This is a genomic window from Brevundimonas diminuta 3F5N (genome assembly GCF_900163625.1).
In the GTDB taxonomy this organism is placed as follows: Bacteria; Pseudomonadota; Alphaproteobacteria; order Caulobacterales; family Caulobacteraceae; genus Brevundimonas; species Brevundimonas diminuta_A.
Genome location: NZ_FUIE01000035.1, coordinates 1 through 55,048, shown reverse-complemented (window position 1 = coordinate 55,048; position 55,048 = coordinate 1). Strand labels below are relative to the sequence as shown.

The 55,048-nt window shown below is 68.0% G+C and carries 54 protein-coding genes and 2 pseudogenes; 32 read left to right on the top strand and 24 right to left on the bottom strand.

Translation table 11 applies throughout. From position 1 onward, the window contains the following. The first annotated feature begins 282 nt into the window (after positions 1 to 282). Positions 283 to 924, top strand: coding sequence for a LolA family protein (locus FM111_RS06660; protein WP_087140184.1), 642 nt, complete (start codon positions 283 to 285; stop codon positions 922 to 924). Between the two features lie 229 nt (positions 925 to 1,153). Beyond that, positions 1,154 to 1,951 (top strand): exodeoxyribonuclease III, encoded by a 798-nt coding sequence (xth, locus tag FM111_RS06655; RefSeq protein WP_087140182.1) that lies wholly within the window; start codon positions 1,154 to 1,156, stop codon positions 1,949 to 1,951. Positions 1,952 to 1,958: 7 nt separating this feature from the next. Here the strand turns inward: xth and FM111_RS06650 are convergent, their stop codons facing one another. Then, the gene (locus FM111_RS06650; protein ID WP_373407960.1) at positions 1,959 to 3,431 is read right to left on the bottom strand and encodes an SLC13 family permease; all 1,473 of its coding nucleotides are present in this window, start codon (positions 3,429 to 3,431) and stop codon (positions 1,959 to 1,961) included. Positions 3,432 to 3,459: 28 nt separating this feature from the next. On the opposite strand from FM111_RS06650, the gene FM111_RS06645 reads away from it, so the two are divergent. Next, the gene (locus FM111_RS06645; protein WP_087140180.1) at positions 3,460 to 4,356 is read left to right on the top strand and encodes a hypothetical protein; all 897 of its coding nucleotides are present in this window, start codon (positions 3,460 to 3,462) and stop codon (positions 4,354 to 4,356) included. Between the two features lie 7 nt (positions 4,357 to 4,363). On the opposite strand, the gene FM111_RS16525 is transcribed toward FM111_RS06645, so the two are convergent. The 4 genes from FM111_RS16525 to FM111_RS06630 form a co-directional block, all read right to left on the bottom strand. After that, a complete protein-coding gene (locus tag FM111_RS16525; RefSeq protein ID WP_256375772.1) occupies positions 4,364 to 4,486 on the bottom strand; it encodes a hypothetical protein in 123 nt (40 codons plus the stop codon). Between the two features lie 95 nt (positions 4,487 to 4,581). Beyond that, positions 4,582 to 5,523 carry a transcriptional regulator GcvA gene (gene gcvA, locus FM111_RS06640; protein WP_087140178.1) on the bottom strand — a complete coding sequence of 314 codons (942 nt, stop codon included), beginning with the start codon at positions 5,521 to 5,523 and terminating at the stop codon, positions 4,582 to 4,584. 7 nt (positions 5,524 to 5,530) lie between these two features. Further along, the gene (locus FM111_RS06635) at positions 5,531 to 6,217 is read right to left on the bottom strand and encodes a response regulator transcription factor (RefSeq protein WP_003166566.1); all 687 of its coding nucleotides are present in this window, start codon (positions 6,215 to 6,217) and stop codon (positions 5,531 to 5,533) included. Positions 6,218 to 6,279: 62 nt separating this feature from the next. Beyond that, on the bottom strand, positions 6,280 to 6,990 hold the full coding sequence (locus FM111_RS06630; RefSeq protein ID WP_087140176.1) for a YggS family pyridoxal phosphate-dependent enzyme: 711 nt from the start codon (positions 6,988 to 6,990) through the stop codon (positions 6,280 to 6,282). Here FM111_RS06630 and FM111_RS06625 point away from each other — a divergent pair. Further along, positions 6,989 to 7,651, top strand: a complete 663-nt coding sequence (locus FM111_RS06625) for a thiamine phosphate synthase (RefSeq protein ID WP_256968120.1) — start codon at positions 6,989 to 6,991, stop codon at positions 7,649 to 7,651. The genes FM111_RS06630 and FM111_RS06625 overlap by 2 nt on opposite strands. A 15-nt stretch (positions 7,652 to 7,666) precedes the next feature. On the opposite strand, the gene FM111_RS06620 is transcribed toward FM111_RS06625, so the two are convergent. Beyond that, the gene (locus FM111_RS06620) at positions 7,667 to 8,068 is read right to left on the bottom strand and encodes an NtrZ family periplasmic regulatory protein (RefSeq protein WP_087140172.1); all 402 of its coding nucleotides are present in this window, start codon (positions 8,066 to 8,068) and stop codon (positions 7,667 to 7,669) included. 348 nt (positions 8,069 to 8,416) lie between these two features. On the opposite strand from FM111_RS06620, the gene FM111_RS06615 reads away from it, so the two are divergent. From FM111_RS06615 to holA, 4 genes are all read left to right on the top strand, one after another. Next, complete coding sequence (locus FM111_RS06615; RefSeq protein WP_087140170.1) at positions 8,417 to 8,872, top strand: DUF3576 domain-containing protein; 456 nt, start codon at positions 8,417 to 8,419, stop codon at positions 8,870 to 8,872. A gap of 86 nt (positions 8,873 to 8,958) precedes the next feature. Beyond that, a complete protein-coding gene (gene leuS, locus FM111_RS06610; RefSeq protein WP_087140168.1) occupies positions 8,959 to 11,538 on the top strand; it encodes a leucine--tRNA ligase in 2,580 nt (859 codons plus the stop codon). Further along, entirely contained in the window at positions 11,538 to 12,020 is a 483-nt protein-coding gene (lptE, locus tag FM111_RS06605; RefSeq protein WP_087140166.1) for an LPS assembly lipoprotein LptE, read from the top strand. The genes leuS and lptE overlap by 1 nt, the downstream gene beginning before the upstream one ends. 10 nt (positions 12,021 to 12,030) lie before the next feature. Next, positions 12,031 to 13,083, top strand: a complete 1,053-nt coding sequence (holA, locus tag FM111_RS06600) for a DNA polymerase III subunit delta (RefSeq protein WP_087140163.1) — start codon at positions 12,031 to 12,033, stop codon at positions 13,081 to 13,083. A 343-nt stretch (positions 13,084 to 13,426) separates the two neighbouring features. Here holA and FM111_RS06590 read toward each other — a convergent pair whose 3' ends face one another. From FM111_RS06590 to hemE, 10 genes are all read right to left on the bottom strand, one after another. Beyond that, positions 13,427 to 14,314 carry a ParB/RepB/Spo0J family partition protein gene (locus tag FM111_RS06590; RefSeq protein ID WP_087140159.1) on the bottom strand — a complete coding sequence of 296 codons (888 nt, stop codon included), beginning with the start codon at positions 14,312 to 14,314 and terminating at the stop codon, positions 13,427 to 13,429. A gap of 40 nt (positions 14,315 to 14,354) precedes the next feature. Continuing rightward, positions 14,355 to 15,176 (bottom strand): ParA family protein, encoded by an 822-nt coding sequence (locus FM111_RS06585; RefSeq protein ID WP_087140157.1) that lies wholly within the window; start codon positions 15,174 to 15,176, stop codon positions 14,355 to 14,357. Next, a complete protein-coding gene (rsmG, locus tag FM111_RS06580) occupies positions 15,166 to 15,786 on the bottom strand; it encodes a 16S rRNA (guanine(527)-N(7))-methyltransferase RsmG (RefSeq protein WP_087140155.1) in 621 nt (206 codons plus the stop codon). The genes FM111_RS06585 and rsmG overlap by 11 nt, the downstream gene beginning before the upstream one ends. Next, on the bottom strand, positions 15,786 to 17,699 hold the full coding sequence (gene mnmG, locus FM111_RS06575; RefSeq protein WP_087140154.1) for a tRNA uridine-5-carboxymethylaminomethyl(34) synthesis enzyme MnmG: 1,914 nt from the start codon (positions 17,697 to 17,699) through the stop codon (positions 15,786 to 15,788). Before mnmG ends, rsmG begins: the two co-directional genes overlap by 1 nt. Before the next feature lie 63 nt (positions 17,700 to 17,762). Then, the gene (gene mnmE, locus FM111_RS06570) at positions 17,763 to 19,076 is read right to left on the bottom strand and encodes a tRNA uridine-5-carboxymethylaminomethyl(34) synthesis GTPase MnmE (RefSeq protein ID WP_087140152.1); all 1,314 of its coding nucleotides are present in this window, start codon (positions 19,074 to 19,076) and stop codon (positions 17,763 to 17,765) included. 10 nt (positions 19,077 to 19,086) lie between these two features. Beyond that, on the bottom strand, positions 19,087 to 19,326 hold the full coding sequence (locus FM111_RS06565; RefSeq protein WP_003166554.1) for a DUF6489 family protein: 240 nt from the start codon (positions 19,324 to 19,326) through the stop codon (positions 19,087 to 19,089). Between the two features lie 74 nt (positions 19,327 to 19,400). Next, entirely contained in the window at positions 19,401 to 20,897 is a 1,497-nt protein-coding gene (rho, locus tag FM111_RS06560) for a transcription termination factor Rho (protein WP_087140150.1), read from the bottom strand. A 251-nt stretch (positions 20,898 to 21,148) separates the two neighbouring features. Next, positions 21,149 to 21,616 (bottom strand): CopD family protein, encoded by a 468-nt coding sequence (locus tag FM111_RS06555; protein ID WP_087140148.1) that lies wholly within the window; start codon positions 21,614 to 21,616, stop codon positions 21,149 to 21,151. Positions 21,617 to 21,626: 10 nt separating this feature from the next. Then, a complete protein-coding gene (hemH, locus tag FM111_RS06550) occupies positions 21,627 to 22,706 on the bottom strand; it encodes a ferrochelatase (RefSeq protein WP_087140146.1) in 1,080 nt (359 codons plus the stop codon). Continuing rightward, the gene (hemE, locus tag FM111_RS06545; RefSeq protein ID WP_087140145.1) at positions 22,703 to 23,737 is read right to left on the bottom strand and encodes a uroporphyrinogen decarboxylase; all 1,035 of its coding nucleotides are present in this window, start codon (positions 23,735 to 23,737) and stop codon (positions 22,703 to 22,705) included. The genes hemH and hemE overlap by 4 nt, the downstream gene beginning before the upstream one ends. A 484-nt stretch (positions 23,738 to 24,221) precedes the next feature. Between hemE and FM111_RS06540 the strand changes: the two genes are divergently transcribed. The 6 genes and pseudogenes from FM111_RS06540 (at position 24,222) to dnaQ (ending at position 28,687) form a co-directional block, all read left to right on the top strand. After that, entirely contained in the window at positions 24,222 to 25,091 is an 870-nt protein-coding gene (locus FM111_RS06540; RefSeq protein WP_087140143.1) for a pyruvate, water dikinase regulatory protein, read from the top strand. Next, positions 25,088 to 25,687: a Maf family protein gene (locus tag FM111_RS06535; RefSeq protein ID WP_087140141.1), complete on the top strand. Its 600-nt coding sequence runs from the start codon at positions 25,088 to 25,090 to the stop codon at positions 25,685 to 25,687. The genes FM111_RS06540 and FM111_RS06535 overlap by 4 nt, the downstream gene beginning before the upstream one ends. Further along, on the top strand, positions 25,684 to 26,523 hold the full coding sequence (locus FM111_RS06530) for a shikimate dehydrogenase family protein (protein WP_087140140.1): 840 nt from the start codon (positions 25,684 to 25,686) through the stop codon (positions 26,521 to 26,523). The genes FM111_RS06535 and FM111_RS06530 overlap by 4 nt, the downstream gene beginning before the upstream one ends. After that, positions 26,520 to 27,107, top strand: a pseudogene (gene coaE, locus FM111_RS16520) (dephospho-CoA kinase); the annotation flags it as partial. The gene FM111_RS06530 and the pseudogene coaE, both read left to right, overlap by 4 nt. Then, entirely contained in the window at positions 27,087 to 27,923 is an 837-nt protein-coding gene (locus tag FM111_RS16515; protein ID WP_373407961.1) for an aminoglycoside phosphotransferase family protein, read from the top strand. The pseudogene coaE and the gene FM111_RS16515, both read left to right, overlap by 21 nt. Before the next feature lie 38 nt (positions 27,924 to 27,961). Continuing rightward, entirely contained in the window at positions 27,962 to 28,687 is a 726-nt protein-coding gene (gene dnaQ / locus FM111_RS06520; RefSeq protein ID WP_087140136.1) for a DNA polymerase III subunit epsilon, read from the top strand. Here the strand turns inward: dnaQ and FM111_RS06515 are convergent. Together FM111_RS06515 and secB are read right to left on the bottom strand one after the other, a co-directional pair. Continuing rightward, a complete protein-coding gene (locus FM111_RS06515; RefSeq protein WP_087140135.1) occupies positions 28,645 to 28,986 on the bottom strand; it encodes a putative quinol monooxygenase in 342 nt (113 codons plus the stop codon). The two genes, dnaQ and FM111_RS06515, sit on opposite strands and share 43 nt — an antisense overlap. 103 nt (positions 28,987 to 29,089) lie before the next feature. Then, positions 29,090 to 29,617, bottom strand: coding sequence for a protein-export chaperone SecB (gene secB, locus FM111_RS06510; protein ID WP_087140133.1), 528 nt, complete (start codon positions 29,615 to 29,617; stop codon positions 29,090 to 29,092). A gap of 253 nt (positions 29,618 to 29,870) precedes the next feature. Between secB and timA the strand changes: the two genes are divergently transcribed. Further along, positions 29,871 to 30,488 carry a TIM44-related membrane protein TimA gene (gene timA / locus FM111_RS06505; protein WP_087140187.1) on the top strand — a complete coding sequence of 206 codons (618 nt, stop codon included), beginning with the start codon at positions 29,871 to 29,873 and terminating at the stop codon, positions 30,486 to 30,488. Further along, positions 30,488 to 31,627 carry an MltA domain-containing protein gene (locus tag FM111_RS06500; protein ID WP_087140132.1) on the top strand — a complete coding sequence of 380 codons (1,140 nt, stop codon included), beginning with the start codon at positions 30,488 to 30,490 and terminating at the stop codon, positions 31,625 to 31,627. The genes timA and FM111_RS06500 overlap by 1 nt, the downstream gene beginning before the upstream one ends. A 16-nt stretch (positions 31,628 to 31,643) precedes the next feature. Here FM111_RS06500 and FM111_RS06495 read toward each other — a convergent pair whose 3' ends face one another. Further along, positions 31,644 to 32,003 carry a DUF3060 domain-containing protein gene (locus tag FM111_RS06495; RefSeq protein WP_087140130.1) on the bottom strand — a complete coding sequence of 120 codons (360 nt, stop codon included), beginning with the start codon at positions 32,001 to 32,003 and terminating at the stop codon, positions 31,644 to 31,646. 164 nt (positions 32,004 to 32,167) lie between these two features. Here FM111_RS06495 and FM111_RS06490 point away from each other — a divergent pair. After that, positions 32,168 to 33,897, top strand: a pseudogene (locus FM111_RS06490) (amidohydrolase). 4 nt (positions 33,898 to 33,901) lie between these two features. Here the strand turns inward: FM111_RS06490 and FM111_RS06485 are convergent. Beyond that, positions 33,902 to 35,416, bottom strand: a complete 1,515-nt coding sequence (locus FM111_RS06485; protein ID WP_087140128.1) for a helicase HerA-like domain-containing protein — start codon at positions 35,414 to 35,416, stop codon at positions 33,902 to 33,904. Positions 35,417 to 35,532: 116 nt separating this feature from the next. On the opposite strand from FM111_RS06485, the gene FM111_RS06480 reads away from it, so the two are divergent. The 14 genes from FM111_RS06480 (at position 35,533) to FM111_RS06415 (ending at position 51,415) form a co-directional block, all read left to right on the top strand. Then, the gene (locus FM111_RS06480) at positions 35,533 to 36,702 is read left to right on the top strand and encodes an AI-2E family transporter (protein WP_087140127.1); all 1,170 of its coding nucleotides are present in this window, start codon (positions 35,533 to 35,535) and stop codon (positions 36,700 to 36,702) included. A gap of 438 nt (positions 36,703 to 37,140) precedes the next feature. Further along, complete coding sequence (locus tag FM111_RS06475) at positions 37,141 to 42,003, top strand: NAD-glutamate dehydrogenase (protein WP_087140126.1); 4,863 nt, start codon at positions 37,141 to 37,143, stop codon at positions 42,001 to 42,003. A 264-nt stretch (positions 42,004 to 42,267) separates the two neighbouring features. Beyond that, positions 42,268 to 42,735: a universal stress protein gene (locus FM111_RS06470; protein ID WP_087140124.1), complete on the top strand. Its 468-nt coding sequence runs from the start codon at positions 42,268 to 42,270 to the stop codon at positions 42,733 to 42,735. A 149-nt stretch (positions 42,736 to 42,884) separates the two neighbouring features. Further along, on the top strand, positions 42,885 to 43,442 hold the full coding sequence (locus FM111_RS06465; RefSeq protein ID WP_087140122.1) for a NifU family protein: 558 nt from the start codon (positions 42,885 to 42,887) through the stop codon (positions 43,440 to 43,442). A gap of 61 nt (positions 43,443 to 43,503) precedes the next feature. Then, positions 43,504 to 44,088, top strand: a complete 585-nt coding sequence (locus FM111_RS06460; RefSeq protein WP_256968119.1) for a helix-turn-helix domain-containing protein — start codon at positions 43,504 to 43,506, stop codon at positions 44,086 to 44,088. Positions 44,089 to 44,148: 60 nt separating this feature from the next. Then, a complete protein-coding gene (locus FM111_RS06455) occupies positions 44,149 to 44,517 on the top strand; it encodes a helix-turn-helix domain-containing protein (protein WP_087140120.1) in 369 nt (122 codons plus the stop codon). Positions 44,518 to 44,575: 58 nt separating this feature from the next. Beyond that, positions 44,576 to 45,280, top strand: a complete 705-nt coding sequence (gene tsaB, locus FM111_RS06450) for a tRNA (adenosine(37)-N6)-threonylcarbamoyltransferase complex dimerization subunit type 1 TsaB (RefSeq protein WP_087140117.1) — start codon at positions 44,576 to 44,578, stop codon at positions 45,278 to 45,280. Further along, entirely contained in the window at positions 45,277 to 45,711 is a 435-nt protein-coding gene (gene rimI / locus FM111_RS06445; protein ID WP_087140115.1) for a ribosomal protein S18-alanine N-acetyltransferase, read from the top strand. The genes tsaB and rimI overlap by 4 nt, the downstream gene beginning before the upstream one ends. 37 nt (positions 45,712 to 45,748) lie before the next feature. Beyond that, positions 45,749 to 46,219 (top strand): Fur family transcriptional regulator, encoded by a 471-nt coding sequence (locus FM111_RS06440; RefSeq protein WP_003166535.1) that lies wholly within the window; start codon positions 45,749 to 45,751, stop codon positions 46,217 to 46,219. Between the two features lie 58 nt (positions 46,220 to 46,277). Further along, entirely contained in the window at positions 46,278 to 47,681 is a 1,404-nt protein-coding gene (gene miaB, locus FM111_RS06435; protein WP_087140113.1) for a tRNA (N6-isopentenyl adenosine(37)-C2)-methylthiotransferase MiaB, read from the top strand. Between the two features lie 152 nt (positions 47,682 to 47,833). Beyond that, entirely contained in the window at positions 47,834 to 48,841 is a 1,008-nt protein-coding gene (locus FM111_RS06430) for a PhoH family protein (protein ID WP_087140111.1), read from the top strand. After that, positions 48,841 to 49,311 (top strand): rRNA maturation RNase YbeY, encoded by a 471-nt coding sequence (ybeY, locus tag FM111_RS06425; protein WP_087140109.1) that lies wholly within the window; start codon positions 48,841 to 48,843, stop codon positions 49,309 to 49,311. The genes FM111_RS06430 and ybeY overlap by 1 nt, the downstream gene beginning before the upstream one ends. Next, positions 49,308 to 50,897 carry an apolipoprotein N-acyltransferase gene (gene lnt, locus FM111_RS06420; protein WP_087140107.1) on the top strand — a complete coding sequence of 530 codons (1,590 nt, stop codon included), beginning with the start codon at positions 49,308 to 49,310 and terminating at the stop codon, positions 50,895 to 50,897. The genes ybeY and lnt overlap by 4 nt, the downstream gene beginning before the upstream one ends. A gap of 98 nt (positions 50,898 to 50,995) precedes the next feature. Next, a complete protein-coding gene (locus FM111_RS06415; RefSeq protein ID WP_087140105.1) occupies positions 50,996 to 51,415 on the top strand; it encodes a helix-turn-helix domain-containing protein in 420 nt (139 codons plus the stop codon). A 77-nt stretch (positions 51,416 to 51,492) separates the two neighbouring features. Here the strand turns inward: FM111_RS06415 and FM111_RS06410 are convergent, their stop codons facing one another. Both FM111_RS06410 and FM111_RS06405 read right to left on the bottom strand, forming a co-directional pair. Beyond that, the gene (locus tag FM111_RS06410; RefSeq protein ID WP_087140103.1) at positions 51,493 to 52,026 is read right to left on the bottom strand and encodes a carboxymuconolactone decarboxylase family protein; all 534 of its coding nucleotides are present in this window, start codon (positions 52,024 to 52,026) and stop codon (positions 51,493 to 51,495) included. A 263-nt stretch (positions 52,027 to 52,289) separates the two neighbouring features. Further along, the gene (locus FM111_RS06405) at positions 52,290 to 52,844 is read right to left on the bottom strand and encodes a peroxiredoxin (protein WP_087140101.1); all 555 of its coding nucleotides are present in this window, start codon (positions 52,842 to 52,844) and stop codon (positions 52,290 to 52,292) included. A 229-nt stretch (positions 52,845 to 53,073) separates the two neighbouring features. Here FM111_RS06405 and FM111_RS06400 point away from each other — a divergent pair, with 229 nt between their 5' ends. Then, positions 53,074 to 53,967, top strand: coding sequence for a hydrogen peroxide-inducible genes activator (locus FM111_RS06400; RefSeq protein WP_087140099.1), 894 nt, complete (start codon positions 53,074 to 53,076; stop codon positions 53,965 to 53,967). 6 nt (positions 53,968 to 53,973) lie between these two features. Here FM111_RS06400 and FM111_RS06395 read toward each other — a convergent pair whose 3' ends face one another. Next, entirely contained in the window at positions 53,974 to 54,450 is a 477-nt protein-coding gene (locus FM111_RS06395; RefSeq protein WP_087140097.1) for an RES family NAD+ phosphorylase, read from the bottom strand. Positions 54,451 to 54,457: 7 nt separating this feature from the next. Beyond that, a complete protein-coding gene (locus tag FM111_RS06390) occupies positions 54,458 to 54,943 on the bottom strand; it encodes an antitoxin Xre/MbcA/ParS toxin-binding domain-containing protein (RefSeq protein WP_087140095.1) in 486 nt (161 codons plus the stop codon). Positions 54,944 to 55,048: the final 105 nt, after the last annotated feature.

Sequence of the window (55,048 nt, the reverse complement as noted above, 5' to 3'; positions counted from 1 at the left end):
AGGCGGCGGCTTTGCCGCCGGGCGCTATCGCTCGCCGCGCGGCGGCTCGCTGCTTCAGCGCCGATCACGAGCGCACGCTTGGGAACCCCGCGGTTCAGTCGACGCTTAAACGCCTCACGTCCTCAAGCAGCGAGCCGCCGCGCGGCGAGCGCTAGGACACTAAACAATGAACACCGCTTCATCGGAGCGCCGGAATATGGTCAGGCTGGCGTCATCAGCCTGCCGGATGAAGCCCTCACCCTCATCGGGTCGAAAACCGTTCAGAACGGGAGAAGAAAAGACATGAGCATTTCCCGCCGCGCCTTCGGCCTCGGCTCCGCCGCCCTGGTCGCGCTCGCCGCCGCCCCCGCCGCCGTCCTGGCGCAAGCCGGGCTGTCGGCCGACGATCAGGCCGTGCTGCGTCAGGCCCAGACCTATCTGACCGCCATGACCACGGCCCAGGGGACCTTCGTCGAGACCGGGCCGAACAATCAGCGCCGCGCCGGCCGCTATTATCTGCAACGCCCCGGCAAGATGCGGTTCGAATACACCGAGCCGGAAGGCCTGCTGGTCGTCGCCGACGGCAACAACGTCAGCCGTTGGGATCCGCGCCTGAACGTCTTCCGCCAGGCGCCGCTGGGCCAGACGCCGCTGTCCACCTTCCTGGCGCGCGAGGTCCGGCTGGATCAGGGCGTGAAGATCGACCGGATCACGCGCATGGACTCCGGCGCCTTCGCCATCACGGCCCGCGACGCGCGCCGTCCCAATGAAGGCTCGGTCATCCTGGCCTTCGCCGGTTCGCCCGTGCGCCTGCAGGAATGGACGATCACCGACGCACAAGGGTCGCGCACCCGCGTGCAGCTGACCACGCTGCAACCGGCGCCGGGTCTGGCCGCCAGCCTGTTCCAGCTGCGCGACCCGACCCGTCGCAACCGCCGCAACTGATCCGTCGCCAGAAAAGAAGCAGGGCGAATTTGTGACAGTTTGACCTTTTTCGCCAGGCGTGACACTTTGGGCACAGGACGGCGGCGGCCGTCCCGCCCGCCACGGATTCATCCCCGCCTGGCGGCGAGAGAGACGAACTTCATGCGCCCGGACCTGGCTCCGGGCGCTTTTTTAATGCGCGAGACGACCGGCTTAGACCCCGCCCCGTCAAGCTGCTAAGGCCCGTCGCATGAGCCTTCGCATCGTCACCTGGAACATCAACTCGGTCCGCCTGCGCATTGATCAGGTCGCCCGTTTCGTCGCCGAACACGCCCCGGACGTCCTGTGCCTGCAGGAGATCAAATGCACCGAGGACCAGTTCCCGCGTCAGGCCTTCATCGACATGGGCCTGCCCTACCTGCGGATCGGCGGCCAGAAGGGCTGGCACGGGGTGGCCATCGCCAGCCGCCTGCCCATCGTCGACAGCCCCAAGCTGGACGTCTGCCGCGAAGGCCACGCCCGCTGCGTCTCGGCCGTGGTCGAGGGCGTCGAGGTGCAGAACTTCTACATCCCGGCGGGCGGCGACCTGCCGGACCGGGCGCTGAACCCCAAGTTCGACCACAAGATGGACTTCTATGAACGGCTGACCGCCGAGATGAAGACCCGCGACCGCCAGCGGCCCCTGGTCCTGGCCGGCGACTTCAACATCGCGCCGGGCGAGAACGACGTCTGGAACCACCGCTTCATGTCCAAGGTGGTCAGCCACACCCCCGGCGAGGTCGAGACCCTGTACCGACTTCAGGACGCCGGCAGCTTCACCGACGTGCTGCGCGACCAGATCCCCGATCCGGTCAAGCTGGCCAGCTGGTGGAGCTATCGCGCCAAGGATTTCCGCAAGTCGAACCGGGGCCTGCGGCTGGACCATCTGTGGACCTCGCCCGGCCTGACGCCCGCCGTGGTCAAGGGCAGCGCCCGCATCCTGGACACGGTGCGTGAGTGGGAACGGCCCAGCGACCATGCGCCGGTCGTGATGGACCTGGACGTCTGAGCCCGCCTCAGAAGGGGAAGAAGATCGGGATGGCGACCATGGCCGCCGCCCAGGTGATCAGGTTCAGCGGCGTGCCGACGCGGACGAAGTCCATGTAGCTGTAACCGCCCATCTGATAGACGAGGACGTTGGTCTGATAGCCGAAGGGGGTGGCGAAGGCGGCCGAGGCGGCCATCATCACCGCGACCAGGAAGGGGCGTGGATCAACCCCCAGACTCTCGGCCAGGGCGACAGCGATCGGCGTCACCAGCACCGCCACCGTGGCGTTGGACAGAAGCTCGGTCGCGAACAGGGTCACGCCGTAGAGCACGATCAGCGCGCCCAGAGGCCCGAACGGACGGATCACCTCGATCAGCAGACCCGCGCCTTGCGCCGCCAGCCCCGTCACTTCGATGGCGGTGCCGACCACCACCATGCCGGCGATCAACAGCAGGATGTCCGGCTTGAGACCCGAATAGGCCTCTTCCGGCGTCAGCACGCCCAGCAGGATCAGGGCCACCGCCCCAGCGAAGGCCGCGGCCGCGATGGGCGCGATCCCCAGGCCCGCCGCCGCCACCACCATCACGAACACCGCCAGGGCGATCAACGCCCGCTTCCACTGCAAGGGCCGGTCGGCCGAGGCGTAGAGGTCGACGTCGCCCAGATGCGCGTCCCCGGTGCCGTCGCGCTGGCTGCGGCTTTCGCCCAGGCGGGTCAGGGACGACAGTGAGAAGGGCAGGCGCCATCGGCCTTGGCGCGACGCCTTTTCGGCCTGGACTTCCGCCTCGCGCCGTTCGCGTTCGGCCTCGGCCTCCTCCTCGGCGGTCGCCGTGCGTCCCAGTTGGCGCGCGCCGAAGAAATAGAGCCACAGTCCGCCGACCAGGGCGATGACCAGGCCCACCGGCGTGATCTCGAACAGGCTGAAGACCGGCTGGCCCGCGTTGCGCGCCATGTCGTTGACCAGCAGATTGGTCGAAGTGCCGATCAGGGTCAGCAGGCCCCCCAGGACCGTCACATGGCTGAGCGGCATCAGAAACCGTTTGGGCGACAGCTTCAGCGACTTGGCCATGTCGCGCACGACCGGCGCGGCCAGGACCACCACCGGCGTATTGTTCAGAAAGCCGCCGACCGAGCCGCACAGGCCGATCACCACCCAGATGCCCGTCGCGCCGAACCGCTGGCACAGCGCCGTCGCCTTGCGGATCATCAGGCCCAGCAGACCCGACAGCTCAATGGCGTAGGCGATGACGAACAGGCCGGCCAGGGCGATGACCGCCGGGCTGGCGAAGGCGCTCTGCACCTCGACCGGGCGCACCACGCCGAACAGCAGCAGGGCCGCCGCGCCGCTGAGCGCAACCACGTCCGAGCGCATCCGACCGTGGATCATCACGCCGACCACGGCGATCAGAACGATAAGCGCGATGATCTGGTCCAGCGTCACCCGCGCAAGAACCCCTTTATCAGCCATCGCCGCGACCACGATCACGGGTCGGGGCGCCAATCAGCGTTTCCCGTGTTAGGCTGGTTCCATGTCGATCACAACGACCCGTCTCGCCGCGCCGCTCGCCCTGGCGGCGGCCCTGCCGCTTCTGACCTGGTGCCAACGACCGCCGGAACCGGCCGCGCCCGCGGAACCGGCCCCGCCGCCGACGGTCGTGCTGGATTCCACGCTGAACCGCGCCGCCCTGCTGGCCGCGCTGACCGAAGCGGGGACGGCCCTGGCCGACGGCCAGACCCGCGACGCGGCCCTGACCGGCCGCACGGTGTCGGTGCGCCTGCCTTTCGGCTGCGGCGGCGCAGCGACCGTCGCCGGCGAGGCCGGCGGCCTGCCCCGCCTCGTCCGCAATGCGGACGGAAGCCTGACCCTGACGGTCACGCCGGAAGATCTGGTCGCGTCGGCCCTGGTCCCCGCGACCCGCGAGGGGGCGGTCGACAAGTGGGAGGCGGTCGAAGGCTTCTGGATCGCAAGACCATGGAGCGGCCTGGACGCCTGTCCGGCGTCAACGGCCCCGGCCGCCCCTGCCCCTCCAACGGCTCAGGCGTCAGACAAGACAGCCGCCGAGGACAAGACCGTTGAGGCTAAAGCCGTTGAGGACGTCGTGACTCCGCCGCTCGTCCAACCCGAGCGCAGCGCTGGGCTGGCCGCCGTGTTCGAAGCGGGCGGATCGCGCCTGGGCCGTCGTCAGGGCCAGGCCTATGTCCATGTCATTCGAGGAGAAAAGGGCGTCGCTCCGACGCCGGCGCCGCGCGGCTATGCGCTGCGGCTGGAAGGACGGCTGACCGCCTTCGCGGACGGCAAGGCCGTCCATTGCGTCCAGAAGGACGCCGAAAGCCGTCCGGTCTGCATCGCCGCCCTGCGGCTCGACCGGCTGGCCTTCGAGGATGGGGCCACGGGCGCCCTTCTCAGCGAATGGCGCCCGCGTTGACTTAAGCTCAGGCTGCGCCCAGCAGCTTGGCGCCGGCCAGCACGCCCAGCAGGATCAGGGTGACGCTGCCGGTGAAGACGACGATGCCTTCGAACGAGAAGCTCGAAGCGCGGGGATGCACGAGTTTCATGACTTGGTTCCTTTCGGCGGGGGAGTTCCGAACGGTCTCAAGATAGGCGGCGCTGCTGTGGGGGACAAACCACGGTTAGGCCGTCTCAAGTGATCTCAGGTCACTCGAACCTTATCTGTGTCCTCATCCAGCCGCGATTCAGCCACGATCCAGTTGAGGAAGCGCCGCAGCTTGGGTTCATCCGCCCGTTCCGGCAGGACCACCGCCCAATAGGCCAGGTCGTTGGTCAGGGCGTGATCGACCGGCTGGATCAGCCGCCCCTCGCGCAGGTCGTCTGCCGCCAAAGGCGCCGATGTCAGGGCCACGCCGCGCCCCGACAGGGCCGCCTCCAGCGCCAGGTGGCTGTGGCTGAAATGGGGGCCGCGCAGGTTCTGAACCCGAGGATCATCGACGCCGGCGCTTTCGAACCAGGCCTTCCAGCCCATGCGGTCGGCGTAGGGCATGTCGTGCCAGGTCTCGTGGATCAGCACCACGTCCAGCAGGTCGGACGGCTGGCTCAACCGCCGCGCGGCGGCGAAGGACGGGGCGCAGACCGGGATCAGCCGCTCATTGACCAGCCGCCGCGCCACCTGGCCCGGATAGGGGCCTTCGCCATAGCGCAGGGCCACGTCGGCCTCGCCGTTCGACAGGTCGGCGATGCGGTCCTCGGCGAAGACGATCAGATCGAGATCCGGGTTTTCCTCGCTGAACCGATGCAGGCGCGGCGACAGCCATTTGCTGGCCAGAGACGGCAGAGCGGTGATGCGCAGCTGGCGCGAGCGGCCGGGCCGCACGGCCTCCAGCGCGCTTTCCAGCCGCTCGAAGGCGTCGGCCACGCCCTGGGCCAGACGCTTGCCGTCGGCGGTCAGGCGCACCGAACGGTTGAAGCGATCGAACAGGCGCAGACCCAGGCGCATCTCCAGCGCCTTCACATGGCGGCTGACGGCGCCGGGGGTGACGCCCAGCTCCTCGGCCGCCTCGCGGAAACTGCCGAGGCGGGCGGCTGCATCGAACGCCCGAAGCGCCACCAGCGGCGGGGTCGGGCGACGCTCGCTCATCTGAGGGTCAGGGCTGGAGGCGGTAGCCGCCGGCGTCGGTCAGCAGCAGGCGGGCCTGGCCCGGCTCGACCTCGATCTTCTGACGCAGGCGATAGATGTGGGTTTCCAGGGTGTGGGTGGTGACCCCGGCGTTATAGCCCCAGACCTCGGTCAGCAGCTCTTCGCGCGACACCGGCTTGGCCCCGGCGCGATAGAGGTACTTGAGGATGTTGGTTTCTTTTTCTGTCAGCCGGACCTTCTTGCCCTTGTCATCGACCATCAGCTTGGAGGCCGGACGAAACTCATAGGGGCCGACCTGGAAGACAGCGTCCTCGGACTGTTCGTGGCTGCGCAGGTGGGCGCGGATGCGCGCCAGCAGGACCGCGAAGCGGAAGGGCTTGGTGACATAGTCGTTGGCGCCGGAGTCGAGGCCGAGGATGGCGTCCGAATCCGACGACTGCGCCGTCAGCATGATGACCGGAGTGGACACGCCCGCCTTGCGGATCAGGCGACAGGCCTCGCGGCCGTCCATGTCGGGCAGGTCGACGTCCAGCAGGATCAGGTCAGCCCGCGCCTCCTTGGCCTGGCGCACGCCGTCGGTCGCCGTCGCGGCCTGGGCCGGGCGGAATTCCTCGTGAAGCGCCAACTGCTCGGCCAAGGCCTCGCGCAGGTCGTTGTCGTCATCGATGATCAGAATGGTCTTGGGCGTGCGCATGGTCTCTTTAGAATGGCGAGGCTTGGGCCGAACGCCAAGGGCGCCAAACGCGATATTGCGTCCTAAGAGGCCGCAGGGACCATATTTCGTTCCCCGAACAGGGCCGAACCGACCCGAACATGGGTCGCGCCCGCCTGAATCGCCGTCAGATAGTCGCCGCTCATGCCCATCGACAGGACGCTCAAGCCGTTGCGAGCGGCGATCGCGGCCAGAACGGCGAAGTGCGGCGCCGGGTCTTCATCGGCCGGAGGAATGCACATCAGCCCCTCCACCGTCAGGCCATGAACGTCGCGCGCGGCGGCGATCAGGGCGTCGGCGTCTTCCGGTAGCACCCCCGCCTTCTGCGGTTCGGCGCCGGAGTTGACCTGAACCAGCACGCGGGGATGTCGGCCTGTCTTGTGCGCGGCGGCGGCCAGGGCGGCGGCGAGGCGTTCGCGATCCAGCGTCTCGATGACGTCAAACAATTCGACCGCGTCTTGCGCCTTATTGGTCTGCAAGGGGCCGATCAGGTGCAGCTCCAGGTCCGGCAGGGCGGCGCGACGCTCGTCCCAGTGAGCCTTGGCCTCCTGCACCCGGTTCTCGCCGAACACGCGCTGGCCGGTCGCCAGAGCGGCGTCGAGGGCGGCGTCGCCCTGCGTCTTGGACACCGCCGTCAGCACCACAGAGGCGGGGTCGCGCCCCGCCGCCAGGACCGCGTCATGGATACGGCGGCGCACCTCGGCGAAGCGGTCGGCGATGGACGAAACGGCGAAAGCGGGCGTAGTGGCGGTCATGACCCTGTCCGAACTCATGGCCGAGGACGCGCGCACCCTGTGGGCGGCGGCTCAGGCCCTGTCGCAGTCTGTAGCCCTCGCGGCGGCGCCTGTCAGCCCGCGCCCCCTACCGCCCCTGCTGTTCTTCACCGACCCCGAGCGCACGCCCCGCCCCTGGGAGACGGCGGCGCGCCTGCCGGCGGGCGCGGGGGTCGTATACCGCGCCTTCGGCGCCGCCGACGCCGTCGAGACCGGGCTTCGTCTTCGCGAGGCGACGCGGGCGGCGGGCGTGCTTCTGCTGGTCGGACTCGACGCCGCCCTGGCCGAGCGGGTGGAGGCTGACGGCGTGCACCTGCCCGAGCGCGCCCTGTCCTCGGCCTACGCCCTGTCGGGACGGCGACCGGATTGGCTGCTGACCGGCGCGGCGCATTCGGAAGCGGCCGTGCGCGGCGCGCGCGACCTGCACGCCCTGGTGCTGTCGCCCGTCTTTCCCGCCGGCGGCGCTTCAGCGGCCAAGCCCGCGCTGGGGGTGGAGCGGTTCTCGGAGCTGGCGGCCCTGGCCCCCTGTCCGGCCTACGCCCTGGGCGGGATCACGGCGCGCAACGCCCAAGCCCTCAGCGAATCAGGCGCGTGCGGATTGGCGGGCGTGGAGGCGATCCAGACAGCGTTCGTCTCTCGCTGAGAGAGGCGCTCAGGATCAGAACTTGAAGATGGTCTCGAGGCGCACGCGCGGAGCGGCGCGGCGATCAGCAGCGCTTTCGGGCGCGCGAGCCGGGTCGACTTCCGGAGAGGCCAGGTTGGCGGCGGCGCCGACGCGCAGGCGCGGGCTGAGGCGGTAATAGGCCCCGGCCTCGACGTCGCCCCAGTCGGCTTCGCGGCCGACGGGCTGGTTCAGGTTGAAGTTCAGGCCCCAACGGCCGTTCTCGTTCCAGCGCAGGCCGCGGCGCTGGGCGGCGGTCGGCGTGCTGGGCGACTGGGCGGCGATGTCGGTCAGGCTGACGGCAGGGGCGCGACCGCGCGTCTGCGCAGCGGCGTCGGTCGTCACCCCGGCCAAGGCCAGGGCGCCCACGCTTGCAGCGATGACGGCGACGAAACGCATTTCACCCACCCTATAGACCGCTCGTTTTCTGCGGCGATCCTTGTTGACGACCTCAGAACGCGCCTGAACGAGCCGCGTCCGATCTGGGGATAAGATATGGACTGCATTCCTACGGTCAACGGAACGTGGCCCTATGGCATAGGTTCCAGGCGACTCCGGCGCGGGCTGTGGCGCCCTTGTCACGCAGAAGGGCCGGACCAAGGCCTCTATCGGTCGAGTCTGATGCCAGATCGCCTTGTCATCGCCCCTTTTCGCCGTGTTATAGAGCGTTGCTGACGCGAGCGTGCGTGGGCGTCGCCAGGCGACGCTCCCTCATGCGCCGTCAAACCCTTTCACGGAGATCACGGAATGGCTCTTGTTCGCGGCGCTGCGGTCGCCCTGATCGCCTCGGGCCTGCTGCTCGGGGGCTGCTCCAGCCTGCCCCTCATCGGCGGCGGCTCTAAGGCCAAGGCGCCCACCATGGAGGCCCAGCTGGGCATCGGCGTGAACGCCTATCTGTGGCGCGCCACCCTGGACACCCTGTCCTTCATGCCGCTGACCAGCGCCGATCCGTGGGGCGGCGTGGTCAACTATGACTGGTACGTCAATCCGCAGGCGCCGAACGAGCGCTTCAAGGCGACCGTCTTCATCCTGGATCGCCGCCTGCGCGCCGACGCCCTGAACGTCGCCGTGACCAAGGAAGTCAAGGACGCCGCCGGCGCCTGGGTCTCGGCCCCAGTCGCGGCCCAGACCGAAACCGATCTGGAGAACGCCATCCTGACCAAGGCGCGCCAGCTCAACCTCGCCAACGCGGCCCGTCGCTAAGACCGGCCGCCCCTCACCTTTCGTCTTCAACGCGTCCTCAGGCCCGCCTCAAGCTTCGCGCCTGAGGCGCCGCCTCAGGATACGCCGTGGCCCGTTACGAGCCTAAGACCGCCGAACCCCGCCAGCAGGCCCGATGGGCCGCGGCCGACGCCTTTTCGGTGTCCAACGCCGACACCGGCCGTCCGAAATACTATGTCCTGGAGATGTTCCCCTATCCGTCGGGCAACATCCACATGGGCCACGCCCGCAACTATGTGATGGGCGACGTGGTGGCGCGCCACAAGCGGGCGCAAGGCTTCGACGTCCTGCACCCGATGGGCTGGGACGCCTTCGGCATGCCGGCCGAGAACGCGGCCATGGAGCGCGGCGTCCATCCCGGCGACTGGACCTGGTCCAACATCGCGACGATGCGCGACCAGCTGAAGCTGCTGGGTCTGTCGCTGGACTGGAGCCGCGAGTTCGCCACCTGCGATCCCGAATACTATGGCAAGCAGCAGGAATGGTTCCTGGAGCTGTTCAAGCGCGGTCTGGTCTATCGCAAGGACGGCGTGGTCAATTGGGATCCCGTCGACAACACCGTCCTGGCCAATGAGCAGGTCATCGACGGGCGCGGCTGGCGCTCGGGCGCCGTGGTCGAGAAGCGCAAGCTGAACCAGTGGTTCCTGCGCATTACTCAGTATGCGGATGATTTGATTGACGGCCTGGCCGAGCTGGAAGGCCGCTGGCCCGAGAAGGTCCGCCTGATGCAGGAAAACTGGATCGGCCGGTCCAAGGGTCTGCAGATGAAGTGGGCCTGGGCGGGCGCCGCCCCAGCTGGTTTCGACGATGGGCTGGAGATCTACACCACCCGCCCGGACACCCTGTTCGGCGCCAGCTTCATGGGTCTGGCCCCCGATCATCCGATCTCGAAGCAACTGGCCGAGGCCGACCCCAAGGTCGCCGCCTTCGTCGCCGAATGCCGCAAGGGCGGCGCCAGCCAGGCCGACATCGAACAGGCCGAGAAGATCGGCTGGGACACGGGGCTGAAGGTCATCCATCCTTTCACCGGCGCCGAAGTCTCGGTCTGGATCGCCAACTTCATCCTGTCCGACTACGGCACGGGCGCCATCTTCGCCTGCCCGGCGCATGACCAGCGCGACCTGGACTTCGCCCGCAAATACGACCTGCCGGTGATCCCGGTCGTCCGCCCCGAGGGCGCGGGCGACGACTTCGCCGTGGCGGACGAGGCCTATACCGGCCCCGGCTCCATCTTCCATTCTGACTTCCTGAACGGTCTGGATATCGAGGCCGCCAAGGCCGAGGCGATCCGCCGCATCGAGGCCGCCGGAACGGGCGAAGGCGCGACCATCTATCGCCTGCGCGACTGGGGCGTCAGCCGCCAGCGTTACTGGGGCTGCCCCATCCCGGTCATTCACTGCGAGGCCTGCGGCGTCGTGCCGGTGCCGGCCGACCAGCTGCCGGTTGAACTGCCCAAGGACGTCACCTTCGACGTGCCGGGCAACCCGTTGGACCGCCATCCGACGTGGAAGCACATCAACTGCCCATCGTGCGGCGCCGCCGCCCGGCGCGAGACGGACACGCTGGACACCTTCGTCGACAGCTCCTGGTATTTCGCCCGCTTCGCCGATCCCAAGGCGGCCGAGCCGATCAACAAGGCCGCCGCCGCCAAATGGCTGCCGGTGGACCAATACATCGGCGGCGTCGAGCACGCGGTCCTGCACCTGCTCTACGCCCGCTTCATCACCCGCGCCCTGTCGGACGCCGGTCTGATGGACGTGAAGGAGCCGTTCGCCGGGCTGTTCACCCAAGGCATGGTGATCCACGAAACCTATTTCGACGGCCATGAAGACAGCGGCAAGCCGCGCTGGGTCGAGCCGTCCGACGTGCGCATCGAGACCGTGGACGGAAAGCGCGTCGCCACCCGCCTGTCGACCGGCGCTCCGGTGACGATCGGCGACATCGAAAAGATGTCGAAGTCGAAGAAGAACGTGGTCGCGCCGCAGGACATCATCACCGCCTATGGCGTGGACGCCGGGCGTCTGTTCATCCTGTCCGACAGCCCGCCTGAACGCGACATCCAGTGGTCGACCGGCGGGGTCGAAGGCGCCGCCCGCTTCGTCCAGCGCGTCTGGGGCGAGTACGCCGCCTTCGACGCCGCCGCGCCCGCAAACGCCGATGTTGACGCCAGCCTGATCCGCGAGACGCACAAGGCCATCAAGGCCGTCAGCGAGGGCGTCGAGCATTTCCGCTTCAACTCGGCGGTGGCCAAGCTCTACGCCTTCCTGGCGACCATCCGCCAGCACGACAAGGCGGGCTCCGAGGCGAAGAAGACCGCCCTGTCGACCCTGGCGCGACTGATGGCGCCCTTCACCCCCCACCTGGCCGAGGAAGCCTGGACCCAGCTGGGCGAGGCCGGAATGGTTCTGGACGCGCCGTGGCCCATCTATGACCCGGCCCTGGCCGCCGATGATCAGGTCACTCTGCCCGTTCAGATCGGCGGCAAGCGTCGTGGCGAAGTCGTCCTGCCGCGCGGATCGGACAATGCGACGGTCGAAGCCGCCGCTCTCGCCAATCCGACGGTTCAGGCCTACCTTGCCGCCAACAACCTCAGCGTCCGCAAGGTGATCGTGGTGCCCGATCGTATCGTCAATCTGGTGGCCGGCTGATGCGTCGGCTGGCCCTGTTCGGCGTCCTGGCGGGCGCAAGCCTGCTGTCCGCCTGCGGCTTCACGCCCATGTACGGCGAGACCGGCGTCAGCGGCGGCCTGTCGCGCATCGCCGTGAGCACCCCGGACGACCGCCTGGGCTATCGCCTGCGCGAACAGTTGGAGGACGCCTTCGGCCGCGACGGCGCCCAGGCGCCCCTCTATCGCCTGACGACCGAGGTCGAGCAGAGCCGCCGCCCCCTGGGCCGCCGCATCGACGACACGGCCAGCCGCTATGAGCTGACGGTCAAGGCCGCCTGGGCTCTGACCCCCGCGGCGGGCGGAGAGACAATCAAAGGCGTTCAGACCACGACCGTCACCTACGCCGCCGCGGACCAGCCCTACGCCGCCATCGCCGCCCAGCAGGACGGCGAGGACCGGGCCGCCGCCGACCTGGCCCGCCTGATCCGCCTGGACATGATGCGCGTCCTGGCCGCGCGCTGAAGGTCTTCGCATGATCCTGTCCAAGCGGCCCGACGTCGACCGCTTCCTGAAGGCGCCGGACACCAGCGTCCGCGCCGCCGTCATCCACGGCAAGGACCGCTCGGGCGTGACCGAGCGCGCCCTGATGCTGTGCAAGACGATCACGCCGGATCTGAACGACCCCTTCAACGTCACCCTGCTGACCGAAGCCGACATCGACGGCGACGCCGTGCGCCTGGAAGAGGCGCTGACGGCGCTCAGCATGATCGGCGGGCGGCGCCTGGTGCGCATCCGAATGTCGGACGGCAAGGCAGGCGTGGACAAGGCCGTGGCCGCCGCCCTGACCGCCCACGCCGAGGGCGCTTATAACCCCGACGCCATGCTGGTGATCGAGGCCGGGGCGCTGGGCCGCGAATCCGCCCTGCGCAAGGCCGCCGAAAAGGCCCAGGGCGCGGTCGCCATCGCCTGTTATGAGGATGAGGTCGGCGACGTCGCCCGCATGACGCGTGAGGCCCTGGGGGCCGACAAGGTGGGCCTGTCTTCCGACGCCCTGGATCGCTTCGTCGCCCGCCTGCCTCGCGAACGCGGCCTGATGCGCCAGGAAATCGAGCGGCTCATCCTCTACATCGGCCCCGGATCCGGCCGCACCATCGATGTGGAAGAGCTGGACGCCCACCTGGGGGTCGAGCCCGACGCCTCCCTGTCCGACGCCGCCCTACAGGCCTTCGGCGGCCGCCCCGGCCCCGCCCAGGCGGGCCTACGCCGCGCCCTGGCCGAGGGCGAAAGCGCCGTCATGGCCGTGCGCATGGCCTCACTTCACCTCGGAAAACTTCGCCGGATCAATATCTTGCAGGCCAATGGCGCGGGCGCCAAGGAGGCCGCCAAGGCCGCCGGCGTCTTCTGGAAACAGGAAGCGGAAATGCTGCGCCAATCGCGCGCCTGGCGGCTCGAACTGCTCGACGAGGTGCAGGACAGCATCAACACCGCCGATGTCATGACCAAGACCACAGGCATGCCCGAGGCCCTGATCACCGAACGCCTGCTGCTGGAAATCGCCGCCCGCGCCAAGCGCATGGGGCTTTAGGCTTTGCCCTACCGCGCTGACGCGCTGCTTGAGGGCTTTAAGCTTCACCCTAACGCGCTAACGCGCTGCTTGAGGGCTTTGTAGAGCACCTCCCCACGACGAGGGGAGGCAAAGCTCAGCCGCGCTTCGACGCGCGCCGGAAAGCCGGTTTGTTCAACGCCACAGACTGGCGCTGCATGGATTTCTCGGACGCGACGGCTCCAGCCGGGCCGCCAAAAGCGCCTGCATTCCGGCTCGCCGCCTGCTTCGCGGCCAAGGCCCGTTTCAACGCTTCAGCGGCGCTGATTTTCTCAGAGTTCTCAGTCATGGCGACACCCTAACATGGATAGCGCCGAAAAGAGCCTCAGCCGCGCATCAGGCGTCGGCACAGGTCGTCGAGCTGTTCCAGGGTGCCGTATTTGACGGTGATCTCGCCCTTGCCGCCCTTGTCGGCCAGAGAGACCTTGAGACCCAGGGCGTCGGACAGATCCTGTTCCAGGGCGGCGATGTCGGCCGCGCCTTCCCCGCTCAGGACCGGCCTAGCCTTGGGCGTTTTCGGCCCTTCCGCCGCGCGACGCGCCAGGGCCTCGGTCTGGCGAACGTTCAGCCCCTTGGCGATGACCTCGGCCGCGAGCGCCTCAGCATTCGGCGCCGTGATCAGGGCGCGGGCGTGGCCCGCCGACAGATCGCCCCGCACCACATGTTCGCGCACCGCCTCAGGCAGTTGCAGCAGGCGCAGGGTGTTGGCGACATGGCTGCGGCTCTTGCCCACCACGCCCGCCAGGGCGTCCTGGGTGCGGCCGAAGCGCTCCATCAGCACCGCATAAGCGTTGGCCTCTTCCATCGGGTTCAGGTCGGCGCGCTGGACGTTCTCGATGACGCCGACTTCCAGCACCTCGATGTCGTCCATCTCACGCACGACGATCGGCACCTGCGTCAGACGCGCGGCCTGAGCGGCGCGCCAACGACGCTCGCCGGCGATGATCTGCCACACGCCCTGCTCGCCCGGCTGGGAGCGGACCAGGATGGGCTGAAGCACGCCCTTGTCACGGATAGAGGCCGTCAGTTCGTCCAGATCCGTCTTGGTGAAGATCTTGCGCGGCTGGTCCGGGTTGGGTTTCAGCGCCTCGATCGGCGCCCGATGCACGCCGGCCGGCGCCGGGCCGGTCACGTCAACGGCGACGGGCTCCTGCGCGTTTTCACCCATGAGCGCCGAGAGACCCCGGCCCAGACCACGCTGACGTTCGGACAAGATATCGATTCCGTTATTGTTTATCGGAGCTGACCGCCGATCAGGCGGCCAGGGCCTGACGACGCTGGCGCTCGCGCGCCACCAATTCACGGGCCAGCTTCAGATAGGCCTGGCTACCCGCACACTTCAGATCATAGATGAGCGCCGGCTTGCCGAAGGACGGCGCCTCGGACACCCGCACGTTACGAGGAATGACACTGTCATAGACCTTGTCGCCGAAATGGGCGCGCACATCGGCCGCCACCTGGCCCGACAGGGCGTTGCGACGGTCGTACATGGTCAGCACCAGGCCCTGGATTTCCAGCGCCGGGTTCAGGCTCTGGCGCACCATGTCGATGGTCCGCATCAACTGCGTCAGACCTTCCAGGGCGAAGAACTCGCACTGAAGCGGCACCAGAACAGCGTCCGCCGCCGCCATGGCGTTCAGCGTCAGCAGGTTCAGCGAGGGCGGGCAATCGATCAGCACATAGTCATACCGGGAATGGCCGTTGCCCCCCTGTTTCGCCAGGGCGTCGCGCAGACGATAGGAACGACGATCCGCCTGGCTCAGCTCGATCTCGACGCCCGACATGTCGGCGTCGGCCGCGACGATGAACAGGCCCGGCACGGCGGTTTCAATGGCGGCCTCGTCCACCGGACGGCCGTCGACGATGACGTCGTAGATCGTCACGCGGCGTGTTTCACGTGGAACACCCAGCCCGGTGGAAGCATTCCCCTGCGGGTCCATGTCGACGATCAGCACCTTCTCGCCGATGGCCGCCAGGGCCGTGCCCAGGTTGATGGCGGTCGTGGTCTTGCCCACCCCGCCCTTCTGGTTAGAGACCGCCAAAACGCGGGGTTGCTTTACGGACTCAACGGACACGACGAAGACCCCCCAGTGAAACGATGCGGCCGCGCGGATCGCTGCGCGAGACCGTAAGCTCAGCTTCAAACTGCCAGACCCGACGGGCCTCTTTCAACTCAGCCTCGGCCTTCTCTCCCTTGAGGAACAGGCCTTTTGCACCGCGTTGGAAGTAGGGCTGTGCATAACCCAGCAGCTTCTCCATCGCCGCAACAGCGCGCGCGGTCACCACATCCACCTTGATCGCCTGCTCTTCCGCCCTGCCGTAGACCACGGTCGCAGGCAGTTCCAGCGCATCCACGATGGTTTGCAGAAAGCGGCACCGTTTGCCCAGGCTGTCGACCAGCCAGACATGTGCTCCCGGCCGTCCCTTCAGCAGGATGGCCAGCACCACGCCAGGGAAGCCCGCCCCTGCCCCCAGATCAGCCCAGGTCTTGGCTTCCGGCGCCAGACTCAGCAGCTGAGCGCTGTCCCAGGCGTGGCGGTTCCAGAAGTCGGGAATGGAATCCGGCCCCACCAGATTCATCACCTCATTGGCCTCGCTCAGCATACCGAGGAAGGTCTGCAGGTCTGCGATGTTGGCGTCGCTGGCGCCCGTCTGAGCGCGGAAGGTCTGGATGGCGTCGGACATCAGGCGACGACCGCCGCCAGATCGGCCTCTGCGTCCTTGACCCTCTTCACATGGGCCAGAAGCGCCGTCAGGGCGCCTGGCGTCATGCCTTCAATGCGGCCAGCCTGCCCCAGCGTCAGCGGCCGGATCATAGCCAGCTTCTCACGCACCTCGTTCGACAGGGCGCCGATGGCGGCGTAGTCGAGGTCGGCCGGCAGCGACAGCCCTTCTTCCCGCCTTAAGGCTTCCGCGTCCTGGGTCTGGCGATCCAGATAGCTGGCGTACACCGCATCGATCTCGACCTGATCCCGCACCGCAGACGACCAGTCCCCGATTTCAGGTCGAACAGCGACAAACTGATCCAGCGTCACATTCGGGAAGGCGAGAAGATCACGGATCGAACGCCGCTGGCCATCCGCGTTGACGGTGATGCCCAGAGCCCCCGCCTCCTTGGGCGTGAACTGCGTTTCACGTGAAACACGGTTCGCCCGGTCTAACTGGTCAGCCTTATCCAGCCATACTCGCGCGCGCTCCGAACCGACGATCCCCGCCTCAATGCCGATCGGCGTCAGGCGTTGATCGGCGTTATCCGCACGCAGCGTCAGCCGATACTCAGCCCGGCTTGTGAACATGCGATAGGGTTCGGTGACGCCGCGCGTCACCAGATCGTCGATCATGACGCCGATATAGGCCTGATCTCGGCCGAGGATCAGCGGATCAGAACCGGCGGCGGCGCGGGCGGCGTTCAGGCCTGCGATCAGGCCTTGCGCCCCCGCCTCCTCATAGCCGGTCGTGCCGTTGATCTGACCCGCAAGGTAGAGACCCGGACGTTTCTTGACTTCCAGCGCCGGCGTCAGTTCGCGCGGATCGACATAGTCGTATTCGATGGCGTAGCCGAAACGGAAGACCTCGACCTGCTCCAGGCCCGGCATCGTATGGAGGAAGGCCAACTGGGTCGTGTCCGACACCGAGGTCGAGATGCCGTTCGGATAGACGGTCGGATCATCCAGGCCTTCCGGCTCCAGGAAGACCTGGTGACTGGTCTTGTCCGCGAACCGGACCACCTTGTCCTCGATCGACGGACAGTAGCGCGGCCCGCGGCCCGACAGACGCCCGCCGTAGACAGCGCTTTCGCCGAGGTTGTCGGCGATGATGCGGTGCGTCTCTTCCGTCGTGTGGGTAACGCCGCAGGCGATCTGCGGCACCTCGATACGATCCGTCAGGAAGCTGAAGGGTACGGGCTGATCGTCCGCCGCCTGCATCTCCAGCCGGTTCCAGGCGATGGTGCGACCGTCCAGGCGCGCAGGCGTGCCCGTCTTCAGACGGCCCATCATCAGATCAGCGGAATGCAGGTCGCCGGCCAGACCAGTCGACGGATCCTCGCCATAACGTCCGGCCGGAATACGCAGGTCGCCGCGATGGATCACGCCGTTGAGGAAGGTGCCCGTCGTCAACACGACCGCGCCCGCACGGATCATCTCCCCTGCCCCGGTCTTGACGCCCGTGACCCGGTCGCCATTCAGGATCAACCCCTCGGCCGTGCCCGCCATCAGCGTCAGATTCGGATAGTCCGCCAGCTCGGCCTGCATGGCCTCGCGATAGAGGCGACGGTCGATCTGGCTGCGAGGCCCGCGCACGGCGGCGCCTTTCGAGCGGTTCAACAGGCGGAACTGGATGCCCGACACATCGGCCAGGCGGCCCATGACGCCGTCCAGGGCGTCGATCTCGCGCACCAGGTGGCCCTTGCCCAAGCCGCCGATGGCCGGGTTGCAGCTCATCTCGCCGATGGTTTCCAGCTTCTGGGTCAAAAGCAGGGTGCGTGCTCCGGCGCGGGCAGCCGCCGTCGCAGCCTCGCAACCGGCGTGACCGCCACCGATGATGATGACGTCGAAGGTGTGATCGGGGGTCGAACTCATGGCGTCCACATAGTCCATTCGAGCCGGAATCGCCACCGGCTGAAGAACCGTTGTTTCACGTGAAACAGGCGAAAGCCGGGCCTATTTACCGATGCAGAAAGAGGAGAAGACCTCGCCCAGAATATCCTCGACGCCGATGGCGCCGGTGACGCGGGCCAGGGCGTCAGCCGCACGACGCAGGTCGTCCCCCGCCATCTCAGGCGCAATGTCCAGCGCCCGGCGCCCGGCTTCAACATCCGCCAGGGCCTCCGCTAGGCGGCGACGATGCCGCTCACGCGTCACGGCAGGGAAGTCGGCGCCGGACAGATCTCTGGCCAGACGCGCCGCGATCCAATCGTGCAGTTCAGCCAGCCCCTGCCCCGTCATCGTGCTGACCGTCAGGGCTTCCACACTCGCCGTCGGCGTCACGGCGCCCAGATCCGCCTTATTCAGAACCTGAAGATCGGACGGACCCACAAAGGCAGCGGCCGGGTCTTCGACGTCCTGTGAAGACGGCGAGCGAACCCAGAGGCGAAGGTCGGCGCCCTCGGCGCGCAGTCGGGCGCGGCGGATGCCCTCGGCCTCGACCAGATCATCGCTCTCACGCAGACCCGCCGTGTCCGACAGGGTCACGGCGTAACCGCCGATCATGATGTCGGCGTCCAGAACATCGCGCGTCGTTCCAGCGATGGGAGTGACGATGGCCGCCTCACGCGCCACCAGGGCGTTGAACAAGGACGACTTGCCCGCATTGGTCTCGCCGATCAGGACGATGCGATAACCCTCGCGCACCCGCCGGCCCCGGTCGGAATCCGCCAAGGCCGCGCGCAGGTCAGCGGCGAGTTGGTCCAGAACCGGGCCAGCCGTGCGCGCCAGATTGTCAGGTACTTCCTCGTCGGGGAAATCGATCTCGGCCTCGACCAGAGACAGGGCCTTGAGCAGGTCGCGCCGAAACCCGGCGTAGGCCGCCGACAGGGCGCCGTCCAGTTGGCCGAGAGCCTGGCTCTTCTGCGCCTCGGTCTCAGCATCGATCAGGTCGGCGACGGCCTCGGCCTGAGCCAAGTCCATGCGCCCATTCTGGAAGGCGCGACGGGTGAACTCGCCCGGCTCTGCCGGACGCAGGCCCAGGGCGATCAGGGAGGTGCTGGCCGCCTCGACCACGGCGCGCCCGCCATGCAGGTGAAGTTCGGCGGAGTCTTCGCCGGTATAAGAGCGCGGCGCCACAAAGCGCAGAACCAGCGCTTCATCGATCAGACGGCCCTCATGACGCAGAGTGCGGACGGAGGCCAGTCGCGGAGTCAGCCCCCTTGCGCCCAAGGCGGTCAAGGCCGTCTCAGTTATCGGGCCTGACAGGCGCAGTACGGCGATGGCCCCGCGCCCCGGCGGCGTGGCGAGGGCGAAGATAGTGTCAGTCACGTCGTCCGCTTCACGGCTTGGCCGCGCCCGTTACGGCGGCTTCCATCAGGCGGCGGAACTGGTCCTGCGCCTGGACGCCGAAGCTGGTCCAGGTCTTCATGAGCTCGTCCGGCTGCATGGCCGCCATGTTGGCGTCCATGCGCTTCTGCATTTCAGCGACCAGATGGTCGTTAAGCGGCGTCACGTCCGGCAGGCCCAGAAAGGCGCGAGCCTCGGCCGGGGTGCAGTCGATCTCGATGTTCAGCTTCATAACGCCCTCACTTGTTTCACGTGAAACACGCCCTCAAGCAGCCGCCCGCTGTGCGGGCGGCGCTAGGGCAGGAATTATGTATTCATCGACTGGAAGAAGTCGCCGTTGTTCTTGGACTGGCGCAGCTTGTCGAGCAGGAACTCGATCGCGTCCTGCGGGCCCATCGGGTTGAGGATGCGGCGCAGGACATAGGTCTTGGCCAGCTGATCCTTCGGCGTGATGAGATCTTCCTTGCGGGTGCCGGACTTGAGCACGTCGATGGCCGGGAAGATGCGCTTGTCGGCGACCTTGCGGTCCAGGACGATTTCCGAGTTACCCGTGCCCTTGAACTCTTCGAAGATCACCTCGTCCATGCGGCTGCCGGTGTCGATCAGGGCGGTGGCGATGATGGTCAGCGAACCGCCCTGCTCCACATTACGCGCGGCGCCGAAGAAGCGCTTGGGCCGTTGCAGAGCGTTGGCGTCGACGCCGCCGGTCAGCACCTTGCCCGACGACGGGACGGTGGCGTTGTAGGCACGGCCCAGACGGGTGATGGAGTCCAGCAGGATCACCACGTCCTTTTTGTGCTCGACCAGACGCTTGGCCTTTTCGATCACCATTTCGGCGACGGCGACGTGGCGCGTCGCGGGTTCGTCGAAGGTCGAGGCGACGACCTCGCCCTTCACCGTGCGCTGCATGTCGGTGACTTCTTCCGGGCGTTCGTCGATCAGCAGGACGATCAGGAAGACTTCCGGGTGGTTGCGCTCGATCGACTTGGCGATGTTCTGCAGCATCACCGTCTTACCGACGCGCGGCGGGGCGACGATCAGGCAGCGCTGGCCCTTGCCGAGCGGGGCGACGATGTCGATGACCCGGCCCGAGCGGTCCTTCAGCGTCGGGTCCTGGATTTCCATGTGCAGGCGCTCTTCGGGATAGAGCGGCGTCAGGTTGTCGAACAGGACCTTGGTCTTGACCATCTCCGGATCTTCGAAGTTGATCGTGTCGACCTTCAGCAGGGCGAAGTAGCGCTCGCCCTCGCGCGGACCGCGCACGGCGCCATGCACTGTGTCGCCCGAGCGCAGGCCGAAGCGGCGGATCTGCGACGGCGAGACATAGACGTCGTCCGGACCCGGCAGGTAGTTGGCGTCAGGGCTACGCAGGAAGCCGAAGCCGTCCGGCAGGATCTCCAGCACGCCCGAGGCGATGATCTCGACCTCTTCGTCGGCCAGGGTCTTCAGGATGGCGAACAGCAGGTCCTGCTTGCGCAGGTTGCCGGCGTTCTCGATGTCCAGACCCTCGGCGAAGGCGACCAGGTCTTCCGGCGTCTTCTCGTTCAGTTCCTGGAGGGTGATGCGGCCATTGGGAACGATGGGCTCGCCGTCGTCGTCCTCATCATCCTCAGCCGTGGTGTCGACGCCGTGGTCGTCGTGCTCAGCGACAACCGGGGCGACAGCCTCTTCTGGCTGAGCCTCCTCGACCGGAGCCGCAGCGCGGCTTCCACCCAGGCTCAGAGTGCGGCGCGGACGCTCAGCAGGAGTTTCTCCTGCATTTTCAGCGACTTCAGTTTCCGGAGTGTCAGGCGTATCGGTCATGATGGCGTGCTCGTTCGCGCGCCCAGACGCCGCAGGGCGCCCAGGAGCAGAAGGTCGTCGATGGCTTCAGCCGCAAGGGCTGGGAGGGAGGGCGACGGTCTCCCGCAGGCTCAAACCGGCAGGCGTCGCAAAAAGAGAGGGACCGCACTGCACGGACCGGCCGCACGGTTCACCGCAGCGGAACCACGAAAGGCCGGTGCCGGTCAAGAGCCCTCAAGCAGCGAGCGACCGTGTCGCTCGCGTTAGGGCGCTTAGAAACTCCACTCCATCGTCACCGACAGCACCATGATGATGGCCAGGACGAAGGGAATTTCATTGGTCATGCGCCAGAAACGGCCCGAATATTTGGACGTTCCCGCCGCGATCTTTTTGCGCTGTCCCGCCAGGAAGCCGTGCCAGCCCGCCAGCAGGAAGACGCCGATCAGTTTGGTCATCATCCACGGCTGGTGGGCGAAGGACCAGTCGGCGCCGTCGCCGCTGCGCAGCCACAGCAGCCAGCTGCCGAAGATGAAGGCCAGGATCATCGCCGGGTTGATGATGATGCGCAGCAGCCGCGTCTGCCAGACGCGCAGCAGCGTCTGCATCTCGCCGCGCAGGGGTTCAGACTTGGCGTTCTGCTCGGCGTCATAGGCGAACAGCCGCGGCAGAAAGAGCATGCCGGCCATCCAAGCGATCACCGCCAGAATGTGAAGCCCGCGGGCCAGATTGTAATAGTCCATGTCGATCCCCTCAGGCCGCCCTGGAGGCCTTTGAACAGCCAGACGGGCAGGCTTTCAAGTGGGCGCATGGTCCCCCCTCAGAAGCGCCCTGCGGCGCCACGCCGGGCGTTTCCAGCGCCCGCTCGACCGCATCGGCCAGGGCGGTGATGAAAACCGGGTCGGCGCTGACCGTCGGCGCTCGAAGATAAGGCGCGCAACCGACTTTATGAGCCAGCTCGCCGTATTCCATGTCCAGTTCGACCAGGGTCTCGATATGCTCGGAGACGAAGGCGATCGGCACGACGACGGCGCCCACGCCGTCGCGAGCGGCCTGTTCGATGGCGTCAGGCGTGGCTGGGCCCAGCCATTTCAACGGGCCGACCCGGCTCTGGTAGCAGATAGCCCAGTCGGTCAGGCCCATGTGCTCGACCACGGCGGCCACGGTCGCCTCGACCTGAGCCTGATAAGGATCGCCGGCGGCGACCAGCTTTTCCGGAATGCCATGAGCCGAGAACAGCACGCGCACCGGCCTGCCTTCGGCCTTGTCCAGCGTTTGCCGGATCAGGCGAGCCTGCGCTTCGATCAGCCCCTCGGCGTCCGGATAGCAGCAGACGACGTGCGTTTCGCCCGGTCCGTCGTAGCACTCGGTCCACTTCTTCAGCGACGAGGCCGTCGTGGTGGTCGAGAACTGCGGATAGAGGGGCAGAAGAACGATCTTGTCCGGCTGGAAGGCCTTGACCGCCGCCGCCGTCTCCTCCGTCAGCGGATGCCAGTAGCGCATGGCGATGAAGACGCGGCTGTCGTCGCCGGGTGCGGCGTCGGCCAGGGCGCGCGACAGGGCCTCGGCCTGCTTCTGCGTCTCGGGCAGCAGGGGCGATCCGCCGCCCATCAGGGCGTAGTTGGCCTGGGCCGAGGTCTCGCGACGACTGGAGATCAGTTTCGCCAGCGGCGTGCGGAACATCCCCGGCAGGCCGATGATGGCCGGGTCGTTGAACAGATTGAACAGGAAGGGTTTGACCGCTTCCGGGCGATCAGGACCGCCCAGATTGGTCAGGACGACCGCCACGCGCCGGTTGGGTCGTCCCTCTAGGGTTGTGGCGGTCCGGGTCATTGGGCGCCGATCCGCTTCAGCACCTGCTCGACATGAGCGATCGGCACGTCCGGCAGGATGCCATGGCCCAGGTTGAAGATCCACGGGCCCTGGCCCCAGGCTTCCATCAGCTGATCGACACGACGATCCAGGGCGTCCCCGCCCGCACGCAATAGCAAGGGGTCCAGCGCGCCCTGAATGGGCTTGATGGCCTGGACGCGCTTGCCGACTTCCAGCGGACAGGCGGTGTCCAGCGCCACGCCCTGCACGTCGCATTCACGGGCATAGCGTTCAGCCAGGGCCGCCGAGCCCCTCGGGAAGCCGATCAGCGGCACGGTGACGCCCAGTTCGCGGGCGCGGGCCACCAGCTTCTGATGCGGCTTCAGCACCAGCGTCTCGAACAGATCATCGGGCAGGCCCTCGGCCCAGCTCTCGAAGATCTTCAGCACCTGGGCGCCGGCGTCCTGCTGCATCTTCAGATAGTGGGCGGTGGACTCCACCAGCACGTCCAGAAGACCCGCCACCAGCTCGGGGTTCGTGTAGGCATAGGTGCGGGCGGTTGCGCGCTCGCCCTTGCCGATGGTGCGGGCTTCACCGTCCAGCATATAGGTCGCGACCGTCCACGGCGCCCCTGCAAAGCCGATCAGAGCGCGTTCAGGCTCCAGTTCCGCACGCACGAGGGTCAACGTCTGGCCCACGGCCTTGAGGGCTTCTCCAGCCTGCTGAGCCTTGTCGGCCATCGACTGCACTGACGGCAGGGCGCCCAGGCGCGGCCCTTCCCCCGCCTCGAACCACACCTTCTGGCCCAGGGCGCCGGGGATCAGCAGGATATCGGCGAAAACGATGGCGGCGTCGAAGCCGAACCGACGCATCGGCTGCAGGGTCGCTTCCGCCGCCATTTCGGGGTTCAGGCAGAAGGCGATGAAGTCCGGCGCCTTGGCTCGCAGCTCGCGGTATTCCGGCAGGTAGCGCCCGGCTTGACGCATGAACCACACGGGCGGGCGGGAAAGGGTTTGGCCCTGGAGAGCCTGGATCAGAAGGGGCGTGCTCATGCTTCGGGCTTTAGGATGCACACCCCCAAGCCTCAATCCCTATTCAGATTTAAGAATTGAAAGAATTGGTAGGTGGAAGCAGGGCCGTGGAGCACGGGGATAACTGCAGACAGTCCCGGTTGGACTCCTCGTTGTCCCCTGACAGAGGCGTGGAAATCCAGCCGTTTACAAGGCGGGGTGTGAGTTATGGGGATAAGCCGTGAAACACCCGTCAGACTCTGGCTTGCCTCTGGGCGCCGTTGTGGGTGAATCCGCGGGCGCCGTTGTTGGACAAAATGTCCTGCCCCCAGCATGGGATGAATCCTCGGCGCCCAGGCGGACGACTCCGGCGCCGATCGCCCCAACGGCGCCCGTGATCCCCGCTCGCGACTGACGGCTGGGCTTGCTAGAGGATTCGGCGCCCGGTCTTTCACGAACGGCGCCCCGGCTTTTCAACAGGGCGCGGGGATGATCCGACCGTCGCCCAGAAGGAGACGCCGTCCTCATGAGCCCTGCCCGCCCGATCGGCGCTTCGCGCCTGGCCACCTATTTCCACGTCCACCTGGTGTCGGACTCGACCGGCGAGACGCTGAACGCCATGGCCAAGGCTGTCGTCGCCCGCTTTGACGGCGTTATTCCCATCGAACACATCTACGCCTTGGTGCGATCGTCCAAGCAGATGGATCGGGTGCTGGAAGAGGTGGCGTCTGCCCCTGGCGTGGTGCTGCACACCCTGGTCGACCGTGAATTGCGTGAGCAACTCGAGGAAGGCTGTCGTCAGCTTCAGATGCCGCAGATCGGGGCTCTGGATCCGCTGGTCGGCGCCCTGTCGCGCTATCTGGGCGCGGACGTCTCGGCGCGGGTCGGGGCGCAGCACGCCCTGGACACGGGTTATTTCAACCGCATGGGCGCCCTCGACTACGCCATCGCCCACGACGACGGCCAGGGCACGCTGGAACAGCTGGAGCAGGCCGATGTGGTGTTGTGCGGGGTCAGCCGGACCTCCAAGACCCCGACCTGCATCTATCTGGCGCACCGGGGCATTCGCGCGGCGAACGTGCCCCTGGTCCCCGGCCAGGAGGATGGCGAGCGACTGACGGCGTTGAAGAAACCGCTGGTCGTCGGTCTGACCGTGTCGCCCGATCGCCTGGTGCAGATCCGCCGGAACCGCCTGGACGGGCTGAACGCGGGCCATGCCTCGGCCTATGTCGACCATGACGCCGTGCGCGAGGAAACCATCAAGGCGCGTCGCGCCTTCGAACGGCGCGGCTGGCCGACCATCGACGTGACCCGTCGTTCAGTCGAAGAGACGGCGGCCGCCATCATCAACCTGTTGAGCGAGCGGCGCGGCCGCAAGCTGGGAGCCCCGATGTGACGACGACCGACGGCGAACGCCTGATCCTGGCCTCCAAGAGCGCCGCGCGCCGCGCCATGCTGACTGACGCCGGCGTGCCTTTCGCCGTGCAGGTCGCCGATGTGGACGAGGACGCCCTGAAGACGCCGGGCGTCGATCCGGTCGAGCTGGCGGTTGAACTGGCGCGGGCCAAGGCGCTGGCGGTGTCGCGTCATGACACCGACGCCTGGGTGCTGGGCGCGGACCAGACCTTGTCGTTCGAAGGCGGACTGGTGTCCAAGGCGCCGACGATGCAGGCCGCGCGCGAACGCCTGAGCGCCATGCGCGGCCGTTCGCACCAACTGCATTCCGGCGCCGCCCTGGCCCGCAACGGTCAGGTGGTCTGGTCCGGCGTGGACACTGTCGAGATGAAGGTGCGCGATTTTTCCGACGCCTTCCTCGACGCCTATCTGGTGGCGGAGGGAGAGGCCTTGCTGGCCTGCGTCGGCTCCTATCGGCTTGAGGGGTTGGGCTCGCAATTGTTCGAGGCGGTCGGGGGAGACTATTTCACCGTCCTGGGCCTGCCGCTGTGGCCCGTTCTGGCCGAGCTGCGGCGCGCAGGCGTGATCGCGTCATGAGCGGGGCGCCAGTTGGCCGCATCACCGCCGCCGCCTTGCTGGGTGGAATCGTCGGCAATCCGGTCAGCCATTCGCTCAGCCCGGTGATCCACAACGCCTGGCTGGAGGCCGGCGGCGTCGACGGCGCCTACGTCGCCTTCGCGCCCAGGGACGCCGCGGGGTTCGAGGCCCTGGTCGCGGCGGGTCGCGCGGGGCTGATCGCGGGCGTCAACGTCACGGCGCCGTTCAAGGAACAGGCCTTCGCCCTGGCGGATGAGGCTGCGGCGGCGGCGCGGATGACAGGCTCGGCCAACATTCTGGTGTTCGAGGACGGCCGGGTGCGGGCGGACAGCGCCGACGGCGCGGGCGTGCTCTACGCCCTGGCCAAACAGGCGCCGGGACTGAAGTTGAAAGGCGCTAGCGTCGTCATGCTGGGCGCGGGCGGCGCGGCGCGGGCGGGCGCAGGCGCGCTGATGGAGGCGGGCGCCGCCCTGTCCATTCTCAACCGCACGCGTGAAAGGGCCGAGGCCCTGGCCGCCGACCTCGGCCCGGCGGTGACGGTCGCCCCGGACGCGAGCGTGCTGGAGGGCGCCGATCTGGTCATCAACGCCTTGAGCATCGCGCCCGATATCACGTTGGCGGCGCTGAAGCCTTCGGCCGTGGTCATGGACATGACCTACAAACCCGTGGTCACGCCTTTGCTGGCGGCGGCGCGCGGGCGGGGGCTGACGACCGTGGACGGGCTGGCCATGCTGATCGGCCAGGCGGCGCCGTCGTTCGAGGCCATCTTCCGCCGCCCGCCGCCGTCGCTGGACCTGCGCGCCATCCTGCTGAATCATCTGGGAGAGACGGCATGATCGTCTTGGGCCTGACCGGCTCGATCGGCATGGGCAAGTCGACGACCGCCCGGATGTTCGCCGACGAGGGCGCCGTGGTGTGGGACGCCGACGCCGCCGTTCATCGCCTCTACGGCCCCGGCGGCGCGGCTGTCGCGCCGCTGTCGCAGGCCTTCCCCGGCGTGGTCGTGGACGGCGCGGTCGACCGCCCTCGCCTGGCCGAAGCATTGGGGCGCGACGAGGCGGCCTTCCAACGGCTGGAGGCCATCGTCCACCCCCTGGTCGCCGCCGACCGCGCCGAGGCGTTGAAGGCGGCGGCGGAAGGCGGCGCGGGTCTGATGCTCGTCGACATTCCCCTGCTGTTCGAGACGGGCGGCGACGCCTTCGTCGACGCCGTGGCGGTGGTCACGGCGGACGCCGAGGTTCAGGCCCAGCGCGTCCTGGCCCGACCCGGCATGACGCGCGAGCGGTTCGACGCCATTCAGGCGCGCCAGACGCCGGACGCCGAAAAGCGCGCCCGCGCCGACTTCCTGATCGACACAGGCCACGGCCTGGACGCCGCGCGCGACCAGGTGCGCGCCGTCGTGGCGAAGGTTCTGGAGCCGAACTGGAAGCCTGCGCCGCCTTCCGCCTGGGGCTTGGGCCGTCTGAGCCTGCTGGCCGAGGGCGTCGGCGGAACGGTCTGGCGGGCCGTCGCGGCCGACGGCCGCACGAGCGTGACCAAGCGCGTAAGCCCGCAGGCGGCGCCGGATGCGCTCCATGCTCTGGCCTGGCTGCGTTGGCGCGCCGGATCGGGCGCGATCCGGCTGCTGGGCGCTCAAGGGCCCTGGCAATGGCTTGAGGACGCCGGCGACCGCACCCTGGCCGCCGTGCTGGAGTCGGAGGGCGACGACGCCGCGACCCGCATCGCCGCTGATGTGCTGCGCGCTCTTCATGCGCCGTCGGATCGTCCGGCCGAGGGCCTTCAGAAGATGGAGGACCGCTTCGCCGCCTTGAGGCTCGAGGCCGCGAACCAGGGCGGCCTGTTTGCTGAGGCGGACGCCATGGCGGCGGGCCTGATGGCCGAGGGGGCGCCGATCCGTCCGCTGCACGGCGATCTTCATCACGACAACATCCTGCACGGGCCGCGCGGCTGGCTGGCGATCGATCCGCATGGCGTCCTGGGCGATCCGGCCTATGACGCGGCCAATCTGCTCTACAATCCGCTGGAGCGGCAGGATCTCAGGACCGATCCCGAACGGGCGCGCCGCCTGGCCGAAACCCTGGGGCCGGCGGTCGGGCGTCCTGCCCAGGCGGTCATGGCCTGGGGCTTCTGCCACGCCTGCCTCTCCGCCGCTTGGCACCTGGAGGACGAGAACCACGAAGAGGCGGAGCGCAGTCAGGCGGTCGCCCGGGCGATCCGTCGTGCGCTGGAGGGCTGAACCCTTTCGCTGAAGGCCGAACCCCGGCATTAAGGGCCATGACCCGCGAAATCGTTCTCGACACCGAAACCACCGGCTTCGATCCCAAGACGGGCGACCGGCTGATTGAAGTGGGCTGCATCGAGATCGAGGACCTGCTGCCGACGGGGCGGACCTTTCACCGCTTCATCAACCCCGAGCGTCTGATCCCGCCCGACGCCATCAAGGTGCACGGCATCACCGACGACAAGGTGAAGGACGCGCCCAAGTTTCATGAGGTCGTCGATGACCTGATGGAGTTTCTGGGCGATGCGCCGCTGATCGCGCACAACGCCAACTTCGACCGCAACTTCATCGATTTCGAGATCGGCCGCATCGGCCGCAAGCCGCCGCCGCAGGACCGCTGGATCGACACCCTGGCCCTGGCCCAGAAGCGGTTTCCGGGCATGGCCAACTCGCTGGACGCCCTGTGCAAACGCTACAAGATCAGCCTGGTCGAGCGCACCTTGCACGGCGCCCTGATCGACGCCCGTCTGCTGGCCGAGGTCTATCTGGAGCTGCGCGGCGGCAAGGAGCGAGCGCTGGACCTGACCTCGACGCGTGGCGGCGCGGCCGAGACGGCGGAGCGCGTCGCCTATGGCGCGCGGCCGCGTCCCCTGCCCGCCTTCGTCACGGCCGAGGAAGACGCCGCTCACCAAGCCTTCCTCAAGGCGACGCTCAAGGACTTCAGCCTGTGGGCGGGCTATGGCGTGACGGTCGAGACCGAGGCCGAAGAAGCCGCCTGATCGGCGTCATCCGCCGGGACGGGGTTCATCAGGATATAGGTTCCGGGCCGGATCTGATGAGCGTCGATCTGGGGGACCAGACGTCGGAAATGCTCGCTGGCGCAGTGGGCGTCGAGCGCGGCCTGGTCGAGCCATTCCTCGATAAAGATGAAATGGCCGGGCTGCTTGCGATCCTCGAACAGATCATAGGCTCGGCACAAAGGCTCCTGCCGCGTCAGCCGCACCAGTTCGGCATAGAGGGGCCGCACCGCCTCGATATGCTCGGGCTGGATGAAGTCCTCGGCGATGACCTTGAGCACTACGCTGTCCTTGGAAATGAAAAGGGGCGCCCGACCGGACGCCCCTCCTACACATGGTCGCTCAAGCAGCGAGGCGCCGCGCGCCTCGCGTTAGCGACCTAAATCAAGCCTGGCCGGTTTCCGCCGGGGCGCCGGCGATCTGCTGCTGGCGGGCGACGTAGATGGCGGCGAAGTCGATCGGATCGACCATGAAGGGCGGATAGAAGCCGCCGTCCATGGTGGCCTGGGCGATGACCTGGCGCGCGAAGGGGAAGAGGTAGCGCGGGCATTCGATCAGCAGCAGGGGCTCGATGTCCTGCGGCTGGACGCCTTGCAGGGCGAACAGGCCGCCGTAGAGCAGTTCCACGTGAAACACCGGCGACTGATCGTCGGCCGTGGCCTTGATCGACAGCTTCAGGTCCACTTCGAACAGGCCGTCGGGGCGGCCCTGGGCGTTCATCTCGACGCCCATGTCGATGGCGGGCTTGCCGTCGATGCGCAGGCTGTCCGGCGCCTTGGGGTTTTCGAACGACAGGTCGCGGACATATTGGGCCAGGATGCGGAAGCCGGGGCCCTGCGGTTGGCCGCCCTGAGGCTGGGCTTGGTCGGGCGTCTGGCCGTTGGCGTCGGCGGGCGGCGTGGCGTCGGTCATGAGTCTGAAAACCGTCTTGCAAGAATGGAGTGTCCCGCTCCCCCTGGAGGCGGGTCTGAGGGGGCGGCGGTAGCATGGCGAGACCCTGTGTCGCAACGCCGAGACCCGCGTTCGCCTCTCGCTTCGCCTTGCGCCCGCCCGGATCGACCCCTAATCACGTTGTATGAGCCGCCCTTTCGCCTTTGGGGAGAAACCCGAGGCGCTTCCCTGCCGGGAAGATGAGGCCTGACTAGTCGAGGAACCCACCGTGCCGGTGACCTTTCAGATCGTGATTTTCGCCGTCATCGCGGCGGTTCTGCTGTTCCAGCTCTATAATGTGCTGGGCAAGAAGGTCGGCCGCCAGCCGGAGGACAATCCCAAGCCCGTGCCGGTTTCCGCCGTTCCTGCCGGCGCGCCTGAGGCGCCGCGCGGCCCGGTCGTCGATCCGGCCCTGACGGCGGCGATCGCGGGGCTGAAGGCGCGCGAGCCGAACTTCGACCCGCATCGTTTCCTGGAAGGCGCGCGTCAGGCCTATGAGACCATCGTCCGCGCCTACGCCAAGGGCGACCGCGACGCCCTGCGTCCGCTGCTGACCGAGAAGGTCATGGGCTCGTTCGAGGCCGGCATCGCAGCGCGAGAAGCGCGCGGCGACGCCGAGAGCGCCGAACTGGTTCATGCCCCGCGCGCCGATCTGGAGCTGGCGACGACCGAGGGCGATCGCGCCCTGGCCAAGGTGCGCTTCCTGGCCGAGGTGCGCGGCTCGGTCACGCCGTCGGGCGGCGAGACCGTCACCGAGGAGCGCCGCACCGCCGAGATCTGGACCTTCGAGCGCCGCCTGGGCGCCTCGGACCCCAACTGGGCCTTGGCCCGGGTCGAGCCGGCGACCGCCTGATGATCGCACGGTCCGCGCCCCTCGATCAGACGGGCGCGGCCCGTCTCCTTACGGCTCCGCTTGGACGACTGGGCGGCCTGTCCGGCGTTTTGGCTCTGACGCTTCTGGCGGCGGCCTGCGCCTCGACGCCGCGCCCGGTTCCGACGCCTGATCCGGTTCCCCTGCCCCCGCCGGTGTCGCCGCCGCTTCCGCCGGTCGCCGGAGACCTCGAACTAGCCGCCCTGCCCGGCTGGGCCGAGGAAGACCACCTGGCGGCCCTGCGCGCCTACGCCGCCGGTTGCGGCCCGTCGCGCATCGCCGTCGAGACCTGCCGCGACGCGCGCGCCCTGGCCGCCCGCGCCAATCCCAGCGACGCCCGCGGCTTCCTGGAAAGCCGCTTCACTGCCGCCGAGGTCCGCACGGATGATGGCGGGCGCGGCCTGCTGACCGCCTATTTCGCACCCGAATATCCGGCTCGCCGCGTCCCGGACGCCGAGTTCGACGCCCCGGTTCTCAGCCGTCCGGCCAATCTGTCCAGCGTAGGCGATCGCGCGGCCATCGAGGCGGGCTCGGCCCAGTCTTCGGCCCTGGCCTGGATGAAGGCGGAGGATCTGTTCTTCCTGCAGATTCAGGGCTCGGGAACCTTGACCTTCCCCGACGGCGCCCGCTTGCGCGCCGCCTACGCCGCCGACAACGGGGCCAAGTTCGTCGGCATCGCCCGACCGATGACCGAGGAAGGCCTGCTGCCTCGCGACGGGACGTCGGGCGAGGCGATCCGCGCCTGGCTGGCGTCCCATCGCGGACCCGAAGCGCGTCGCGTGATGGCGCTGAACCCGCGCTACATCTTCTTCACCACTAGCGCCGACGACGGCAATGAGGCGACGGGCGCGGCAGGCGTGCCCCTGCCCGCGCGGCGTTCGGTGGCGGTCGATCCGTCGCGCTGGACCTATGGCGAGGCGGCTTGGATCGAGGCGGACGGCGGCAATCTGCGCGGCGCACGCGCCAGTTATCGCGGTCTGGTCATGACGCTGGACACCGGCTCGGCCATTCGCGGGCCGGTACGCGCCGACCTCTATATCGGCCGAGGCGACGCGGCGGGGCATGAGGCGGGCGCCGTGCGCCACCCCTTGCGGATGTGGCGGCTGATCCCGCGCGGTTAATCAGCCGCCGCCTTGATCAGTCGCGAACGCGCGTGACGGTATTGTCGAAGCCGTCGAGGATCTGACGCGGCTGGCCGGAGGACCGCCAGCGCACGACCTGACCCGTGCCCGAGACTTCCAGAACCGCATCGGGCGTCAGGGTGATGGAGACCTTGTTGTCCACGCCCGCCAGTTCCAGCCCCGCACATACGCCGGTCAGGGTGATGTCGTGGTTGGTCCCCTGGATTTCGACGCGGCGGCCCTGGCACGGAATGGTCCGCTTGTGCCCCTCGCCGGCGATTTCGATCAGGTTCGGACCCAGATCGACGCTGCCGACCTGAACAGGCAGGGGGGCGAGGGCCATGAGAGCGAGAGAGGCGAAAGGCGTGAACAACATGGGGGAGGTCCTGTATGGCCCAGCTTGAGACCGTCATGAATGTCCCGCTGCAGGCTTTGGTTCCTGGTCCCAGGCCGGTTCACAGACCGCCGGATTCCTGACGGCGGAACCGGCCGCCGCGAAGGCGGGTTCAAGCCTTGCCGTTCAAACAGGGAGAAGCGGTTATGCCGATGGGGGCCTGGAGCTATCTGGACCGGCGGCTGTTTATGGCCGGCGCCGCCGCCAGCGGTCTGATGTCGGGGGGCGCTGCCCAGGCTCGCGCGACTGCGACGACGATTTTTCACGGCGGCCCGATCCGCACCATGGACGATGCGCAACCGTCGGCCGAGGCCGTGGCGGTGCGCGGAGAGACGATCCTGGCGGTCGGCGCCCTGGATGCGGTGCGGGCGGCGGCGGGGCGAGGCGCGCGTCTGGTGAATCTTGACGGACGGACCCTGTTGCCGGGCTTTTTCGACCCGCACGGCCACGTCTCCATGGTCGGGCTGCAGGCGCGTTACGCCAACCTCCTGCCCGCGCCGGACGGCGAAGGGAACGACATCGCCGCTCTGCAGCGGATCACGCGCGACTGGATGAACCGACACGAGGCGTTGGTGCGCGACACCGGCCTGATCATCGGCTTCGGCTATGACGACTCCCAGTTGAAGGAGCGACGCCACCCCACGCGGGACGAGCTGGACGCCATATCGGACGCCGTGCCGGTGCTGTTCCTGCATCAGTCGAGCCATCTGGGCGCGGCCAACGGCGCGGCCCTGGCTGCGGCGGGGATCGGGGCGGATACGGCCGATCCGGACGGCGGGGTGATCCGACGCAAGGCGGGCTCGCGCGAACCCGACGGCGTGTTGGAGGAAACGGCCCTGTTCGCTGTCATGGGCGCTCTGTTCACCCGGCTGGACGCCGAGGCCAACCGCCAGATGATCGTCGAGGGCGCTCGCTACTACGCCCGGTTCGGCTACACCACGGCCCAGGACGGGCGGTCGTCCACCGACACCTGCCGCATGATCGCGGGCTTGGCTCAGGCTGGCGCCCTGCCTATCGACATCCTGTCGTTTCCCGACATCCTGACCTCGACCGACATCATGGCCACGCCTCTGTACCGGCGGACCTATGAGGGACGCTATCGCATCGGCGGGGTCAAGCTGACGCTGGACGGCTCGCCCCAAGCCAAGACGGCCTGGCTGTCCCAGCCCTACTTCGTCCCGCCCGAGGGCCAGCCCGCCTCCTGGCGCGGCTATCCTGCGGTGACGGAGCAACAGGCGCTGGACGCTGTGGACCTGGCTTTCGCCAACGACTGGCAGATCGAAGTCCACGCCAACGGCGACGCCGCCATCGACCTGATGATCGCCGCCGTGCGCGAGGCCAGCCGCAAGCACGGCGCGCGCGACCGTCGTCCGGTGCTGATCCACGGCCAAACCACGCGAGAGGACCAACTGGACGATCTGAAGGCCCTGGGGATCGTCCCCTCCTTCTTCCCCATGCACACCTTCTACTGGGGCGACTGGCACCGGGATTCCGTGCTGGGGCCGCGCCGGGCCGAGTTCATCTCGCCCTGCGGCTCGGCCTGGCGGCGCGGGATGCGTTTCACCAGCCACCATGACGCCCCGGTGGCCAATCCCGACGCCCTGCGGGTGCTGTCGGCCACGGTCACGCGGCGCACCCGCTCGGGCGACATCCTGGGGCCGGACGAGCGCGTGCCGGTCGAGGTCGCCCTGAAGGCCATGACCCTGTGGCCGCCTGGCAGCACTATGAGGACGACCGCAAAGGTTCGCTCACAGCCGGCAAGCTGGCGGACATGGTCCTTCTGGATGCGGACCCCATGACCATCGATCCCGACCGCCTGGCTGGGATCAAGGTCACGGACGTCTACAAGGACGGCCGCCCGGTCGAGCTGGGCTGAAGCCCTAGCGTTTCTTCAGGCTGCCCAGCACGCCGCGCAAAAGCTCGCGGGTGATGGTCGAACCGGCGGTGCGCAGCACGGACTTGGTCAGGGCCTCCATCGGCGTCTGGCGGCTGGAGGTCCGGGCGCGCGGGGCGGCGCGTTCTCGCGCCGGTGCAGGCGCTGACCGCGCCGCCTTCTCCGCCGCCTTGGCCTCGGCGGCCGCTGTGGCGGTTTCGGCTTCGATGCGATCCGCCTGGGCGCGGCGGGCCTTCAGAACCTCTTCGGCCGACTCGCGGTTGACTGCCGTGTCATAGACGCCGCGCACCGGGCTGGCGGCCAGGCTGGCTGCGCGCTCGGCCTCGGTCGCCGGACCCAGGCGCGAGTCCGGCGGACGGATCTTGGTCTGGGCCACCACGGTCGGCGCGCCCTTTTCATCGAGCGTCGAGACCAGGGCTTCGCCCACGCCCAGAGCCTGGATGGCCTCGGCGGTGTCGAAGGCGGGGTTGGTGCGGAAGCTCTGGGCGGCGGCGCGCAGCCCCTTCTGCTCGGCGGGGGTATAGGCGCGCAGAGCGTGCTGCACCCGGTTGCCCAGCTGAGCCAGGACGCTGTCGGGAATATCGGCCGGGTTCTGGGTGACGAAGTAGACGCCGACGCCCTTGGAGCGGATCAGGCGCACCACCTGCTCGACCTTTTCCAGCAGGCCCTTGGGTGCATCGTTGAACAGCAGGTGGGCCTCGTCGAAGAAGAAGACCAGTCGCGGCTTCTCCGGGTCGCCGATCTCGGGCAGTTGCTCGAACAGCTCGGACAGCAGCCACAGCAGGAAGGCGGCGTACAGGCGCGGGCTGTTCATCAGCCGCGTGGCGTCCAGCACGTTCACTTGCCCCCGGCCGTCGAGGGCCGTCCGCATCATGTCCTCCAGCCGCAGGGCCGGTTCGCCGAAGAAGGCCTTGCCGCCTTGCTGCTCCAGCTGAAGCAGGGAACGCTGGATGGCGGCGATGGACTGGGGCGAGACGTTGCCGACCTCGCGGCCGATGGTCTGGGCGTTCTCGCCGACATAGGCCAGCAGGGCGCGCAGGTCCTCCAGGTCCAGCAGCAACAGGCCTTCCTTGTCGGCGACGTGGAAGGCGACGGTCAGCACCCCCTCCTGCACGTCGTTCAGCTCCAGCATGCGGGCCAGCAGCACGGGGCCGACGTCGGTCACGGTGGCGCGGATCGGATGGCCCTTCTGACCGTACAGGTCCCAGAAGACGACCGGGGCCGACTTGCCGTTCAGGGTCAGGCCCATCTTGCCCGCGCGCTCGGAGAATTTTTCGACATTGCCGCCCTGGCTGATGCCGGACAGGTCGCCCTTCACATCGGCGCAGAAGACGGGGACGCCGGCTTCGGAGAAGCCCTGGGCCATGATCTGCAGGGTCACGGTCTTGCCCGTGCCGGTGGCGCCGGCGACGACGCCGTGGCGGTTGGCCCGATTCAGCAGCAACCGTTCGGGCAGGCCCTCGAAGGACTGGCCGAGAAACAGGGCGGGGGCGTCGGTCATGAAGAGGGTCTCCTGCGTGCCTTTCCATGCTTAATCGACCGCGCCGCCGCCGCAAGGCGGAACCTCGGCGGTTTACAGCGATTGACGCCGTTCCCGGCCACGACGACAGTTCAGCCATGAAGCTTCCGATCACCGTCAGTCATTCCTCCCCGGCCGCCAATGCGGTGGTCCTGATCGCCGTCGTGGCGGCGGGGGCGGCTCTCTATTGGCTCAGAGACATCCTGACGCCGCTGGCCATGGCCCTGTTCCTGATGATCATGATCGACGGGGTGAAGCGCGCCATCGAGCGGCGCACGCCGATTCCGCCGCGCTTCGCCGGGGCGGCGGCCCTGATCCTGGTCGTGCTGGGCTTCCTGGCCTCGATCTGGATCATCGTCGACGGCGCGGCGGGCTTCTTCACCGACGCCTCGGGCGTGGCGGGCAGCATCGGTCCGCGCATCGACCAGATCAGCCGCGACGTCTCGGCCCTGGTCGGGGTCAGCGATCCGCCGACCCTGCAGGACATGATCGCCGGCATCGACGTGCGCGGCTGGCTGACCAGCACGGCCTTCCAGGTGCAGGGCGCGGCCACCGGCGCCTTCTTCGTCATGATCTACCTGGGTTTCCTGCTGGCCTCGCAAGCCGGCTTTCGCAAGAAGATGGTCGGCATGTTCCCGGACCGCGGCCCGCGCCAGGAGGCGCTGGAGGTGTTCGAGCGCGTGCGCGGCGGGGTCGAGGGCTATCTGTGGGTCCAGGCCGTGACCGGGGCCATGATCTGCGCCGTGGCCTGGGTGTTGATGCGGGCGGTAGGGCTCCAGAACGCCGAGTTCTGGACCTTCGTCATCTTCATCGTCGGCTTTATTCCGGTGCTGGGCGGCGCCGTGGCGGGCTGCGCACCGCCCCTGTTCGCCCTGGTCCAGTTCGAGAGCTACTGGCCCGCCTTGATTCTGTTCGTGGGTCTGCAGACCCTGCTCTTCCTCGTCGGCAATCTGGTCCAGCCGCGGATGCAGGGCGACAATCAGAATATCGACCCCATCGTCGTCCTTCTGGCTTTGGCCTTCTGGGGCAAGCTGTGGGGCGTGGCGGGCATGTTCCTGTCGACCCCGCTGGCGGTGATGGCCATGGCCATCCTGGCCGAGTTCAAGGGCTCGCGCTGGATCGCCGTGCTGCTGTCGGGCGACGGCGAGCCCTATGCCGCCAAACATCCAAAGAAACAGGATAAGAAAACTGAGTCTTCACCCAAGAAACGGGGCGGTTCTTTCCTGTTGAATCGTATACGGGGCCGCGACGTCCCGCCGCAGGCTTAAAGCTAGAAATATTCGTCTTCTTGTCCTTGAACTGCCGCAATCGCCGCCTATTTGATCCTCACACGACGACGCGGTCCTCCCCTCCCCCTCCCGGACCGCGACGTCCCAGGCCGGCGCTTCCCCTCCCCCTCCTGAGCGCCGGACCGAGCAGGCCGTCGGACATCGTTCGACGGCCTTGTTCGTTTCTGGGCCCCATTTTCCTTCAGCCCTGACGCGCGCTTCTGTCCGATCACGGCTGAATTGGGGCTTTTATTTCTCTGTTCTGCGGCGGTGGTAGCTAAAACAGTCCACAACTGGGCCTCCCGCGCCACATGGTGCGGTGCACACTGAAATTCCCTGTCTTTCGGGGCGTTCGCGGCCTAGCCGTTCTCGCCGGGGACGCTAAGGTGCGGCTGTTTTCCCCAGCGGTTTTCCGCCGCGCCGTTCGAGACCTGAGTCATGTCCGCTGCTTCGCGCATCGTTCCCGCCGTTCCCGCTGACCTGGGAGCGCTGGAGGCGGCCTACGCGCGGATTGCGGCGCCGCCGGGCGCGGCGGAGAAGACCCTGCTGGCTCAGGCCTTCGACGACTATTCGGCCGATGAGACGCCTGAGCTGGGCGGCGACGACCTGGCGGTCCTGCTGGCTGGCGCCTGGCGCGGCGCCGAGGCCCGCAAGGCGGGCGAGCCCGCCCGCATCACCGTCGGTCCGCTGGCCGACGCCGCCGGCGTCAACACCGGCTATGACCAGATCCTGATCCTGCAGGACGACGGCCCCTTCCTGGTCGACAGCGTTCTGGGCGAGCTGGCTGAGGCGGGCGTCACCGTCCGCGCCCTGTTCCACCCGATCGTCGAGGTCGAAGCCGGCCGTCGCGACTCCTTGATCATCGTCGTCATCGATCCCCTGCCTCAGGAGCGCCGCGACGCGCTGGGCGAGGGCCTGGCCCAGGCCATGGCCGACGTGCGCGTCGCCGTGCGCGACCACAGCGCCATGGTCCAGACCATGCGCGACGCGGTCCAACGTCTTGAAGCCGCCCCGCCGAAGGGCGTCGACCCCGAAGTGCTGAAGGAGAACCTCGAGTTCCTGCGCTGGGCCAAGAGCGATCACTTCGTCTTCCTGGGCGCGCGCGACTACGACTATCCCCGCGACGCTTCGGGTTCGTATGAGGCCGAGGCGCCCCTGAACCAGTCCAGCGACGGCCTGGGCGTCCTCAGCGATCCCGAGCGCCGCGTCCTGCGCCGCGCCTCCGAGCCCGCCGTCCTGACCGCCGCCATGCAGCGCCAGCTGGACGAGAGCGATCCGGTCACTGTGGCCAAGGCCAATATGCGCTCGCGCGTGCACCGCCGCGCCTACATGGATTACGTCGGGGTCAAGCGTTACGACGCCGACGGCAAGGCGACCGGCGAGACCCGCTTCGTCGGCCTGTTCACCGCCGAGGCCTACGACAAGATGGCCAAGGACGCGCCGCTGATCCGGCGCAAGGTCGCCAATGCGCTGGAACGCGCCGGCAAGACGCCGGGCAGCCACAACTACAAGCGCCTGAAGAACATTCTCGAAAACTATCCTCGCGACGAGCTGTTCCAGATCGGCGAGGACGAGCTGCTGGATACGGCGCTGGGCATTCTGCACCTGTATGATCGGCCGCGTATCCGCCTGTTCACGCGTCGCGACCCGTTCGACCGCTTCGTCTCGGTGCTGTGCTTCATTCCGCGCGAACGCTTCGACGCCGGCCTGCGCCAGCGCATCGGCGGCATCCTGGCCCAGGCCTGGGGCGGTCGCGTCTCAGCCTGGTATCCGCAGCTGACCGACCAGCCGTTGACCCGCGTCCACTACATCATCGGCGTGACGCCGGGCGACCACCCGATCCCGGATCTCAAGGCCCTGGAGGCCGAGGTGGCCGAGGCCGGCCGTAGCTGGATCGACCGTTTCGAAAGCGCTCTGCGCCTCGCCGGCGTGGACGAGGCCGCCGTCGGCCCGACCAGCGCCCGCTGGGCCGAGGGCTTCGGCGTGGCTTTCCGCGCCCGCTATGACGCGGCCGAGGCTGTGGCTGACCTGGAGCAGTTCGACCGCCTGAACGACGGCTCGGCCGCCGACGGCGTCCACGCCGAGCCGGTCGCCGTGCGCGCCTTCCGCACGGCGGACGAGACCAATCTGCAGTTCCGCTTCAAGTTGTACCGCCGCGGTTCGGCCGTGCCGCTGTCGGACGTTCTGCCGATCCTGGCCGACATGGGCCTGAAGACGCTTGAGGAATCCGACCACGTCGTGCGCACGACCGGCCAGGAGCCGATCTATATCCACGACTTCTTGCTGGAAGATCCGCGCGGCGCCGATCTGGTGTTCGCCGACCTCAAGATTCCGTTCGAGGAAGCCTTTAAGGCCGTGTGGAACGGCCGCACCGAGAGCGACGGCTTCAACCGTCTGGTGCTCGAACTGGGCGTCGACTGGCGCGAGGCGGCTCTGATCCGCACCCTGGCCCGCTATCGCCAGCAGACGGGTCTGGACCCGTCGCAGTCGGTCCAGGAAGCCGCCCTGCGCGAATACCCCGACGTGGCGCGCGCCATCCTGTCGCTGTTCAAGGCCAAGTTCGACCCGGCCCACGGCGGTTCGGTCGCCGAGCGTGAAGCGGCCGTGGCCGAGCTGGACGCCAAGATCGAGACCTTGCTGCAGGACGTGAAGAGCCTGGATCATGACCGGGCCCTGCGCCGCATCGCGGCCCTGATCGACGGGATCAAGCGCACCAACTTCTATCAGGTCGACGCCGAGGGCACGCCCAAGGCCCATATCTCGATCAAGATCGCCGGTCAGGAACTGGCCGACCTGCCCCTGCCCAAGCCCTTCCGCGAAATCTTCGTCTGGGCGCCGCACATCGAGGGTTCGCACCTGCGCTTCGGCCCGGTGGCGCGGGGCGGCCTGCGCTGGTCGGACCGCCGCGACGACTTCCGCACCGAGGTTTTGGGTCTGGTGAAGGCTCAGCAGGTCAAGAACTCGGTCATCGTGCCGGTCGGCTCCAAGGGCGGCTTCTATCCCAAGCAGCTGCCGATCGGCGGCACCCGCGAGGAGACGCAGGCCGAAGCCATTCGCGCCTACAAGACCTTCCTGTCGGGCATGCTGGACATCACCGACAACATCACGGGCGAGGCCGCGCCGGTGCGCCCTGCCAATGTCGTGGCCTGGGAAGGCGACGACCCCTATCTGGTCGTGGCCGCCGACAAGGGCACGGCGACCTTCTCGGACATCGCCAACGGCGTGAGCCAGTCCTACGGCTTCTGGCTGGACGACGCCTTCGCCTCGGGCGGCTCGGCCGGGTACGACCACAAGGAGATGGGCATTACGGCGCGCGGCGCCTGGGAGGCGGTCAAGCGTCACTTCCGTGAGATCGGCAAGGACATCCAGACTGAGCCCTTCACCGTGGTCGGCGTCGGCGACATGTCGGGCGACGTCTTCGGCAACGGCATGCTGCTGTCGCAGGCGACTAAGGTCGTGGCCGCCTTCGATCACCGCGACATCTTCATTGACCCGAACCCGGACGTGGCGAAGTCGTGGGCTGAGCGCAAGCGCCTGTTCGAGACGCCGCGCACCAGCTGGCAGGATTATGACAAGAGCCTGATCTCGGAAGGCGGCGGCGTCTTCTCGCGCTCGGCCAAGTCGATCGCCCTGACGCCGCAGATCAAGGAACTGCTGGATATCGAGGCCGACACCGTCGACCCGGTCACCCTGATGCAGGCCATCCTCAGGGCGCGCGCCGAGCTGCTCTACTTCGGCGGCATCGGCACCTACATCAAGGGCGCCGGCGAGACGAACCTGCAGGTCGGCGACAAGGCCAACGACGCCATCCGCATCAACGGCGGCGAGATCCGGGCCCAGGTCGTCGGCGAAGGCGCCAACCTGGGCGCGACCCAGGTGGGCCGCATCGAGGCGGCGCGCGCAGGCGTGCGTCTGAACACCGACGCCATCGACAACTCGGCCGGCGTGGACTCCTCGGACCATGAGGTGAACATCAAGATCCTGACCGGCGGCGCCATCGCTTCGGGCCATCTGAAGGCCGAGGACCGCAACGCCCTGCTCAAGTCGATGACCGATGAGGTCGCGGACAAGGTGCTGGCTCACAACTACGACCAGACCCTGGCCCTGACCCTGCAACAGGCCGAGGGCGCCGCCGCGCTGGACGCCCAGCAGGCCTTCATGCAGCACCTGTCCTCGATCGGTAAGCTGAACCGGGCGGTCGAATACCTGCCCGACGACGCCCGCATCGCCGAGATGAAGCTGCAGGGCCAGGCCCTGACCCGGCCGGAGCTGGCGGTGCTGACCGCTTACTCCAAGCTCGAGCTGTTCGACGAGATCGTCGGCTCGGCGGCGCCGGACGACGCCTTCTTCGAACGCCTGCTGCTGGAATACTTCCCGGCGCCGCTGGCCCAGTTCGAAGAGGACATGAAGGGCCACCGCCTGCGTCGCGACATCATCGCCACCGTGCTGTCGAACGAGATCGTCAACATGGCCGGGCCGACCTTCCCTGACCGCCTGCGCGCGGCGGCGGAATGCGACACCGCGGCCATGGTCACGGCCTTCGAGACCGCCCGCCACGTCTTCCGCCTCGACGAGGCCTGGAAGGCGGTGTCGGCCCTGGACCTCAAGATCCCGGCCGAGGCCCAGACGGCCCTCTATCAGGAGATCGCCCTGGTCCTGCGTCGCCAGACCTTCTGGCTGGCGCGCCGCGCGGCTCGCACCGAGACGACGGTCGGCGGCATGATCGCCGCCTATCAGCCCGCCGCCGACGCCCTGCGCGCTGCCGGTCCTGAAGTGCTGTCGCGCTATGAGCACGCCCGCTACGAGAGCCGGGTCCAGACCTTCATCGGTCTGGGCGCGCCGGAAGACCTGGCCCGCGACATCGCCATGCTGCGGCCGATGGTGGCCACGGCCGACATCGGCGACCTGTCCGGCGAACTGGGCTGGGACGCTCCGGCCATGGCCCGCGTCTATCACCAGGTCGGCGCCGCCTTCGACTTCGACCGCCTACGCGTGGCGGCCGGGTCGGTGCCGTCGGGCGATCGTTTCGATCGTCTGGCCGTGCGTCGCCTGATCCAGGATTTGATGACCGAGCAGCAGCAACTGACCCGCGCTGTGGCCAAGGCCTCGGCCCAGGCGGCGGGCGCCGGCGAGGACAGCGCGGAACAGGCGGTCGACGCCTGGATCGGCGCTCGCATGGATCAGGTGGAGGCCTTGCGCGGCTCGGTCGATGAGATCGAGACCTCGGGCTCCGGCTGGACGTTCGCCAAGCTGACCATCGCCAACGGCGAGATCCGCGAGGTGCTGGCTTCGGCTTCCTAAGTGAGGTGACGCCGGGCGAGAGCCCGGCGTCACGCGCTACGTTCGCGACGCGGTCGCTCACTGCTTGAGCGCCTTTTTGGGGCGTTATGCTTGTCGCGCGGCGGCTCGCTTCATGAGCGCATGAGGCGCTTGAAAAGTGAGCGATGGTCGTGAAGTCGCTTTTTAAGGCCCGTCCGTTTCGTCGTTTGGCGAGGCGGGCGGGCCTTGGCGTTTGGGGCGAGGTCGGTTTAGGTGGCCCTTGCTGTTCAGCGAACCGGAGGGCCCATGCCCAGGAAGTTCCTCGTCGTCGTCGACGACACTCCCGAATTGGACGCCGCCCTGGCCTACGCCTCGCGCCGCGCCCGCTCGACCGGGGGCCATGTGGTGCTGTTGCGCGCCCTGGTGGGCGGATCGGATGAGCACTGGTCCGGCGTCCGCGACGAAATCCGTCGTCAGCAACGCGAGGAGGCCGAGGCCCTGCTGGCCCGGCTGGGAGAAAAGGTCGCCGAGACCTCCGGGGCTCCACCCGTCTATCTGATCGAGGAGGGCGATCCCCAGGCCGCCATCCGCAAGGCGGTCGGCGACGATCCCGACATCAAGATCCTGATCCTGGCTGCCGGCGCCAACGGGCGCGGCCCCGGCCCCCTGGTCTCGGCGGTGCTGAAACAGGGCGCCGCCTTCACCGGCCGCAAGCTGCCCGTCACCATCGTCCCCGGCGAACTGACCGAGGCGGAGATTCTGGATCTGGCTTGATTTTTAGAGTCGCTATGCTCGGCCCGTGGGGCCTCGCGGCTTGAGCGACGTGGGCGCGCTCATGCGTAAGGGGGTGACGCGACGAGACGCCTCGCCTTGGGGCCGGACGCCCACTTGAACCGAGGCGCGGCAGGGCGCATCTGGGGTTCATGTTCATCCAGACCGAAGCCACGCCCAATCCCAACGCCCTGAAGTTCCTGCCGGGCCGCGACGTCGCTCCGCAGGCCGTGTTGGAGTACCGCACCATCGACGAGGCGGCCGCCTCGCCCTTGGCCGAGGCCCTGTTCGAACTGGAAGGGGTCGAGGGCGTCTTCTTCGGCGCCGATTACGTCTCGGTCACCCGCGCGGCTCAAGGCCCGGATTGGAGCGAGATGAAGGCGCCGATCCTGTCGGTCATCATGGATCATTTCGTCTCGGGCGCGCCGCTGGTGCGCGAAGGCGAGACGGCGACTGAGGACGCCGGCGAGGACACGGAGATCGTGGCCGAGATCAAGAGCCTGCTCGACAGCCGCATTCGTCCGGCCGTGGCTCAGGACGGCGGAGACATCCTGTTCGATCATTTCGATGAGGAAACCGGCGTCTTGCGTCTGCGGATGCGCGGCGCCTGCGCGGGCTGCCCCTCCTCCTCGGCCACGCTGAAGGCCGGAGTCGAGCAGATGATGCGCCACTACGTCCCCGAAGTGACCAGCGTCGAACAGGTGCTGTAAGCGCCGCCCTGTTTCACATGAAACACTCGTCGGGCGACGCGCCGTCGGGCATGATGGCGTCATGAGCGGTTCGGACGAGACATCTCAAGCGCGCGCCCTGGGCGAGGCCCTGGCGGCGCTGCGGCGCGAGCGCGGCTTTAGCCAGGCCGAAGCGGGCCAGCGGATCGGCATGACCAGCCAGGGTTGGGGCCTGTATGAGGCGGGCAAGCGCTCCAGCCTGTTCCGTCCGGACGTCCAGCGCCGCCTGACCGGCGCCCTGGACGCCACGCCCGAGGCGTTGGTTCTGCACCTGGAAGGCGATCCGGCTTCACCTGAAGTCCTTGCCGCCAATGGAGTTTCGGCGCGCGACCGGGCGTTCGAGGGCGCTCCCATCGCGTCGCGTCGGCTGCGGTTGGAGACTGATGAACTGACCCCCTGGGCCTCCGCCGGGACGGTGCTGGAATATGCACCGGGGCGTTGGCCGCGCCGGGGACAGGGCTGCATTATCCAGATGGACGACGGTGTTCAGAAGGTTCGCCTCTATGATCGCGCCGACGATGCTGAAGTGGTGGTCTTCGGCGCGGGCGGCCTGGATCGGTCGGAGCGGATCGCGCGCTCGCATATCCAGTCGATGTCGGCGGTGATCGGCCGCTTTGATGATGAATGAAACGAAATAGTTGTATTTCGGTGCGAGCTATGAAACTCTCTGGTTGAAATCGGAGGGGTCATGTCGCGTCGCAGTCATCATATCGACCAGGCCGTCGGCCTGCGCATCGCCGCCCGGCGGTCTGCCTTGGGCTGGTCCCAGTCCGTGTTGGGGCGGGAACTGGGCGTCAGCTTCCAGCAGGTTCAGAAATATGAGACCGGGGCCAACCGGGTCTCCGCCTCGCGTCTGCATCAGGCGGCCACCGCCATGGGGTGTTCGGTGGCCGATTTCTTCCCTGCGCGACTGAGCGTCGAGGGAGAGGTCGAACTGGTCCATCCGGTCCTGGCCAGCGCCGAGGGGCGCGGTCTGGCCGAGGCCTTCGCCCGCATTCCCGATGCAGGCGCGCGCCGCGCGCTGACGCGGGTCGCCCAGGCCATGGCGGGCGGCTGATCGGCGCCTGGCGTCGTGGCGGTCGCATCCGAAGCGGTTTCGCATTAGGGACAGAGCCATGAAGGTCATGGTCATCGACACGGCGCTGGGCGCCTGCGCCGTCGGGGTGTTTACGGGTCAGGCGGGCGCGGCCCTGCCCCAGGCTCTGGGCGTGTGTGCGGAGGTCATGGCCAAGGGACATCAGGAGCGTCTGGGCGGTCTGGCGCGCGATGCGGCGGCCGAAGCGGGGGGCTTCGACGGGATCGACCGCATCGCCGTGACGGTCGGGCCGGGCTCCTTCACCGGCCTGCGGGTCGGCCTTTCCTTTGCGCTGGGTCTGGGCGCGGCGCTGGACCGGCCGGTGGTCGGAATCTCGACGCTGGATGCTCTGGCCGCGTCTTTGCCGACAGACAATCTGGGCCTGGTCGCCGCCGTGATCGACGCGCGCCGGGGTCAGGTCTATGCGCGCCTGTTCCGCGACGGCGCGCCGCTGGGCGAGGCTGAAGCCCTGCCGCTGGAGACGGCGCGCGACCGTATCTTGGCCGCCGCGGGCGCCGCACGGCCGACCCTGGTCGGCAGCGGGGCGGCGCTTTTGGCCGAGACCTTCCCTGCACTGGCTGACGCGGACCTGCATCCCCTGCCCGCTCCGACGCCGGAGGCGGTGGCGGCGCTGGCCCTGGCCGCCGACCCGGCGACCTCGCCGCCGCAGCCGCTCTATCTGCGCGCGCCTGACGCCACGCCGCCCAGCCGCCTGCCGGGCCAGCCGCGCCAGCCCGCCGCGTGAGCGCGACGCTCTTCCTGCCGGCCGATCCAGCGCGCCTGGCCGCGATCCACGCCGAGGCCTTCGCGGCGCCGTGGGATGAAGCGGCCCTGTCTGAACTGCTGGTCTCGCCGGGCGTGTTCGCCGTGGCCGAGGACGAGGGCTTCATCCTGATCCGCGTCGTGGTCGATGAGGCGGAGATCCTGACTCTGGCGGTGCGGCCCTCCGCGCGGCGCGCGGGTCTGGGCGGGCGCCTGGTCGAGGCGGCGGTGGTTCGGGCGGCCGCCCTGGGGGCCGAGCGGATGTTCCTGGAGGTGGCCGAGGGCAACGCCGCCGCCCGCGCCCTCTACGCCCGAAGCGGCTTCGTCGAGATGGGGCGCCGTCGCGGCTATTATTCGCACGCGGACGGAAGGCGCGAGGACGCGCTGACGCTTGTCCTGAACTTCTCTCGATAGCTTCCATAAGGCGACGGTACAGCCTATCTTCGCCGCCATGGACCGGATCGAAAAACTCTGCGCCGAACGCGGCATGCGCATGACTGAGCAACGTCGGGTGATCGCCCGCGTCCTGTCGAACGCCGAAGACCACCCCGATGTGGAAGAGCTGTATCGCCGCGCCTCGGCGATCGACCCGCACATCTCCATCGCCACCGTCTATCGCACCGTGCGCCTGTTCGAAGAGGCGGGCGTGGTCGAGAAGCACGACTTCGGCGACGGCCGCAGCCGCTATGAAGAGGCGGGCGACGACCACCACGACCACCTGATCGACACCAAGACGGGCGAGGTCATCGAATTCTTCGACGCCGAGATCGAGCGGCTGAAGGCCGAGATCGCGCGCAAGCTGGGCTATGAGCTGGTCGGTCACAAGCTGGAGCTCTACGGCCACGTCATCCCCGGCGCGGAGCCGGTGGAGCGCGAGGGCCTGATCTACAAGCGCCGCCCGCGCGACGAGACCGAAGACTGACCGCCGTCAGTCTTCACATCGTCTTGCCGTCGTCGATTTCGGCGATCATAAGCCGTGCATGACTGATACGCTCGACCCTCCCGCCCCGGCGGACGCTGGCGCATCTGACGCGAGCGCCGCGCCCAAGCGCCTGTTCATCAAGACCTATGGCTGTCAGATGAACGTCTATGACTCGGAGCGCATGGCGGATGTGCTGCGCCCGCTGGGCTATGCCTCGACCGAAACGCCTGAAGACGCCGACTTCGTCATCCTGAACACCTGCCACATTCGCGAGAAGGCGGCGGAAAAGGTCTATTCCGAGCTGGGCAAGCTGCGGGAGATGCGGGATCGGCGCCTGGCGGCGGGACGGAACGGCATGACGATCGCCGTGGCCGGCTGCGTCGCCCAGGCCGAGGGCGAGGAGATCATGAAGCGCCAGCCGGCGGTCGATCTGGTGGTCGGACCCCAGGCCTATCATCAGCTGCCGGAACTTCTGACCCGCACGGCGCGGGCGCGCGGCGAGCGCATCGGCGCAGACTTTGCGCCGAACGAGAAGTTCGACGCCCTGCCCGCGACGCGCGGTACGGAAGGAGTCACGGCCTTTCTGACGGTGCAGGAGGGGTGCGACAAGTTCTGCACCTTCTGCGTCGTGCCCTATACGCGCGGCGCCGAATGGTCGCGGCCGGTGGCGGCGGTGTTGGCCGAGGCCCGCTCCCTGGCCGACCGGGGCGTGCGCGAAGTCACCCTGTTGGGCCAGAACGTCAACGCCTATGACGGCGAAGGGCCGGACGGAAAGCCCTTCACCCTGGCGAAGCTGGCCTATGCGCTGGCCGAGATTCCGGGGCTGGATCGCATCCGCTATACGACCAGTCACCCGAATGACATGTCGGACGAGCTGATCGCCGCGCACGGGGAGCTGGACGCCCTGATGCCCTATCTGCACCTGCCGGTTCAGGCGGGGTCGGACCGCATCCTGCGCCTGATGAACCGCAAGCACGGGCGTCAGAAGTACTTCGATCTGATCGACCGCATCCGCGAGGCGCGGCCTGACATGGCGATGGCGGGCGACTTCATCGTGGGCTTCCCCGGCGAGACGGATCGCGATTTTGAGGACACCATGGATCTGGTGCGGCGGGTGAACTACGCCAGCGCCTTCTCCTTCATGTATTCGCCGCGTCCCGGCACGCCCGCCGCGACCATGGCGGCCCAGGTCCCGGACGCCGTGGCGAAAGAGCGGCTGCACGCCCTTCAAGCCCTGCTGACCGAGCAGCAGACCGCCTTCAACCAGTCGCTGGCCGGGCGCGTCCTGCCGGTGCTGTTCGAGAAAAAGGGCCGCCACGGCGCCCAGGCTGTCGGCCGCTCGCCCTATCTGCAATCGGTCCACGTCGACGACGCGGATCAACTGATCGGCCGGATCGTTCCGGTCGAGATCATCAGGGGCCAGCAGAACAGTCTGAGCGGTCGCCTGATCCAGACGAACTGACGGGTTTCTCTCAACGCATGTGTCGCGAGCGGCCCCACGCTACGTTCCTCAAGCAGTCTCACGCCGTGCGTGAGGCGTTAGGAACACTCAATATCGTCCCTCAAGCAGCCTCGCACCGCGTGCGAGGCGATAGGGACTCTTAAGGAGACTTCATGGCGCGAGAGTCCGAGTTCCTGTCCCTCAGCGATGCGGCGTTGCGCGCCGTCATCGGGCCGAACAGCCGCCACCTGGCTTTGATCGAGGACGCCTTCAAGGTGCTGGTCGAGACGCCGGGCGGCGGGGTGTCGATCAACGGCTCGACGCGTGATCGGGCGCAGGCGCGCCGGGTGATCGAGGCCTTGTCGAGCCGGGCCGAGGCGGGCGCCGAGATCACCGAGGCCGATGTGCGCACCGCCCTGGGCGCCGCCGTCACCCAACCGCGCGCCGAACCTGCGGGTCGCAGCGCCGGTCGCAGCGTGCCGGAGGGCGCGGCCCTGCCGGTCGGCCGCCGCGGCGCCATCGCGCCCAAGACGGCGTCGCAGGCGCGCTATCTGGAGATGCTGGGCCGCTGCGAGCTGACCTTCGGCGTCGGCCCGGCCGGTACGGGCAAGACCTTCCTGGCGGCGGCCTACGGCGCCTCGCTGCTGAAGCGGGGGCAGGTGGACCGGCTGGTCATCACCCGCCCGGCGGTCGAGGCGGGCGAGAAACTGGGTTTCCTGCCGGGCGATCTGAACGAGAAGGTCGACCCCTATCTGGCCCCGATCTGGGAGTCGCTGAACGACATCCTGGGCGTCGACGACGTGCGCCGTCGTCGCGAGAAGGGCGAGATCGAAGCCGCCCCCATCGCCTTCATGCGCGGCCGCACGCTCAGCCACGCCTTCATCATCGTCGATGAGGCGCAGAACACCTCGCGGATGCAGATGAAGATGGTGCTGACCCGCCTGGGCGAGGGCGCGCGCATGGTGGTGACGGGCGACCCGTCGCAGGTCGACCTGCTGAACCCGCGCGATTCCGGCCTGGCCCACGCCCTGCGCATCCTCAAGGACGTGGAGGGCGTCGGCGTTCAGCAGTTCAAGTCCGAGGACGTGGTGCGCCACGCCATGGTCGAGCGCATCGTGCGGGCCTATGACTCCGATGCGGCGCGCAGCCGCCCCTTCCCCGACCTTGAGGACGACGCCTGATGATCGAGGTCGAAATCGAGAGCGACGCCTGGACTGAGGCCCTGCCCGAGGCGGCCGCAGTCGCCGAGCGCGCGGCCCGCGCGGCCCTCGGAACAGTCGAGGGCGATGTGGTGGTGCTATTGGCCGACGACGCGGCGGTGCAGGATTTGAACAAACGTTTCCGCGACAAGGACCGGCCGACGAACGTGCTGTCCTTCCCGGCTGCGGAAAGCGCCTTTCCGCATCTGGGGGACGTGGTGCTGGGCTATGCCTATTGCGCGGCCGAGGCCGAGGCGCAGGGCAAGAGCCTGTCGGACCATCTGAGCCATCTGGTCGTCCACGGCGTGCTGCACCTGCTGGGCCGCGATCACGAGGACGACGCCGAAGCCGACGAGATGGAGGCCGAAGAGCGCGAGATTCTGGCCGAGCTGGGCGTCGCTGACCCCTATGCCGCCGAGAATGGTGCGATCGAGCATGAGGGCGCCGCGTGAGCGGGGTGATCGCCGCCCGGTTCGCGGGTTTGCTGAACAATCGCTGGAGCCGCATCGCCCTGGCGCTGCTGGCCGGGGCGGGCGCCGCCCTGGCGCATCCGCCGTTCGGTTTCCTGCCGGGCCTGCTGGGCTACCCGCTGCTTCTGCTGTTGGCGGATCGGGCCAGCGGCATGAAGGGCGGCTTCTGGGTCGGCTGGCTGGCGGGGTTCGCCTATTTCTTCATCGGCTGCTGGTGGGTGGCCGAGGCTTTCCTAGTCAATCCGGCCCAGGCGTGGATGGCGCCCTTCGCCGCCAGCCTGCTGCCGGCGGGCATGGGGCTGTTCTGGGGGCTGGCGACGCTGGCCTATCGTCGCTTCAGTCCTGGCGGGATGCGGCGCATCCTGCTGTTCGCGGCCCTGTTCGCCCTGCTGGAATGGACGCGCGGCCATGTGCTGACGGGCTTTCCGTGGAATCCGGCGGGCGCGGGCTGGGCGGCGGGATCGGCCATGTCGCAGTTCGCTTCGATCGGCGGAGTCTATGGGCTGGGCCTGATCACGGTGGCGGCAGTCAGCGCCTTTGCGCCCCTGATCGACGCCGGGCCGCGACGGCCGCGCCTGATCGTGGCGGGGCTGGGCGTGTTGACCCTGGCCGGCCTGTTCGCCTTCGGCGCCGTGCGTCTGTCATCGGCGCGGGTGGTGGAGACGCCGACCCTGGTGCGCCTGGTCCAGGCCGACATCGCCCAGGACTACAAGTGGAGCCCCGAGGCCTATCACGCCATTCTGGGCCGCTATCTGGAGCTGACCGCCCAGCCCGCCGCCGCCCTGCCGGACGTGGTGATCTGGCCTGAGGGCGCCCTGCCGACCACGGCCAACGACCTGTTCGCCTCGCCGGACGCCCAGGCGGTGGCGGCGGCCTTGCAGACGGGCCAGACCCTGCTGGTGGGCCTGAGCCGGGGCGAGCCCGATCCCAGCGCCGAGACCGGGGCTCGCTATTACAACAGCCTGTTTGCCCTGCATGACGAAGGGGCGGCGGGTCTGCGCATCGGGCCGATCTACGACAAGCACCGGCTGGTGCCGTTCGGCGAATACCTGCCGATGGGCGAGCTGATGAGCAAGATCGGCGTGCGCAGCCTGGTGCACGTGCCGGCCGACTTCAGCGCCGGTCCGCCGCCCGCGCCGATCAGCCTGGTCAACGCGCCGCTGGTGCAGCCGCTGATCTGCTACGAGAGCCTCTATCCGGGCTTCACGCCCGCGGCGACGGCGACGCGTCCGGCCTGGATCGTCAACGTCTCGAACGACGCCTGGTTCGGCAAGACCTCGGGGCCGCGCCAGCATCTGAACCTGGCCTCCTATCGCGCGCTGGAGACCGGCCTGCCGGTAGCGCGGGCCACGCCGACGGGCGTTTCGGCCATGATCGATCCGTGGGGCCGCATCGTCGAGGGCAAGCGGCTGGACCCCGGCCAGGCCGGGATCATCGACGTGCGCCTGCCGAAGGCCGCGTCGCCGACGCTCTATGGTCGCTGGGGCGATATGGGGTTCGCCGTCTTGCTGATTATAATGCTGGCTGCGGGCCGTCGCCGCGCCGGAAACGGGCGGCTGACGCGTTAACCCTATCGAGAGGGGCGGCGCCCCTGTGACGCGAAAACGCATGACAGAAGCCGAGGGCGGCGGCATGTCGAAAAGAAAAACAGGGAAGAGGGCAGGACATGGTCAGGGGTTCCGGGACTGATGGTCCCCATCTGGTGGATCGGCATGTGGGGCGGCGCGTCTGCGAGAAGCGCATCGCCCTAGGCTACAATCAGACCGATCTGGGCCAGGCGCTGGGAGTGACCTTTCAGCAGGTGCAGAAGTATGAGAAGGGCGCCAACCGGATTTCGGCGTCCAAACTGTGGGACATCGCCCGCTTCTTTCGCGTCGACATCGGCTACTTCTTCGATGGGCTGACCGGCGCGGTGCAGCCGGGTATGGCCGAGGGCGACGCCGAGCCTTTCGTGCATGACTTTCCCGCCACCCGACAAACCATAGAGATCGGCCGTCTGGCGCCGCGCCTGTCGTCGCGCCAACAGAAACTGGTGGTCGATCTGATGCGCGAGTTGGTCGATGAAGGCGCCGATAACGACGGCTAAGGGCGCCGCGATCTAACGGACAAAGAAAAAGGCGCGGAGCGATCCGCGCCTTTTCCTGTCTTGGAGCCCGCTCGAGATCAGGCGTTCAGCGCCGTCTCCGAGGCGATGATGCGGCTGGCGGCGTGGACCACGGCGCCGATGCGCAGGGCGGCCTGAATCTGGACGTTCGGCACGGCGTGCTTGCGCAGTTCACCCTCGTGGGCGTCCAGGCAGGCGCCGCAGCCGTTGATCGCCGAGACAGCGGTCGACCACAGCTCGAAGTCCAACTTGTCGACGCCCGGATTGGCGATGATGTTCATCCGCAGCTTGGCCGGCAGCGTCGTGTACTCCTGGTTCTTCATCAGGTGCAGCGAACGATAGTAGATGTTGTTCATGCCCATGATGGCGGCGGCGGCCTTGGCGGCGTTCATCGCTTCAGGCGACAGGACCGTCGCGGCCTGGGCCTCGATCAGTTTGACCACGGGGCCGACGCCGATGGCGTGAGCCGAGGCCAGGAAGCTGCCCCACTTCTGCTGGTCGTTCAGAACGGTCTCATTGGCCAGCGAGGACAGGTTCAGCGAGATGTCCTTGCCATAGGCCGGGATCAGGTCACGCAGGGCGTCGATGGACATTTTCGTGTTCCTTTCAGGAAGCAGCGCTTCAAAGAGCGGCTATCGTTCGCGACGCGGTCGCTTACTTCTTGAGCCGTCTTTGGGGCCGTATTTCGTGATGGGCGTTCAAGTCGCGAGGCTCCGCGAGCCGAGCATAGCGCCCAAATAAAATCATCAGGCATGAAAAAGGCGGCGACAGTCGCCCGCCGCCGCCTCTTTCGAGGGGCGGCCCGGACCCTACTCACGCGGTCCGGGCCTGGTCGTTGCGACCTTTGGGCCAGTACTTACGCGGCCAGGGTGTCGCCGCCGACCGGGCGGTTGCAGGCGCACAGCTCGTCGGTCTGCAGAGCGTCGACGACGCGCAGGGTGTCTTCCGGCGAACGGCCGACGTTCAGATTGGTGACGTAGACGTGCTGGATGACGTTGTGCGGGTCGACGACGAAGGTCGCGCGCAGGGCCACGCCTTCTTCTTCGTCCAGCACGCCCAGGGCGCGGGCCAGCTTGCCGCCGTTGTCGGCGAACTGCCAGATCGGCAGCTTGCTCAGGTCGGCGTGGTCACGACGCCAGGCCAGCTTGGTGAACTCGTTGTCGGTCGAACCGCCCAGAACCACGGTGTCGCGGTCCTCGAAGTCCTTGCCCAGCTTGGCGAAGGCGGCGATTTCGGTCGGGCAGACGAAGGTGAAGTCCTTCGGATAGAAGAAGATGACCTTCCACTTGCCCTCGAAGCTGTCTTGCGTGACGGCTTCGAACGCCGAGACGCCGTTCTCTTCGTGAGCATTGAAGCCCGGCTTGACGCCGATAATTTTGAAATCAGGCAGTTTTTGACCGACGCCGAGCATCGCGCTTCTCCTAGATGCAGAAAAAAGGACCGCCGGACCGCGGGGAGTGCGATCCGTCGAGGCCATGAGATGGGCCCTGGCGAAGCTTAAGTCAAATCGATCATTTTGCTTGATGTAATAGATTTATATTATGATCGAACGCGGGAAGTGATATAAGGCGGCTCGATTGGTTTGGGTCTGATTATAGGCATGCCCTATATCGGTTCTGGCCGCTTAGTCGTGTGAAGTCATGTCCGTCCTGCCTACCCTGCGTCAGCTACAATATCTGAAGCTCCTGGCCGAGCATGGCTCGTTCAGCCGCGCCGCCGAGGCCGCCCACGTCAGCCAGCCCGCCCTCTCGTCGGGGGTGCAGGAACTGGAGCGGGTGCTGGGCGCGGCGGTGGTGGAGCGCACGCGCGGGGCGGTGATCCTGACAGCCGTGGGCGCCGAAGCGGTGCGCCGGGCCGAAGACGTGCTGGCTCGCGCCGAGGATCTGGTCGAGGCGGCCCAGAATGCGGGCAAGCCCCTGTCGGGTCGGTTTCGTCTGGGCGTCATTCCGACGGTTGCGCCCTTCCTGTTGCCGCGCGCCCTGCCGGGACTGAAGACGCTTTATCCGGGCCTGCGCCTGTTCCTGCGCGAAGACCTGACGCCGCGCCTGATCGCCGGGCTCAAGGCGGGCCAGCTGGACGCCGCCGTCATCGCCCTGCCCTATGAGGCCTCGGGCATCGACCATGCCCGCATCGGCGATGATGAGATCATGGCCGCCGCTCCGGTGGGGCACCCGCTGGCGGGCGCGGGGCCGATTCCCGACGGCATGCTGAAGGCGGAAGATCTGATCCTGCTGGAGGACGGCCATTGTCTGCGCGATCAGGCGCTGGCGGCCGTCAACATCGAGGCGCCGCGCGGCGAGGACGTCTTCGCCGCCACCTCCCTGCACACCCTGGTGCAGATGGTGTCCTCGGGGCTGGGGGTCAGCTTCCTGCCGCAGATGGCGGTTCAGGCGGGTCTGGCCGACAATCCCGGCGTGGTGATCCGCCCGATCTCCGTCGATGCGCCGCACCGCGAGATCGTCGTCGCCTGGCGCGCCGGGTCCAGCCGCGCCGCCGAGGCCCGCCTGCTGGCCGAGGCGCTGAAGCTGGACTGAGCCGCGTCAGCCGAACAGGCGGCTGTCCCACCAGACGGGAGTCTCCAAGCCCGGCTTGATGCGGGCGAAGTCGGGATGCGTGGTGTTGAAGACGAAGTTGCGCTCCATCCGCGCCACGACCGAGGGCGTGATCAGCAGGGCCGAGCGGCCTTCCGCATGCCAGGCCCGTCCGAAGGCGCGGGCGGCCGCCCCGCCCGGCTCGGCCCAGCCGGGCACCAGATCCGGATTGACCACTTCATAGGAGACGCCCGCAGGGATGTGGATCTCCACATGGTGCTGGCCCAGCGGCAGTTCGCCGCCGAAGTGGACCAGCTTTTCCAGCATGGCGGTGGAATAGTGCTCGGCGGCGTAGATCACTCTCTGGCCCGCCTCGTGCCAGCGGCCTGAGGCCCGGCGCGAGCCGCCGTCGCTCCAGATGGGATATTCGCCGCGCGGATCGCCGATGCGGAATCCCTTGAGCGCGTCGTCCAGCCGACGGTGCATCCCGGACCTAGACCGCGAAGCCGGCGTCGGCGCGGCGCACCAGGTTGATCACAGCGTCGGCTCCCGCAGAACTGGACTGGGCCATGGCCAGAGGGGTGCGGCCGTTCAGCAGTTGATGCGGGCGGTTCAGGAAGCGGACCACGGCGGCGCTGTCGCCGCGATAGGCGCGGCCCACGGCGTCGACTACGCGGCCGACCTCGTACAGGCGCTCGCTCATCTCGCGGGACAGAGGCTTGCGGCTGGTGCGGGCGCGCCGCAGCGTCGCCTCGGGGATGATCTGGCCGACCACGCGCGGCATGCCGATGACCTGGCCCAGGGCGGCGGCGGCGGCGGGCTTCAGCCCTTGCGACACCCGCTCGGCCAGGGCCACGTCGTCCATCGTCTCATTGTCGTTCAGGCCCAGCAGCTTGCCGATCCGCGCGGCGTCGCTGGCCGGCAGGGTCTCGGGCGAGGCGTAGAGGTCGAGGGCGGTCATGGCGGCGGCTTTCGTCATCTGACGTCAATATGGGCGTCAAACGGCGATGCGGCAAGGACTTCGACTAACCGCTCATCCCCGCGGAGGCGGGGACCCAGTAAGGCCACGCCTGAGACCTTTGCC

Coding starts and splice junctions, on each gene's coding strand:
- FM111_RS06495 (WP_087140130.1), bottom strand. CDS start 32,003: ATGTTGTTCACGCCTTTCGCCTCTCTCGCTCTCATGGCCCTCGCCCCC.
- hemH (WP_087140146.1), bottom strand. CDS start 22,706: ATGACCCGGACCGCCACAACCCTAGAGGGACGACCCAACCGGCGCGTG.
- FM111_RS06475 (WP_087140126.1), top strand. CDS start 37,141: ATGTCCGCTGCTTCGCGCATCGTTCCCGCCGTTCCCGCTGACCTGGGA.
- FM111_RS06415 (WP_087140105.1), top strand. CDS start 50,996: ATGGTCAGGGGTTCCGGGACTGATGGTCCCCATCTGGTGGATCGGCAT.
- FM111_RS06555 (WP_087140148.1), bottom strand. CDS start 21,616: ATGGACTATTACAATCTGGCCCGCGGGCTTCACATTCTGGCGGTGATC.
- rho (WP_087140150.1), bottom strand. CDS start 20,897: ATGACCGATACGCCTGACACTCCGGAAACTGAAGTCGCTGAAAATGCA.
- FM111_RS06390 (WP_087140095.1), bottom strand. CDS start 54,943: ATGACGAAAGCCGCCGCCATGACCGCCCTCGACCTCTACGCCTCGCCC.
- FM111_RS06660 (WP_087140184.1), top strand. CDS start 283: ATGAGCATTTCCCGCCGCGCCTTCGGCCTCGGCTCCGCCGCCCTGGTC.
- secB (WP_087140133.1), bottom strand. CDS start 29,617: ATGACCGACGCCACGCCGCCCGCCGACGCCAACGGCCAGACGCCCGAC.
- FM111_RS06540 (WP_087140143.1), top strand. CDS start 24,222: ATGAGCCCTGCCCGCCCGATCGGCGCTTCGCGCCTGGCCACCTATTTC.
- FM111_RS06405 (WP_087140101.1), bottom strand. CDS start 52,844: ATGCTCGGCGTCGGTCAAAAACTGCCTGATTTCAAAATTATCGGCGTC.
- gcvA (WP_087140178.1), bottom strand. CDS start 5,523: ATGAGCGAGCGTCGCCCGACCCCGCCGCTGGTGGCGCTTCGGGCGTTC.
- dnaQ (WP_087140136.1), top strand. CDS start 27,962: ATGACCCGCGAAATCGTTCTCGACACCGAAACCACCGGCTTCGATCCC.
- FM111_RS06620 (WP_087140172.1), bottom strand. CDS start 8,068: ATGCGTTTCGTCGCCGTCATCGCTGCAAGCGTGGGCGCCCTGGCCTTG.
- hemE (WP_087140145.1), bottom strand. CDS start 23,737: ATGAGCACGCCCCTTCTGATCCAGGCTCTCCAGGGCCAAACCCTTTCC.
- FM111_RS06565 (WP_003166554.1), bottom strand. CDS start 19,326: ATGAAGCTGAACATCGAGATCGACTGCACCCCGGCCGAGGCTCGCGCC.
- FM111_RS06645 (WP_087140180.1), top strand. CDS start 3,460: ATGTCGATCACAACGACCCGTCTCGCCGCGCCGCTCGCCCTGGCGGCG.
- FM111_RS06630 (WP_087140176.1), bottom strand. CDS start 6,990: ATGACCGCCACTACGCCCGCTTTCGCCGTTTCGTCCATCGCCGACCGC.
- lptE (WP_087140166.1), top strand. CDS start 11,538: ATGCGTCGGCTGGCCCTGTTCGGCGTCCTGGCGGGCGCAAGCCTGCTG.
- tsaB (WP_087140117.1), top strand. CDS start 44,576: ATGAAGGTCATGGTCATCGACACGGCGCTGGGCGCCTGCGCCGTCGGG.
- FM111_RS06625 (WP_256968120.1), top strand. CDS start 6,989: ATGACCCTGTCCGAACTCATGGCCGAGGACGCGCGCACCCTGTGGGCG.
- mnmG (WP_087140154.1), bottom strand. CDS start 17,699: ATGGACTATGTGGACGCCATGAGTTCGACCCCCGATCACACCTTCGAC.
- FM111_RS06395 (WP_087140097.1), bottom strand. CDS start 54,450: ATGCACCGTCGGCTGGACGACGCGCTCAAGGGATTCCGCATCGGCGAT.
- FM111_RS06460 (WP_256968119.1), top strand. CDS start 43,504: ATGAGCGGTTCGGACGAGACATCTCAAGCGCGCGCCCTGGGCGAGGCC.
- FM111_RS06455 (WP_087140120.1), top strand. CDS start 44,149: ATGTCGCGTCGCAGTCATCATATCGACCAGGCCGTCGGCCTGCGCATC.
- FM111_RS06480 (WP_087140127.1), top strand. CDS start 35,533: ATGAAGCTTCCGATCACCGTCAGTCATTCCTCCCCGGCCGCCAATGCG.
- FM111_RS06410 (WP_087140103.1), bottom strand. CDS start 52,026: ATGTCCATCGACGCCCTGCGTGACCTGATCCCGGCCTATGGCAAGGAC.
- FM111_RS06430 (WP_087140111.1), top strand. CDS start 47,834: ATGGCGCGAGAGTCCGAGTTCCTGTCCCTCAGCGATGCGGCGTTGCGC.
- FM111_RS06500 (WP_087140132.1), top strand. CDS start 30,488: ATGATCGCACGGTCCGCGCCCCTCGATCAGACGGGCGCGGCCCGTCTC.
- FM111_RS06465 (WP_087140122.1), top strand. CDS start 42,885: ATGTTCATCCAGACCGAAGCCACGCCCAATCCCAACGCCCTGAAGTTC.
- ybeY (WP_087140109.1), top strand. CDS start 48,841: ATGATCGAGGTCGAAATCGAGAGCGACGCCTGGACTGAGGCCCTGCCC.
- FM111_RS06635 (WP_003166566.1), bottom strand. CDS start 6,217: ATGCGCACGCCCAAGACCATTCTGATCATCGATGACGACAACGACCTG.
- FM111_RS06485 (WP_087140128.1), bottom strand. CDS start 35,416: ATGACCGACGCCCCCGCCCTGTTTCTCGGCCAGTCCTTCGAGGGCCTG.
- xth (WP_087140182.1), top strand. CDS start 1,154: ATGAGCCTTCGCATCGTCACCTGGAACATCAACTCGGTCCGCCTGCGC.
- holA (WP_087140163.1), top strand. CDS start 12,031: ATGATCCTGTCCAAGCGGCCCGACGTCGACCGCTTCCTGAAGGCGCCG.
- FM111_RS06530 (WP_087140140.1), top strand. CDS start 25,684: ATGAGCGGGGCGCCAGTTGGCCGCATCACCGCCGCCGCCTTGCTGGGT.
- rsmG (WP_087140155.1), bottom strand. CDS start 15,786: ATGTCCGACGCCATCCAGACCTTCCGCGCTCAGACGGGCGCCAGCGAC.
- FM111_RS16525 (WP_256375772.1), bottom strand. CDS start 4,486: ATGAAACTCGTGCATCCCCGCGCTTCGAGCTTCTCGTTCGAAGGCATC.
- miaB (WP_087140113.1), top strand. CDS start 46,278: ATGACTGATACGCTCGACCCTCCCGCCCCGGCGGACGCTGGCGCATCT.
- FM111_RS06470 (WP_087140124.1), top strand. CDS start 42,268: ATGCCCAGGAAGTTCCTCGTCGTCGTCGACGACACTCCCGAATTGGAC.
- FM111_RS06400 (WP_087140099.1), top strand. CDS start 53,074: ATGTCCGTCCTGCCTACCCTGCGTCAGCTACAATATCTGAAGCTCCTG.
- FM111_RS06615 (WP_087140170.1), top strand. CDS start 8,417: ATGGCTCTTGTTCGCGGCGCTGCGGTCGCCCTGATCGCCTCGGGCCTG.
- FM111_RS06440 (WP_003166535.1), top strand. CDS start 45,749: ATGGACCGGATCGAAAAACTCTGCGCCGAACGCGGCATGCGCATGACT.